The 57,671-nt window shown below is 59.9% G+C and carries 50 protein-coding genes and 2 pseudogenes (2 of these 52 cut by a window edge); 35 read left to right on the top strand and 17 right to left on the bottom strand.

What is annotated here, in order from left to right:
- From BFQ01_RS14485 to BFQ01_RS31495, 3 genes and pseudogenes are all read left to right on the top strand, one after another.
- On the top strand, positions 1-2,159 hold the 3' portion of the coding sequence (locus tag BFQ01_RS14485; protein ID WP_065925780.1) for a metallophosphoesterase family protein. The gene continues 985 nt to the left of window position 1, outside the view; only the last 2,159 of its 3,144 coding nucleotides appear in the window; the start codon falls outside the window, past its left edge; its stop codon occupies positions 2,157-2,159.
- A 1-nt stretch (position 2,160) separates the two neighbouring features.
- Positions 2,161-2,652, top strand: coding sequence for a hypothetical protein (locus BFQ01_RS32285; RefSeq protein WP_141691276.1), 492 nt, complete (start codon positions 2,161-2,163; stop codon positions 2,650-2,652).
- Between the two features lie 559 nt (positions 2,653-3,211).
- Positions 3,212-3,465 (top strand): annotated as a pseudogene (locus BFQ01_RS31495) (CopG family ribbon-helix-helix protein); the annotation flags it as partial.
- 278 nt (positions 3,466-3,743) lie between these two features.
- Here BFQ01_RS31495 and BFQ01_RS14490 read toward each other — a convergent pair.
- Complete coding sequence (locus BFQ01_RS14490; protein WP_065925781.1) at positions 3,744-4,004, bottom strand: DUF6429 family protein; 261 nt, start codon at positions 4,002-4,004, stop codon at positions 3,744-3,746.
- Positions 4,005-4,073: 69 nt separating this feature from the next.
- Positions 4,074-4,341 (bottom strand): annotated as a pseudogene (locus tag BFQ01_RS14495) (transposase); the annotation flags it as partial.
- 132 nt (positions 4,342-4,473) lie between these two features.
- Between BFQ01_RS14495 and BFQ01_RS14500 the strand changes: the two are divergent.
- The 5 genes from BFQ01_RS14500 (at position 4,474) to BFQ01_RS14520 (ending at position 11,645) form a co-directional block, all read left to right on the top strand.
- Positions 4,474-4,980: a sigma-70 family RNA polymerase sigma factor gene (locus tag BFQ01_RS14500; protein WP_065925783.1), complete on the top strand. Its 507-nt coding sequence runs from the start codon at positions 4,474-4,476 to the stop codon at positions 4,978-4,980.
- Positions 4,977-5,939 carry a FecR domain-containing protein gene (locus BFQ01_RS14505; protein WP_065925784.1) on the top strand — a complete coding sequence of 321 codons (963 nt, stop codon included), beginning with the start codon at positions 4,977-4,979 and terminating at the stop codon, positions 5,937-5,939. The genes BFQ01_RS14500 and BFQ01_RS14505 overlap by 4 nt, the downstream gene beginning before the upstream one ends.
- A gap of 98 nt (positions 5,940-6,037) precedes the next feature.
- On the top strand, positions 6,038-8,461 hold the full coding sequence (locus BFQ01_RS14510) for a TonB-dependent siderophore receptor (RefSeq protein WP_065925785.1): 2,424 nt from the start codon (positions 6,038-6,040) through the stop codon (positions 8,459-8,461).
- Positions 8,462-9,026: 565 nt separating this feature from the next.
- A complete protein-coding gene (locus BFQ01_RS14515; RefSeq protein WP_065925786.1) occupies positions 9,027-9,311 on the top strand; it encodes a DUF3077 domain-containing protein in 285 nt (94 codons plus the stop codon).
- Positions 9,312-9,515: 204 nt separating this feature from the next.
- Positions 9,516-11,645, top strand: a complete 2,130-nt coding sequence (locus tag BFQ01_RS14520; protein ID WP_065925787.1) for a M48 family metallopeptidase — start codon at positions 9,516-9,518, stop codon at positions 11,643-11,645.
- A 73-nt stretch (positions 11,646-11,718) separates the two neighbouring features.
- Here BFQ01_RS14520 and BFQ01_RS14525 read toward each other — a convergent pair whose 3' ends face one another.
- Complete coding sequence (locus BFQ01_RS14525; protein ID WP_027605121.1) at positions 11,719-13,035, bottom strand: OprD family porin; 1,317 nt, start codon at positions 13,033-13,035, stop codon at positions 11,719-11,721.
- Positions 13,036-13,443: 408 nt separating this feature from the next.
- Here BFQ01_RS14525 and BFQ01_RS14530 point away from each other — a divergent pair, with 408 nt between their 5' ends.
- Positions 13,444-15,531, top strand: a complete 2,088-nt coding sequence (locus BFQ01_RS14530) for a TonB-dependent receptor (protein ID WP_065925788.1) — start codon at positions 13,444-13,446, stop codon at positions 15,529-15,531.
- A gap of 198 nt (positions 15,532-15,729) precedes the next feature.
- Here BFQ01_RS14530 and BFQ01_RS14535 read toward each other — a convergent pair whose 3' ends face one another.
- The 3 genes from BFQ01_RS14535 to BFQ01_RS14545 all read right to left on the bottom strand — a co-directional run bounded on the left by BFQ01_RS14535 (position 15,730) and on the right by BFQ01_RS14545 (position 20,308).
- Entirely contained in the window at positions 15,730-15,945 is a 216-nt protein-coding gene (locus BFQ01_RS14535) for a hypothetical protein (RefSeq protein WP_065925789.1), read from the bottom strand.
- A gap of 234 nt (positions 15,946-16,179) precedes the next feature.
- Positions 16,180-17,286 (bottom strand): agmatine deiminase, encoded by a 1,107-nt coding sequence (aguA, locus tag BFQ01_RS14540; protein WP_065925790.1) that lies wholly within the window; start codon positions 17,284-17,286, stop codon positions 16,180-16,182.
- 121 nt (positions 17,287-17,407) lie between these two features.
- Complete coding sequence (locus BFQ01_RS14545; RefSeq protein WP_065925791.1) at positions 17,408-20,308, bottom strand: aminotransferase; 2,901 nt, start codon at positions 20,306-20,308, stop codon at positions 17,408-17,410.
- Positions 20,309-20,462: 154 nt separating this feature from the next.
- Here BFQ01_RS14545 and rfbB point away from each other — a divergent pair, with 154 nt between their 5' ends.
- From rfbB to BFQ01_RS14580, 7 genes are read left to right on the top strand one after another with little or no spacing between them, the layout of a single operon-like run.
- A complete protein-coding gene (gene rfbB / locus BFQ01_RS14550; protein ID WP_065925792.1) occupies positions 20,463-21,545 on the top strand; it encodes a dTDP-glucose 4,6-dehydratase in 1,083 nt (360 codons plus the stop codon).
- Positions 21,542-22,435: a glucose-1-phosphate thymidylyltransferase RfbA gene (gene rfbA / locus BFQ01_RS14555; protein ID WP_065925793.1), complete on the top strand. Its 894-nt coding sequence runs from the start codon at positions 21,542-21,544 to the stop codon at positions 22,433-22,435. The genes rfbB and rfbA overlap by 4 nt, the downstream gene beginning before the upstream one ends.
- Positions 22,416-22,961, top strand: coding sequence for a dTDP-4-dehydrorhamnose 3,5-epimerase (rfbC, locus tag BFQ01_RS14560; RefSeq protein WP_065925794.1), 546 nt, complete (start codon positions 22,416-22,418; stop codon positions 22,959-22,961). Before rfbA ends, rfbC begins: the two co-directional genes overlap by 20 nt.
- Positions 22,958-23,827, top strand: coding sequence for a dTDP-4-dehydrorhamnose reductase (rfbD, locus tag BFQ01_RS14565; protein ID WP_065925795.1), 870 nt, complete (start codon positions 22,958-22,960; stop codon positions 23,825-23,827). The genes rfbC and rfbD overlap by 4 nt, the downstream gene beginning before the upstream one ends.
- Before the next feature lie 36 nt (positions 23,828-23,863).
- Positions 23,864-25,672: a sensor histidine kinase gene (locus BFQ01_RS14570; RefSeq protein ID WP_065925796.1), complete on the top strand. Its 1,809-nt coding sequence runs from the start codon at positions 23,864-23,866 to the stop codon at positions 25,670-25,672.
- Positions 25,669-27,045: a sigma-54-dependent transcriptional regulator gene (locus tag BFQ01_RS14575; RefSeq protein WP_065925797.1), complete on the top strand. Its 1,377-nt coding sequence runs from the start codon at positions 25,669-25,671 to the stop codon at positions 27,043-27,045. Before BFQ01_RS14570 ends, BFQ01_RS14575 begins: the two co-directional genes overlap by 4 nt.
- 27 nt (positions 27,046-27,072) lie before the next feature.
- Positions 27,073-27,528: a YiiD C-terminal domain-containing protein gene (locus BFQ01_RS14580; protein WP_065925798.1), complete on the top strand. Its 456-nt coding sequence runs from the start codon at positions 27,073-27,075 to the stop codon at positions 27,526-27,528.
- Positions 27,529-27,593: 65 nt separating this feature from the next.
- On the opposite strand, the gene cysQ is transcribed toward BFQ01_RS14580, so the two are convergent.
- A complete protein-coding gene (gene cysQ, locus BFQ01_RS14585) occupies positions 27,594-28,430 on the bottom strand; it encodes a 3'(2'),5'-bisphosphate nucleotidase CysQ (protein WP_065925799.1) in 837 nt (278 codons plus the stop codon).
- Entirely contained in the window at positions 28,427-28,993 is a 567-nt protein-coding gene (gene nudE / locus BFQ01_RS14590) for an ADP compounds hydrolase NudE (protein ID WP_065925800.1), read from the bottom strand. Before nudE ends, cysQ begins: the two co-directional genes overlap by 4 nt.
- 87 nt (positions 28,994-29,080) lie before the next feature.
- Between nudE and yrfG the strand changes: the two genes are divergently transcribed.
- Positions 29,081-29,743, top strand: coding sequence for a GMP/IMP nucleotidase (gene yrfG, locus BFQ01_RS14595; protein WP_065925801.1), 663 nt, complete (start codon positions 29,081-29,083; stop codon positions 29,741-29,743).
- Positions 29,744-29,850: 107 nt separating this feature from the next.
- Here yrfG and lysM read toward each other — a convergent pair whose 3' ends face one another.
- On the bottom strand, positions 29,851-30,291 hold the full coding sequence (gene lysM, locus BFQ01_RS14600; RefSeq protein ID WP_065925802.1) for a peptidoglycan-binding protein LysM: 441 nt from the start codon (positions 30,289-30,291) through the stop codon (positions 29,851-29,853).
- Between the two features lie 132 nt (positions 30,292-30,423).
- On the opposite strand from lysM, the gene BFQ01_RS14605 reads away from it, so the two are divergent.
- The 4 genes from BFQ01_RS14605 (at position 30,424) to BFQ01_RS14620 (ending at position 35,272) form a co-directional block, all read left to right on the top strand.
- A complete protein-coding gene (locus tag BFQ01_RS14605; RefSeq protein ID WP_065925803.1) occupies positions 30,424-31,311 on the top strand; it encodes a LysR family transcriptional regulator in 888 nt (295 codons plus the stop codon).
- Between the two features lie 97 nt (positions 31,312-31,408).
- Positions 31,409-32,248 carry a formate dehydrogenase accessory sulfurtransferase FdhD gene (fdhD, locus tag BFQ01_RS14610; RefSeq protein WP_065925804.1) on the top strand — a complete coding sequence of 280 codons (840 nt, stop codon included), beginning with the start codon at positions 31,409-31,411 and terminating at the stop codon, positions 32,246-32,248.
- Positions 32,245-34,593, top strand: a complete 2,349-nt coding sequence (locus BFQ01_RS14615; RefSeq protein WP_065925805.1) for an FdhF/YdeP family oxidoreductase — start codon at positions 32,245-32,247, stop codon at positions 34,591-34,593. The genes fdhD and BFQ01_RS14615 overlap by 4 nt, the downstream gene beginning before the upstream one ends.
- 205 nt (positions 34,594-34,798) lie before the next feature.
- The gene (locus BFQ01_RS14620) at positions 34,799-35,272 is read left to right on the top strand and encodes a glycine zipper domain-containing protein (RefSeq protein WP_027605140.1); all 474 of its coding nucleotides are present in this window, start codon (positions 34,799-34,801) and stop codon (positions 35,270-35,272) included.
- Positions 35,273-35,355: 83 nt separating this feature from the next.
- Here BFQ01_RS14620 and BFQ01_RS14625 read toward each other — a convergent pair whose 3' ends face one another.
- From BFQ01_RS14625 to BFQ01_RS14635, 3 genes are all read right to left on the bottom strand, one after another.
- Positions 35,356-35,787 (bottom strand): acyl-CoA thioesterase, encoded by a 432-nt coding sequence (locus BFQ01_RS14625; protein ID WP_065925806.1) that lies wholly within the window; start codon positions 35,785-35,787, stop codon positions 35,356-35,358.
- 23 nt (positions 35,788-35,810) lie between these two features.
- Complete coding sequence (locus tag BFQ01_RS14630; protein WP_065925807.1) at positions 35,811-37,748, bottom strand: RecQ family ATP-dependent DNA helicase; 1,938 nt, start codon at positions 37,746-37,748, stop codon at positions 35,811-35,813.
- A 226-nt stretch (positions 37,749-37,974) separates the two neighbouring features.
- Positions 37,975-39,150, bottom strand: a complete 1,176-nt coding sequence (locus BFQ01_RS14635; RefSeq protein ID WP_065925808.1) for a tetratricopeptide repeat protein — start codon at positions 39,148-39,150, stop codon at positions 37,975-37,977.
- Between the two features lie 176 nt (positions 39,151-39,326).
- Between BFQ01_RS14635 and BFQ01_RS31500 the strand changes: the two genes are divergently transcribed.
- From BFQ01_RS31500 to BFQ01_RS14655, 4 genes are all read left to right on the top strand, one after another.
- The gene (locus tag BFQ01_RS31500) at positions 39,327-39,497 is read left to right on the top strand and encodes a YhfG family protein (RefSeq protein ID WP_003236014.1); all 171 of its coding nucleotides are present in this window, start codon (positions 39,327-39,329) and stop codon (positions 39,495-39,497) included.
- Positions 39,497-40,096, top strand: coding sequence for a putative adenosine monophosphate-protein transferase Fic (locus tag BFQ01_RS14640; RefSeq protein WP_065925809.1), 600 nt, complete (start codon positions 39,497-39,499; stop codon positions 40,094-40,096). The genes BFQ01_RS31500 and BFQ01_RS14640 overlap by 1 nt, the downstream gene beginning before the upstream one ends.
- A gap of 301 nt (positions 40,097-40,397) precedes the next feature.
- Positions 40,398-40,694 carry a hypothetical protein gene (locus BFQ01_RS14645; protein ID WP_065925810.1) on the top strand — a complete coding sequence of 99 codons (297 nt, stop codon included), beginning with the start codon at positions 40,398-40,400 and terminating at the stop codon, positions 40,692-40,694.
- A 1,040-nt stretch (positions 40,695-41,734) separates the two neighbouring features.
- Positions 41,735-42,091 (top strand): DUF1493 family protein, encoded by a 357-nt coding sequence (locus BFQ01_RS14655; protein WP_027605145.1) that lies wholly within the window; start codon positions 41,735-41,737, stop codon positions 42,089-42,091.
- Between the two features lie 127 nt (positions 42,092-42,218).
- Here BFQ01_RS14655 and BFQ01_RS14660 read toward each other — a convergent pair whose 3' ends face one another.
- The gene (locus BFQ01_RS14660; protein ID WP_065925812.1) at positions 42,219-43,760 is read right to left on the bottom strand and encodes a phosphoenolpyruvate carboxykinase; all 1,542 of its coding nucleotides are present in this window, start codon (positions 43,758-43,760) and stop codon (positions 42,219-42,221) included.
- A 179-nt stretch (positions 43,761-43,939) separates the two neighbouring features.
- Complete coding sequence (gene hslO / locus BFQ01_RS14665; protein WP_027605147.1) at positions 43,940-44,842, bottom strand: Hsp33 family molecular chaperone HslO; 903 nt, start codon at positions 44,840-44,842, stop codon at positions 43,940-43,942.
- A 126-nt stretch (positions 44,843-44,968) separates the two neighbouring features.
- Between hslO and BFQ01_RS14670 the strand changes: the two genes are divergently transcribed.
- Positions 44,969-45,772 carry a phosphatase PAP2 family protein gene (locus BFQ01_RS14670; RefSeq protein WP_065925813.1) on the top strand — a complete coding sequence of 268 codons (804 nt, stop codon included), beginning with the start codon at positions 44,969-44,971 and terminating at the stop codon, positions 45,770-45,772.
- 42 nt (positions 45,773-45,814) lie between these two features.
- Here BFQ01_RS14670 and BFQ01_RS14675 read toward each other — a convergent pair whose 3' ends face one another.
- Entirely contained in the window at positions 45,815-46,222 is a 408-nt protein-coding gene (locus tag BFQ01_RS14675) for an RNA-binding S4 domain-containing protein (RefSeq protein ID WP_065925814.1), read from the bottom strand.
- A 116-nt stretch (positions 46,223-46,338) separates the two neighbouring features.
- Here BFQ01_RS14675 and BFQ01_RS14680 point away from each other — a divergent pair, with 116 nt between their 5' ends.
- The 3 genes from BFQ01_RS14680 to rimK are packed head-to-tail and all read left to right on the top strand — an operon-like array spanning position 46,339 to position 48,516.
- Positions 46,339-47,118: a S6 modification regulatory phosphodiesterase RimA gene (locus tag BFQ01_RS14680; protein ID WP_065925815.1), complete on the top strand. Its 780-nt coding sequence runs from the start codon at positions 46,339-46,341 to the stop codon at positions 47,116-47,118.
- Positions 47,119-47,164: 46 nt separating this feature from the next.
- Positions 47,165-47,614: a retropepsin-like aspartic endopeptidase RimB gene (locus tag BFQ01_RS14685; protein WP_169899741.1), complete on the top strand. Its 450-nt coding sequence runs from the start codon at positions 47,165-47,167 to the stop codon at positions 47,612-47,614.
- Positions 47,611-48,516: a 30S ribosomal protein S6--L-glutamate ligase gene (gene rimK, locus BFQ01_RS14690; protein ID WP_003171022.1), complete on the top strand. Its 906-nt coding sequence runs from the start codon at positions 47,611-47,613 to the stop codon at positions 48,514-48,516. The genes BFQ01_RS14685 and rimK overlap by 4 nt, the downstream gene beginning before the upstream one ends.
- 96 nt (positions 48,517-48,612) lie before the next feature.
- On the opposite strand, the gene BFQ01_RS14695 is transcribed toward rimK, so the two are convergent.
- Together BFQ01_RS14695 and ompR are read right to left on the bottom strand one after the other, a co-directional pair.
- Complete coding sequence (locus BFQ01_RS14695) at positions 48,613-49,926, bottom strand: ATP-binding protein (RefSeq protein WP_065925816.1); 1,314 nt, start codon at positions 49,924-49,926, stop codon at positions 48,613-48,615.
- Positions 49,927-50,042: 116 nt separating this feature from the next.
- Positions 50,043-50,783, bottom strand: coding sequence for an osmolarity response regulator transcription factor OmpR (ompR, locus tag BFQ01_RS14700; protein ID WP_015373500.1), 741 nt, complete (start codon positions 50,781-50,783; stop codon positions 50,043-50,045).
- Between the two features lie 356 nt (positions 50,784-51,139).
- On the opposite strand from ompR, the gene BFQ01_RS14705 reads away from it, so the two are divergent.
- The 6 genes from BFQ01_RS14705 to tauC form a co-directional block, all read left to right on the top strand.
- Entirely contained in the window at positions 51,140-53,476 is a 2,337-nt protein-coding gene (locus tag BFQ01_RS14705; protein WP_065925817.1) for a Tex family protein, read from the top strand.
- The gene (locus BFQ01_RS14710) at positions 53,476-53,859 is read left to right on the top strand and encodes a PaaI family thioesterase (protein WP_065925818.1); all 384 of its coding nucleotides are present in this window, start codon (positions 53,476-53,478) and stop codon (positions 53,857-53,859) included. The genes BFQ01_RS14705 and BFQ01_RS14710 overlap by 1 nt, the downstream gene beginning before the upstream one ends.
- A 214-nt stretch (positions 53,860-54,073) precedes the next feature.
- Entirely contained in the window at positions 54,074-55,657 is a 1,584-nt protein-coding gene (gene gshA, locus BFQ01_RS14715; RefSeq protein ID WP_027605153.1) for a glutamate--cysteine ligase, read from the top strand.
- A gap of 182 nt (positions 55,658-55,839) precedes the next feature.
- Entirely contained in the window at positions 55,840-56,817 is a 978-nt protein-coding gene (gene tauA / locus BFQ01_RS14720) for a taurine ABC transporter substrate-binding protein (RefSeq protein WP_065925819.1), read from the top strand.
- Between the two features lie 18 nt (positions 56,818-56,835).
- Positions 56,836-57,615, top strand: a complete 780-nt coding sequence (tauB, locus tag BFQ01_RS14725; RefSeq protein ID WP_065925820.1) for a taurine ABC transporter ATP-binding subunit — start codon at positions 56,836-56,838, stop codon at positions 57,613-57,615.
- Positions 57,612-57,671, top strand: the 5' portion of a protein-coding gene (tauC, locus tag BFQ01_RS14730) for a taurine ABC transporter permease TauC (protein ID WP_027605156.1). The gene runs 777 nt beyond the window's last position; the window shows 60 of its 837 coding nt (coding positions 1-60); it begins with the start codon at positions 57,612-57,614; its stop codon lies beyond the right edge, outside the window. The genes tauB and tauC overlap by 4 nt, the downstream gene beginning before the upstream one ends.

Consider the following 57,671-nt stretch of genomic DNA (forward strand, 5'->3'; position numbering starts at 1 on the left):
CTGAGGATTGTAGTAAAGTATTGGATCGCTTTGACTACGATCTGATGTGCAACACTGGTGTGGCAGAGGCTGAACGTAAACGACTTTCTGAGATATTCATTTGCCCTGCTATTAAGGTGGAGGGGTATGAAATCGAAGAGGACGGCGAGGAGCAGTATATTGGCTTTGAGGAATTGACGAAGTCGCGAGATAACTTTCTTCTCGTCGGTGGTGAGAACTCCGGAAAAAGCACCATATTGAAAAGCTTGCTCATGAATAAGCTCAGGAGCCAAGCGCAGGCGCAGTTAGATGAAATTGCATTCTATTTTGATTGCAAAGGAAAGAAGCTGCCGTCCAAGAATAGAATCAAGGCAGTTTTAACTGAAATTTACGATTCTCTCCCCGGTTCGGCTTTATACATTGACACTCTAAACAATAAAACCACAACCGAAAATGCACTTCTGATTTTTGACGGGGTGGAAGGGCTTTCTCAACGCTGCATTGACGAACTGATTGACTTCCTGAAAGAATACAAGGCTCCTAGGTTCATTATATCTTGTAAGCACGCTACAGCTCATGAAATTGCAACAAAGCTGCGCACGGAAGTGGCTAGGAAGTTTTTTGAGGTAAACATCGGCGGGATGAAGCGAAGCCATCTCAAGGGATTGGTCGGGAGGTGGCTTTCAAGTTCTACCAAACAGAACTCTGTTGCAAGAGAAATCTTGAAAGCTGTTGATAACGCAGGGATGCCGAATAATTTATTTGTGTATTCTATGCTGCTTTCGATTTATGAGCGAAAGCAAGGCCATTTCTCTACCTATCTGCATGAGGCAGATCTTGTTGAGAATTTTATCGAAGTAATTATGCATAAGCACTGTATTACTGTTGAGCGGGCACCACAATATAAGGATCTATTGCGTCTGCTTGGTAGCATTGCTCATGAAATGGTCTGTAGAAATACATTCGCCCTCAAGGTGTCTGAAGTGGATGCCCTTATCGTCCAGTTCAATGGTGACATTGCTCAGGACTTTCAGGTCGCCTCCTACCTCAATCCTATATTGGCAAGCGGCGTGATTGAACTTTCTGAAGGTAGATACCGATTCAGTCAGGCCTGTTTCTTTGATTACGTCTACGCCAGATATCTCAGCAATAGAAGTACTTCGTACACAGAGCTGCATAACTCGATTAACTTCCTGCGTTTCAATAAAGTTATTGAGTATATATCTGCTATTTCGAAAGAAGATACAGCTTTACTTGAGTTTTGTCAGAAGCTCACTGCTGACGCATGGGAAATCTGTGTTGCGTCAGAAAAAATCTCCGATCTGAAGTCCGCTGCGCAGGAGCTTCAAGAGGCTGCGCAGTCAGATATTCTCGATGAGCTGAAGGTGGAGTCCATCGATAAAGCTCTTGCCCAAGAGCCTCCTAAAGAGCACGAAATCGATGATCGGATGGATAGTGAAAATCCTTTGAGGGAGTGTCCTCAGAATGGCGAGTCCCGTGCTACTTGGGACGACCTCCATGGCGCAACGTTATTTCAATCTTCACTGTCTCTCTATGCCCGAGTATTCAGGGCGGCAGAGCACGTGACAGATCGCTCGATAGCAGATCAGCACTTTTCTAGTGCCTTGGATTTCTATCAAAAGACTATTGCATTGAATACTAGACGGTTTCAAGAGAAGCTGCGGCCTATCGTGTTGGAAAAGCTTGCGAGGCATTCTAAATACCAAGAGCTACCCCAAGAGCACAGAAAGAAGGCGACCGAAAGATTTGATGCTTTCCTCAATTTTCTTATCGCAGCGTTCCCTAATTTTGCTGTGTCAATGATGACTGCTGATCTAGTCAATTCCAGGCAGATAAGTCGACTCAGGGAGAAGCGCTCTGAGTCAGTCGACAACCTGGAAAAGATCATCATAACGTATGCCCTTTGCGAAATTGATGGAGTTGACACGCTTGGCGAAATTAAGTCCCTCAAGCCGAGTAAGAGCTATGAGTATTCTACGGTTATCATGAAAATTTTGGAACTCTCTCACATGGACTTCACTCTTAGTCAAGAGGTTCGTGAAGAGTTGATTGAACATGCCAAATCGCTGATGAAGAATAAGCTAGCTAGGAAGCTGGTTAATGATCTTTCTGAGATATCGACCAAAATAACTGGAGAGTTGCTGGGGCTAGAGTCGTAATATGAATATTGATTTGAATGTCGTAGCAACTGGCCTAGCAGCTCCTTGTGCGGTTTTAATTGTAAAAACGCTTCTGGACTTCAGTCTATCTCACTATTTCGTTAAGTATTTTCACTGGATTCCTGTGAGGGGCTTTTTTCGGGATCGTCCCCCTGCATTATCAGGTAGATGGCAGCAAGTTTGGGAGGCTCCGGATAGTCCCAGCTTCAAAGAGATTAAGGATCGTCACAGCTATACAGATATCAAGCAGTTCGGAAAGTATCTTTATGCGGAGTTTGACGCTAAAGGCAAAACTTACTGTATGTTTGGCATGATCAAGAACTCTTACATCTCCGGAGAATGGTACGATAAAAGCGATCGGCTTGCTTATTTTGGAGCCTTGCAGTTAAAAATCGTCGATACGGGAAATTTGACAGGCCTGTACATAGGCCATTCCTCCCGGACGAGTCGTGTGGGGTGCGGAGATTGGAATTGGAACCGTTGCTCTCCTTGAGAGCGGCTTCCTATAGGTCTTCTTTTCAAATATTTCGTTACTCTTTTCTCTGCTGCAGCACTCTAAGGTTCTCAAGCCATCGTGAGCGTCCGCTATTGGTCGTCGTCCGCTATTGGTCGTCGTCCGCTGCCTGTCGCCACGGCAGCTTTTGGCGGACTCCTACCTATTCTCGCCGGAGGGGATGATCAACAACGTTCGAATTCGGGAGGTTTACCATTCCGTATGCGGCTCTGAATTACTTGTAGACTGACGTCGTGCTGACATCTAAAAAATCCCGAGTTCGATTCCACCGAGCGCCATAACTAGCTGATTTATTTATAGTTACTAGTTGGGGTACGCCGAATTTTCCAGCGAACTCCAGACGCCCGAAAAACCTAGCCCCGCAGAAACATACCGTTCGTCTGGTGCCGCACCATACAAAACAAAGCCCTCACAGAAATGTGAGGGCTTTGTTGTTTCTGGGTTGATACAACCCAGTCGCTCGCCTGTAAATCCTTCCCCAAACCGACAAACCGCTATTGGTGGCCGACTACCAGCCGAAGCATAACGTCCGCATACCATGTACACAGCGCATACAGAACACGTGTGGAACAACGTTAATGGCAGCTCTCCCGTTCTGTCTTTCCGAGTAAAGCCCGAACTTGTCAGCGAGTTGGATCAACTGGCGCGGGCGACCGACCGAGATCGTCAATACCCCCTGCAGCGGGCTTTGAGCCGCTACGTGACCGCTGAGTGCTGGCATTTAAAGCCGTGCAGGAGGGCATTGCAGATACTGATGCCGGCAACGCCACTGATTGGGAATTGAGGGAGGCAGCCGTCTTCCACATCTCAACAGCCTGGAAATGCTGGAGCATTTCCCCCATGCAGGGAAAGCGTCTCCAGTGCCCGATTGCCGGGAGCTGGTTATCACCGCGTATCCGTATCGAGCGACCTCTAGTTTGCAAGGTGACCGCGAAGCGCACCACAGCACCAAGCCCCGTAACTCGGGGCTTGGTGCTATTTGGCGTTTGAATGAATATCGGCAACTGCAAGAAAATAAGGCGCACTATGCGATCCATAAACCCGACCGATCGTATGGCCGTGGTATGAAGTCAGGTATCCAAGTCGGATTCATGCTCCACTTGAGTTCTTACCCCAAATAACCGGTCGGCTATCTGCCGGCCTCGCTCCAGCCCTTCAGCCGTCAACCAAATCGATTTGTTCTTGTTCACCGGATTACTGATGAAACCATGTTCATGCAATCGGTTCATGGTCTCGAAGTCGAACCCTTTCCAAGCATTGCCGTTATCAAAACTGAAGGTTGCCAACAGGGCAAGCACGGCTTCTTCAATCAGTTTATCATCGTATTCCATGATCGTTGCTCCGCTCGTGTTCTTTGAACTCACCGTAAACCCCACCAGCCATCAAGATGAATAGCGCGCTTAACTATGCGTCATCGGCGAGCAGTTCCAGGACAGTAAAGCTTCGTAATCCTCAACCGAAGAAGTCGTCAAGTGCGTGGCGCAGCCACGCATAGGGCTCTTGGCCGTTGGCTTTAGCCGTCTCGACCAAACTGTAAAGTTGAGCGCTGCCCGTCGCGCCTTTGAGCGTGTCGCTGAACAGCCAATTCTTGCGCCCGATCACGAAGGGCCGGATCGCACGCTCGGCGGCGTTGTTGTCGATCGGCAAGTAACCGGCTTCGGTGTAGCGCACCCACTTGCTCCCGTGTTGCTCAGATATGGACGTAGAATTCCACCCCATCAAACAGGTGTAAACACTGTACAACCATGCGCCCGATCAATACGATGAGAAGCATTATCATTCACGCAGTGCGAGCCTCACATGCAGGATGCCAGCCCAACATCGTCCGTCGAACAGTTGTACGAGAATCATCACGGCTGGCTGCAGGGCTGGCTGAACCGGCGGTTGGGGCACAGTGCCGATGCCGAGGATCTGGCCCACGACACGTTCATCCGTGTGCTGCGCGCCCCTCAGCAGGTGTGCGAGTTGCGCCAGCCCATGGCGTTTCTCGCGGCGATTGCCAATGGACTGCTGGTCAATCGCTGGCGCCGCCAGGAGATCGAGCGGGCTTATCTTGAAGCGTTGGCTGCTCGGCCCGAAGGGGGGGAATCGTCACCCGAGGACCGGTATCTGGTGATCGAAACCTTGTTGCAACTCGACTCGCTGTTGATTGGGCTCTCTGAGCGCATACGGCAGATTTTCTTCATGTCTCAGCTCGACGGCCTGACGTATTCGCAGATCGCTGCGCAGTTGGGTTTGACTGTGGCTCAAGTGCAACGGGCCATGGGCAAGGCATTCAGTGTTTGCTATGCGAGCCGTTTCGAATGAGGGCCGAGATTAATCCGCAGGTGCGCGATATCGCCATTGATTGGCTTGTCAGGACGCAGTCCGGGCTTATGAGTGCGCCTGATCTGGAAGCATTGCGGTGTTGGCGCGAGGCGAGCGATGAGCATGAGCAGGCCTGGCAGCGTGTCGCCAGCTTGCCGCTGTTGCAGCAGCCCGGAGCGAATCTTTTGCGCGATGCCACCGCGCGCAGGGCACTGGCGTCGGCTGGGCCGGACATGCAGAAACGTCGGCAGTTACTCAAGCGCCTGTTGGTCCTTGGTGCGGTTGGCACCGTTGCCTGGCAAGGCGCGGGTTCCACGCCAGTGCGCGCCGCGCTGGCGAGCCACCGCACAGGAACAGGCGAGCGTCACCAGTGGGCCCTGGTTGATGGCAGCTCGCTATGGCTGAACACGGCCAGTGCGGTGAACCTGGATTTTAATGACCAGGTGCGGCGCATACAGATGATAGAGGGCGAGCTGGCCTTGAATGTGCGAGCAGAATCGCGCCCGCTGCAGTTGATCACGCCGGACGCGATCCTGCAGAGCCGCGATGCGCAGTTGCAAGTGCGCCATGACCGGCAGGGCACGCAGGTCACCGTCATGGGCGGCCAGGTGCAGGTGCACTCACGCGGCCAGCCAACGTCCTCTTCACTTGAGGCCGGATGGCAGGCACGGGTGGATCGCCTGGGTATCGGCGTACCGAGCCGCCCCGACCTGCTGGTCGCCCAAGCCTGGCTGCGCGGGATTCTGCCGGCGGATCGCCTGCGCCTGGACGCCTTGGTGGCGGAACTCTCACGTTATCGCCCCGGTGTTTTACGTTGTCATGAGCAGGTCTCAGGGTTACGCCTCACAGGCAGTTTTTCGCTGGATGACACCGATGCAGCCTTGACCCTGGTAGCGCGCACGCTACCGGTGCGAATCGAGCGCATGACGCGGTATTGGGTCTCGATCGTGCCCGCCTGAAATATTTTTTCTGCTGCACGATAGTTTTTTCGTACTCGCTTGGCCTATAGGGATCACCCACCCGCCAGAGGTGGGTCTTGACCCCTTAGGAGCCCCGTATGACTTCACCTTCCCGCGCCCTGCGTGCCCGTACGCTTGGGCTGTTGTTGCTCAGCGTGCAACCGCTTTGCAGCCCTCCAGTCTTTGCCGCGGGTAGTTCGCAGCATTACAGCATCGACGCTGGCCCCCTGGATTCTGCGCTGTCACGTTTCGGCGCACAGGCGGGGATTACCATGGCGGGCAGCTCAACGCTGACGGCCGGCAAGAAAACCCAGGGGCTGCAAGGCGATTTCAGTACTGAGGCCGGCCTGGCGCAGCTCTTGCTCGGCTCTGGGCTGACCTATGAGCGCCAGGACGACGGTAGCCTGCTGCTGGTACCGAGCAACGGCGACGTGCTGGAGCTAGCGCCGACCGCCATCAGTGGCACCGCCTACGACACCTCGTTAGGCCGCAACGATGGCCTGGTCGCCAGCCGGACCATGAGTGCCAACAAGACCGATACGTCGATCATGGAAACGCCGCAATCGATCAGCGTGGTCACCCGTAAGCAAATCGATGCCCAGCAGCCACAAAGCATCGGGCAGGTGCTGCGCTACACCGCCGGGGTCAATGGTGAAGCCAACGGTGTCGATACCCGGCGCGACACGATTAGTATTCGTGGCTTTGACGCGACGACTGGCGGTGGTATCTATCGCGATGGCCTGCGCCAGTACAGCTTTGCCAACCAGAGCCGTGCCGTGGGTGAAGTCTATGGGCTGGAGCGCGTGGAAGTGCTGCGCGGGCCATCGTCGGTGCTCTACGGTCAAAGCTCACCGGGCGGCATGGTCAACGTGATCAGCAAGCGTCCCACCGATGAGCCGCTGCATGAACTGGTGGCGCAGGCAGGCAGTTTTGATCGCAAGCAATTGGCTGCGGACTTCGGCGGGCCGCTTAGCGAGGACGGCGTCTTGACTTATCGCCTCACCGGGCTGTGGCGAGACAGCGGTACGCAAATCGACTACGCCCGTGATGACCGTCAATTCATCGCCCCGGCAATCAGTTGGCGCCCCTCGGACGACACCTCGCTGACGGTGCTGGCGTCCTTTCAAAAAGACCGCAATGTGCTGGGCTACTACGCGTTGCCCCGGGTAGGCACACTCGACAGCTCGCGTTACGGACGGATCGCTACAGATCGTTTTGTCGGCGACCCTGACTTCGACAAATATGATGTAGAACAGTGGTCACTGGGGTATCAGTTTGAACATCACCTCAATGATATCTGGACATTCCGCCAGAACGCCCGTTACAGCCGTTCCTACCAGGAACAGCGCACGATTTACCAATACGGCCTGGATGACGACCAGCGCACCGTGGGCCGCTTCGGTTATCTGGGCCACGAAAAGGTGAAGAATGCGCTGCTCGATAACCACTTCCAGGCCCAGTGGAACGCCGGCCGTTTCGAACATACAACGCTGGTCGGCATCGATTTGCAACACGCCAGTACCAACCAGTTGGGGGGTGGCAACGTGGTTGATCCCCTGGATGTGTATACGCCGGTCTATCACCAGGATTACAGCGACCTGGACGCTTTTTACGACATCAACCAGCGTCGTCAGCTTGACCAGGCGGGGGTGTATCTCTCGGAACAGCTCAAATTCGACGAACATTGGGTCTTCAACCTGGGCGGTCGCCAAGACTGGGCACGCTCGAAAACGGTCCATTACGCCACCGATACGGCGGCAGACCTCAAGCAGCGCGATCACGCCTTCACGTGGCGGACCGGTGTGATGTACCTGGCAGACAACGGCCTGGCGCCCTACGCGAGCTATTCGGAGTCGTTTTTCCCTAACATCACGGCAGTGGCGCGTGACGGCAGTGCCTTCGAACCCGAAACCGGTCGCCAGTACGAAGTCGGGATCAAATTCCAACCCAAGGGCAGTGACAGCTACGTGACCGTCTCGCTGTTCGACCTGACGCGGCAAAACGTACTGACTGCCGATCCTGCCAACAATCGTTTTTCGGTGGCGACCGGAGAAATCCAGTCGCGCGGTATCGAACTGGAAAGCAAGGCGCAGGTGTCCGATGCGCTGGAGTTGATGGCCAACTACAGCTATTCACACCTTGAAATTACCCGCAGCAATACGGCCGATGAGAAAGGCAATCAACCTGGCAATACCCCTGAACAACTGGCCTCGCTCTGGTCGCAATACACCATTCAGGGCGGCGCGCTATCGGGCTTGGCGATAGGGGGAGGAGTACGCTATGTCGGCAAGAGCTATATCGACTCGCAAAACAGCGAAGGCATTCCCCACTACACGCTGTTTGACGCCAGCCTGAGCTACGACCTGGGCAAGCTGTCTTCATCCTATGCAGGGGCGAAGCTGGCGCTCAATGCGTCCAACCTGACCGATGAAACCTATGTCTCCCAGTGTGGTTACACCGGCGACAGCTGCAAATACGGGTATCGCCGAAATGTGACCGGGTCGGTGAGTTACAACTGGTAAGCACCCCCTTGGCGACCGGATCGGCACGTAGCGCAATTGCCAGACAAAACCGCTTTAGTACTCGATATTTCAACAGCGTCGTCCGATAGAGGGCGTTGACAGCGGACTGCTTTCGGCAGCCTGCTGCCTGCTGCCACGGCAGCTTTTGGCGGATTCCTGCCTATTCTCTACGGAAGGGATGATCGACAACGTTCGAATTCAGGAGGTTTACCATTCGTTAATGGCATCAACGCCCGGTCGCTACCTTTAAGGAATAACTGAAAAATCAATCGATCTATTTTCCCGATTGCTCCTCACCGCTCACCACGCTAACCTCCCCCCGTCGCTGCCAATTCAGCGATCGGGCCTGAGAACCCGGCAAGATGCAGGCGCACCAAGCGCCCCCAACACCCGATTTTGAAGGCGTTTTTTTTTCGCCTGAAAATTCGTGCAATGGCGGCTGTGCGTGGGAGACCTTCGGGTCTGCCGGGTTCCTGTATCTCCGGTTTCTCAGCCTGCGCACAGCTGCCACCCATTCGCCTGAGAACGAACGTGGTAGCTCTCACTCGATATGGGAGTTTTACCAATGAACGCTCCAAATCCCTCTGCGTTAACCACCCTCGGCGTCACCCCGTTCTCCTTTCACTCCGACCAACCTCTGTTCCGCGTCAACAGCGGTGTTTCCCTGCATGAAGCCTTGCATCACGTTTCCGACTTGCCCCACGTTGCCAAGCTCCTCGCCGAAGATGCAGCGATGACGAAGGAGACGGACCGTCATGCCTGGGCGTCGCATTACTTGCAGGAGATGAGCAAGGCGGTGATTGATGATGTGGTGAAGGTGTTGGAGTCGCCTGGGAATACCGGGCTGTAAGTAGGGCTGTGAAGCGGCCCCAAAACCAGGCGCTTAGTTTTAACAGAAAAATCTCAGTGTCTTTATTGGGGCTGCTGCGCAGCCCGGCGCGGGGCAAGCCCGCTCACCACAGAGTGGTGTGCCCGCATTTGAGAGTGGTGTAGATACCCAGGGGCGTTTTTTTCGGTATAAACCTGAACATCCCTGCGTTGTGAACGGACTCCCATGAACGCTCTCAAACTGATCTGCCTCCTCATCGTTTTCCCGCTGTTGCTGGCCGCCCTCGGTGGCTGGGAGCGTCAGCGTGCTGACGAAACCACCACGGCGCTGGTCGATTACCACATCACGGTGACTACCGCTAAACAGCAACTCCAAGCGCTGGCGGCGAAGGAGCCGACGGCGACGGTCGATCTGGTCGATGAAAAAATCAGCGTGCAAATGGCCCTCTCGCGCCTGGCAAAAATCGAAGCCGAACTGCCCATCGCCCACCGCGTGAACGGTGCGATGCGGGTCCTGACGCCGTGGGTGATGGGCTTGGGGCTGTTGGCGGCGTTGATTGGTACGGCTGCGTTGGCAGGTACGTACTGGGCCGGGCGGCGGGCACGGCACTCACGGGAGAGGTTATTGCAGGTGTTCTCCCTGGGCAGCCGCCTGTTGCCCTACGTGCTGGTGGGCCATGTGGTGGCGGTGGCGGCGGCCGTCGCGTTGGCGTTGAGTTTCGAAGGCTTGGGGATGTGGCATATCGGCCGGCTGGGCAGTGGCGAAGTCAAGCTGATGGCGGTGCTGGGGGTGATCGCGGCGTTTTGTGTGTATTCGATCTGGCAGTTGCTCAGACAGCTGCGCCCTATGCTGGGGATGTTCAAGCCCGAGCCGCTGGAGATGTTCGGCCAAGTGGTGACGCCCGCGCAGGCTCCAGGGTTGTGGCGCCATGTGGACGAGCTGGCGGGTAGGCTCGGCGCGCTGCCACCGGACCACATCGTGGTGAGCCTGGCCCAGGGCTTTTACGTGACCTCCAGCGCGGCCACTGTGCAACCGGCGAATACTTTGCTGCAGGGGCGCACCTTGCATGTGCCGTTGCTGTATCTGGGCCTGCTGAGCCGTGAAGAAATCAGCGCGGTGATCGGCCATGAGCTGGCGCACTTTGTGGGGCAGGACACGGAATACAGCCTGCGCTTTTTGCCGATCTACGATGGGGTCAATCGCAGCCTGGAGGCGCTGCTGCAAACCCTGCTGGCCAGCGATTTGATCCAAGGCTGGCTGATGCGCCCGTCGTTGCTGTTCGGGGTGTTTTTCATGCAGCGTTTCGATCACGCGGTTAACCACTGGAGCCGTGAGCGCGAATTGCTGGCGGACGCTGCCGGCGCGCAGTTGGTGGGCCCTGAGGCGGCGGCTTCGGCGTTGTTGCGGATGTCGGTGTTGCAGCCGCACGTTGAGGATGCACTGTTGGCGTTGTGTGAGGCAGGTACGGCTACAGACCTGCCCGACGCCGTGTTCGCGAGCTTGCGTGAGTGTGAACTGCAACCATCAGCCGAAGCCCTGGAGATTCATCAACCCCATCCCACCGACTCCCACCCCTCCAATGGCGAACGCCTGCAGGCGCTGCACGTGCCACTGGACGATACCCTGCGCGGCGCCACCCGCGTGGTGGATAGCGACATGGCGAATGCGCAGATGGATGCCTATTTCAGCGCACACCAGGCACTGCGCGAGCAGCTGTCTCGCGACGTGATGGACATGGCCGTGTCGGAGAACAGCGCGCACACCCAACTGCTGGAAACCTTGGCCGCTTCGGCCGAGGGTGAGCGCAGCCTGCATGAAGGCGGCCAATGGCGCGGGGTACTGATGGCGGTGTCGGGCCTGCCCTTTGTGCTGGCGGCCCTGTTTATCCTGAGTCGAGTCTGGCTCGCCCCGGAGCGTTTGAAAGGTACGCCGCTGTCGGCAGTCGGCGCGGGCGCGTGCCTGGGTCTTATCGGGCTGGGCCTGCTGTGGCTGGGCATCCGTCGATTCAAGCGCGCGCCGCAGACCGCGTTGCGCCTGACACCGGAGCATTTTGTGTTCAATAACCTGGCGCAACCGCTGCCCATCGAACATATCGAGGAGATCACGTTGCAGTTTGTCCAGGGCATCTGGGTAACCGTCCAACTGACGCCCGAGGCGCCGTTACCCGTAACGCGCAAGACCGCGTTCGGTGTACCCGGCGTGCGGGTCAACAAGAAGAAACGCCAGGTACTGCTGCTGATGGCACAGCTGTGTATCGACAATAAAAAGATCGAACCCTATGAGGGGTTGTCCTTGATGCTCGACTACAGGAATGCGGCGTTGGCGCGCAAGATTTTGCAGAGCCACGAGGACTGATGCACCCCCATAAAAAAACCCCGAACCAGTCGGGGTTTTTTATCGCCTGGAATCAGGCGCGACGTGTGATCACTTAGAAAACGTTGATCGGGTAGTCGGCGAACAGACGGATTTCGTTACCGCCTACGTTGTACTTGTCGGCATTGCTGGAAACGCGCAACCAGGACGCACGAGCACGCAGGCTCAGGTCTTTGGCCGGGCCGCTCTGCACGACGTATTTGAACTGGTTGAAGATCTCGCGCTCGGTGCCATTGCCACGGTTGGAACCGTCGTCAATGTTGGTACCGCGCACGTAGGCCACGTTGTAGGTCAGGCCAGGCACGCCGAAGGTGCTGAAGTCCAGGCCGTAGCCGGCCTGCCAGGAGCGCTCGTCCTTGCCGTTGAAGTCGGACCAGTAGGAGTTGGCCAGCAGGATGGTGTTGCCGCCGTCGCCGATGCCGCCAGCGTTGCGGTAGCCGCCGTACAGGTAGCCGGTGTCGCCCGTGCTGCGCTGGTGAGCGACGGTGAAGCTGTGCGGGCCGACAGCCCATGTGGCGCCCAGGCTCCAGATCTTGTTGTCGCGAGCGTCTTCGCTGCCTTGGTTTTCCAGGGCGAAGCTCTTGTCCAGCTTGGTCTTGTAGCCATTGAAGTCAAAGGTCAGCGACTGTTTCTCTGGCAGGGCCAGCACGTAGTTGACGTTGACGTATTGCTTCTTCAGCACGTCTTGCATGTCGGAGGCGTACAGCGCGGCCGACAGGTTTTCGGTGAATTTGTAGCTGCCACCGACGTAGTCGATGCTTTTCAGACGGCCGCTGTCGGTACCTTCGGCGCTCTTGCGAGCTTCCTTGGTGAAGTGACCGGCGTCGAGTTGCAGGCCGGCGATCTCTTTGGAGACGATCGACGTACCCGTGAACGTTTCGGACAGCAGACGGGAGTTGTCGTAGGCCAGGACCGGAACGTTAGGGAACTGATCACCGTACTTGAGCACCGTGTTGGAGACGCGGAACTTGACCGCTGCGCCGCCTTTGGCCAGGTCGTGTGGTGCCGAGCCAGGGTTTGCCGAGCCATCTGGGTTAGTGGTGCCATTACCCTGCTTGAAGAAGTCGATCCCCCCCGCGCCGGCGCGACCTTGGCCACCGTCCAGACGGATAGCATATTGGCCGATCACGTCCACACCCACACCGACAGTGCCTTGGGTGAAGCCGGACTCGAACTTGCCGATGAAGCCTTGGCCCCATTCGGCTTTGTCTTGCTTGCCGTTTTTGTAGTCGCGGCTGATGTAGGCGTTACGGGCCGCGATGTTCAGGTGGCTGTCTTCAACAAAACCCTTGGATTGCTCCTGGTCGTTTGCCATTGCTGTCGATGCGCTCAAAATCCCCAGAGCGATCAGACTCATCCGTTGCTTCAACATTTTTTGTATTCCTTATTACGGGTTGAGTACGCGCGATGACACCAGGCTCCATGTCGCTTTTCTGGTGTCGACTTTTCCGAAAAAAGAAGGCCCGCGGACGACTGAACATGCCGCGGGCCTTTTCTTATTGGATGAGTCATGGCTGTTAGCCACAGGCGTTGGGCGCAATCCTAGTCGCGCGTTGAACTATGTGTCAATTTCGTGAATTGTCTGTATTTAGGCGAAATAATTCTAAGCAAAGGCCTACTGCCTTTCTGAAAACGACCAGATTCTGTCTTTAACGACCCATGAAACACATCTCGTAACATATTTCAAAGCCGATACGTTTGGTAATGGATAACGCGCGCAAATGCAAAGCATTACCATTGGCGTGCTTTTTCCTGCCAAACCCTTTGGATGCATTCCACCATGCCTGCCCTTCGCCTGACGCCCATGACCCTTGGGCTTTCTGTTCTGCTGTCTGCCGGTTTTGCCTGTGCGGCCACCACCTTGCCCGAAACCTCGATCAGTGCCGAAGCTGACGAAGACGACCCGCGCGTCAAGGAAACCAGCACCGCGACCCGCACCGCCACACCGGTACGGTATGTGCCCCAGGCCATCGACTCGGTGAAGACCGAAAGCCTGCGCGCCTACGGCACCAACGACCTGGGCCAGGCCTTGAGCGGCATCCCCAACGTCAGCAGCGGCGCCGACACGCGCTTCGACAGTCTGCGCATCCGTGGTTTCGACGCGAGCAACGACTTCTACCTCGATGGCATTCGCGACGACAGCCAGTACGTGCGCGACCTGCACAACATCGAGCGCATCGAAGTGCTCAAAGGCCCGGCAGCCGTGCTTTACGGGCGAGGCGGCCAGGGTGGGATCGTCAACCGCGTGAGCAAACTGCCAACGGCCGGGCGCAAGTCGAGCATCGAGGCCCAGGGCGGCAGCAACGATTTGCGCAGTGTGTATGCCGACCTGAGCACCGACCCCACCGACAACATCAGCCTGCGTCTGAACATGGGCAACCAGGACAACAACAGCTTCCGCGACGGCGTCAGCGGCAATCGCCAACTGTTCGCGCCGTCCATGAGCTGGCAGCTCACCCCGGATCTCAATTGGCTGGTGCAATACGAATACAGCCGCTACAACCGCACGCCGGATCGCGGCATCCCCGGCGTCAACGGCCGCCCCGCCGACGTCAGTCGCAGCACCACCTACGGCGACAGCCGCGATTACATCGACGACAAGACCCAGTCCCTGCGCTCCAAGCTGGCCTACGAACTCAACGACAACTGGCAACTGCGCCAGACCCTCGGCGTGTTCAAGCTCGACAGCGATTTCGACAACACCTACCAGACCGCCTATGTTGCCTCGACCAATCGGGTGACGCGCCAACGCTGGCAGCAAGACCTGACCACCCTCAACGTCTTCAACAACGTCGAGCTGGAAGGAGGCTTCAGCACCTTCGGCCTGGAACACCGCCTGCTCACCGGCGTGGAGCTGGGCAGCCAGCGCCGCGATCCAAAGCCGTACACCGCCACTGCTGTGAACCGCGGTGGCCAGGCCGTGCCAGCCCTGGACCTCAACCAGCCCAACCGTCGCCTGAGCCACACCGGGCGCATGAGCGTATCGAGTAACAACCACACCGAAGTCGAAAGCCGCGCCCTGTATGTGCAAGACCAACTGCGTCTGAACGATCAGTGGCAAGTGCTGGCCGGCCTGCGTTACGACCGTTTCGAAGTGGACACCAAAAACAAACTGCTCAATACCCAACAAGACATCAAAAGCCACAGCACCAGCCCGCGCTTTGGCCTGGTGTGGACGCCCCTGGAACACCACTCGTTCTATGCCTCGTGGAGCAAGACCTTCTCACCGGCCGGTGGCGGCCTGATCGGCATCACCCCGAACGCCGCCGGCAGCGTCAACGACCTGAGCCCCGAGCTGACCAAGCAAAAAGAGATCGGCGTGAAAAGCGACTGGCTCGACGATCGCCTGAGCACCACCCTGGCGGTGTACGAACTGGAACTCTACAACCGCCGCACCAGCGACCCGCTGGACCGCACCATTACCCTGCTCAGCGGCCTGCAGCGCTCGCGCGGCGTGGAGCTGACAGCCACCGGCAAGATCGTCGGCAACTGGTCTGTACGCGGTGGTGTCGGCCTGCAGGATGCCAAGGTCGAGAAGGACAACAACGGCTTTGAAGGCAAGCGCGTCAGCGACGTGGCCAAGCGCAATGCAAGCCTGTTTGTCACCTGGAAACCGGAGATGGGCTGGTACGCGGAAACCGGTTTGACCCTGGTCGGCGACCGCTACGCCGACAGCCTCAACACCGTGGTGCTGCCGGGTTATGGCAGTTGGGATGCGTTGGTCGGGTTCCGGCAGAAAGAATGGGATGTGCGCGCGGCGCTGAACAACATCGCCGACAAGACCTACTACGAATCGGCGACCAGTGTGGCGCAGATTCAGCCGGGCGATCCGCGTAACCTGGTGGTGACAGGCACCTACAGCTTCTAACCCGATAAACCCGTAGAGGTCGTCTCAAGCAACACCACACAAACCCCGTAGCAGCTGCCGAGCGCAAGCGAGGCTGCGTAGGGCGCGCAGCCGATTCAATCTCGAGTCGCGGCCGACGCAGCCTCGCTTGTGCTCGGCAGCAGCTACGGATTTACGCGGTGTTGGATAGACGGTATCTACGACATCAGTGGTGATTGTTCAGTTTTCAATCAACTCGCACAACGCGTGCATTTCATCCTCGCTGAACAACCCCACCGGGTAGCGTTCACTCATCACACTGCGCAAATCCGGCTGCTGCCTGACTTGTCGCGAGCCGTTTTCCTTCAACCAGAGCCCCAGCGCATGGATCGCGTCACCGTCAACCCGCGAAGGGTGGAAGGTGCGCGTGTACATCGGGTTGATATTGGCATTCATTTCGGCGCTCTCTCCTGCTGCGTGAGCGGCTAACTTACTCAAGGTTTATGACAGAACTGTGCGGTCATCACCCTGGGACACTGGGGCAACACCGATACAAGAGCTATGCCAATGTCGCGTGTTTATAGGTGGGCGGACACAAAAAAGCCCACGACCGTGATGGGCCGCGGGCTTGCTGTAGGGGCCGACACCGAGGAGCGCCCGGCTGCCGGAAAGGCGTTGTTACAACCGCACTCAGTTTTTATGCGGGGCAGGCTGTTGTTGGGTCAGGCAATGGATATTACCGCCACCCAGTAACAGTTCACGGCCCGGCACCATCACCACTTCGTGCTGCGGGAACAGGTTCTGCAGGATAGCCTTGGCTTCAGCGTCCAACGGGTCGTCGAAACTTGGCGCGATGATGCCGCCGTTGACGATCAGGAAGTTGACGTAGGAACCCGCCAACCGCACGGTCGGATTGCGTTCCTGTGTGCCGTCCACCGGGTCGACCCCTGCGCACTCTTCCTCAGTGGCATACAACGGCCCCGGGATCGGCATTTTATGCACTGTGAACGAGCGCCCCTGGGCGTCGGTGCTGCTTTGCAGGACGGCCATGGCGGCGTGGCAACGTCCGTAGTTCGGGTCTTGCGGGTCGTCGGTCCAGGCCAGCAATACTTCGCCCGGGCGCACGTAGCAGCAGAAGTTATCCACATGACCGTCGGTTTCGTCGTTGAACAGGCCGTCCGGCAGCCAGATGATCTTATCCACAGCCAGGTTGGCGCTGAGCACCGCTTCGATTTCGGCACGGTCGAGGTGCGGATTACGGTTGCGATTGAGCAGGCACTCTTCGGTGGTGATCAGGGTGCCTTCGCCGTCGACGTGGATCGAGCCGCCTTCCAGCACGAAACCCTCTGTGCGGTAACGCGGCGCGCGCTCGATTTCGAGGATCTTGCCGCCCACCTGCGAGTCGCGGTTCCACGGCGAATACAGGCCACCGTCAAAACCGCCCCAGGCGTTGAAATCCCAGTTCACGCCGCGCACTTCGCCACGGTCGTTGATCACGAACGTCGGGCCGGTATCGCGCACCCAGGCGTCATCGCTGGACATTTCCACCACACGGATATTCGGCACGTCCAGGCGGGCGCGGGCGTTTTCGTACTGGCCGGCGGAAACCGCAACGGTCACCGGCTCAAAACGTGCGATGGCCTTGGCCACGGCCACGTGAGCGGCCTGCGCGGGCTTGCCGCCCAGGCGCCAGTTGTCCGGGCGCTCGGGCCACACCATCCAGGTTTGGGTCTGTGGCGCCCATTCGGCGGGCATGTGGAAGCCATCGGCGCGGGGGGTGCTGTGCAGGGTGGTCATGGCGATCAGGACTCCGAATGGGGTAAAGGCCGACTTTATAACGGATAAAAATCGGCTTTAAAAGCGAACAGACAGCCTGGATGAAAAATATGACAGCCAATCACCGATAACAATCGATTATTTACAGTTGCTCATCCAGCACCTTCGACAGCATGTCGACAAAGAAGTCCACGCTACGTTTGGAGGTCACCATCGGCGGCTTGATCTTGAGGATGTTCAAATAATCGCCAGTCGGCTGCATGAAAATCCCCAACTCCCGCAAGCGATCACACAACAGGGTGGTCTCTTCGGTGGCGGGCTCCAGGGTTTGCCGGTCACGCACCAACTCCAGGCCCAGATAGAAACCGGAACCGTGAACCGCGCCCACCAGGGGATGACGGTCGATCAGCGCTTCCAGCCGGGCCTTGAAATGCCCGCCGACCACCTGGGCGTTTTCCCACAGCTTTTCTTCTTCCATCACATCCAGCACCGCCATGCCGATCCGGCAACTCACCGGGCTGCCCCCCGACGACGAGAAGAAATACCCCTCGGCCTCCAATGCCTCGGCGATCTCGCGACGGGTGATCACCGCGCCAAGTGGCTGACCGTTGCCCATGCCCTTGGCCATGGTGATGATGTCGGGCACCACGCCCTGCTCTTCGAAGCCCCAGAAAAAGTGCCCCATGCGGCCGTAGCCGACCTGCACTTCATCGGCGATGCACACGCCGCCTTGGGCACGCACCAACCCGTACACCTGCTGCAAGTAACCCGGCGGCAGGGAGATGCCGCCGGCGTTGCCGTACACCGGTTCACAGATAAACCCGGCCAGTTGGCGCTTGCTCGCAGCGATTTTCGCCAGGTTATGTTCCACGCTTCGTACGTAGTCCGGCGCACTGTCCTGCCCGCGGAATTCACCACGATAGGTGTTCGGCGCGGTAACCGGGTGGACCCACTCCGGGCGGCTGCTCAAGGCCTGGGGATTGTCCGCAATCGAGGTGGACACCGCATCCGCCGCCACCGACCAGCCGTGATAGGCCTCCAGCACACTGAGCATGTCGCGCCCACCGCTGTAGGCCCAGGCCAGGCGGATGGCCAGGTCGTTGGCCTCGGTGCCGCTGTTGACCAGGAACACCCGATCCATGCCCGCCGGCGCCAGCGCCAGCAAGCGCTCGGAAAACTCGGCAATGGCGGCATAGTGAAACCGCGAGTTGGTATTGAGCAGCGACCATTGCCGCGCCGCGACCGCCGCCATGCGCGGGTGGCCGTGACCCAGTACGGCAACGTTATTGAGCATGTCCAGGTAGGAGCGGCCCTGCATATCGATCAGGTGGTTGCGCCAGCCGCGCTCGATGCGTGGAGGGTCGACGTAATAGTGCTTCTGCGAGCGGGCAAAACTGGCGTCACGCCGGGCCAGCAGGGCGTGGGGGTCGAGTTCCGGTTCGGCATCGCAGGCCAGTCCCAGTAATGCCGCGGGCGAGGGGCACAAGGCTTGCCAGGCCAAGGCCCGGGACGGTGTACAAAACAGCGGCGGTTCGAGGTCGGCACGGCACAGTTGCACGGTCAGCGGCCCATGGACCTCACCGAGAACCTGCCCCTCCACCAGCAATGAACCGTGCTTCAACCGGGTGTCCACGCCCCACAACCGCACGCTCAGCTCCACCCCTTGCACGCTCACAAGGCCATCGGCGTCCTGATGCAGCGTTCCGGCAAAAGGCGCCTCCAACACCGTGCCATGGGGCAGATGCAGCTCTACGTGGAGGGGGAAAGTCTGCGGTTCGGTGGCACTGTCCGGGCAGGTGCGCGACAGCCGATATTGGCCATAACGACTTGCCGCCAGCCCATGCACGGCCGCCGCCTGATCCAGCAACTGCCGATCAATGCCGGGCAGTTCCCAATTGCCGGCTTCGAAATGCGGGCTGAGCACCCCCAGGTCGATCAGCGCGAACTCACGCCCCACCAGGCCCGGTAGCAACGGCGCGAAGTCCTGGCTGGCAATCGACGACAGCGTCTCACCGACACTGCCGAGAATCGCAGCCTCCATCAGCTCAAACGGCACCGACGACGCCACATGGAAAATTTCCCACTCGTGTTCGGCGTTTTTCAACAGGTAAGTGTTGTCCGGATCCAGGCGCTGCTGCTGTTCGCTGCTTAATACCAACACTGCCGCACGGGCGACGATCAGCGGCCACAACGCCTGCAACTCCTCGCGCTGCAGTGGGGTCACGGCATGGCAGGCCCGGACCGCCGGCAGGATGGCAAACGGGTCGCCCTCGGCATGGTGCAACAGGGCCGCGCAGGTCACCGACAGGTCGGCAATCCGCCAGGTGTGCACCAGGTCGCCGAAATCGATGACGCCTTGCAGTTGCCAGTGCCGTTGCGCATCGCGCTGCCACACCACGTTGTCATCGGTGATGTCCATGTGCACCGCTTGCCAGGGCAGGCGGTCGGCCAGGGGGCGAATGCGCTGTTCAACCTGCTCGGCCACCTGTTCCAGCGCGGCGCGGTGGGGCAGGTTTTCCAGGGTGGCCAACAGATGGGTGATCAGTTCCCGGGCATGGCGCGGGTCCCATTGCAGGGTACGGTCCAATCCAGGGTGGGAGAAATCCGCCAGCGCCAGGCTCATGCGCCCGCACAGGTCGCCGAAGCCTGCGATCACGTCGCGCCCCAAATGGGGCAGATGGGTCAACGGCTGGCCGTCGATATAGTCCAGCAGCCGCAGGTGCAGGGGCTGGCCATCGACCGTCACGCTCAACAGCTCTTCACCGCTCAGGGCCTTGATGACCTTGGGCACCCGCACGGCCTGCAGGGTGTCGAGGGCCGCGTGCTGGGCCTGCAGCTCAATCGCCGCATAGTCGCCCCGGCAGATCTTCAGAACAAACCGGCCGCGAGTGCTGTCGACTTTGTAATTGAGGTCTTGCTGGCTGCCCAGTGATTGCAGGGTGCCCGTGAGGCCGTAGTGCTGCTCGAGCAATTGCGCTGCCTGGTCGGGGCCTACTTGCGGGCAGGGTAGATTGGCGCGATGGATCAACGTAGCAAGCAGCATGGGCGTGGCCTCGTTTTTTTCAGGGGTGTATATCGCCATTGTTCAGGTGAGTTAGGCAACCCCCCTACGCATACCGCGCTTGCGCCTATCTTCCGCACAACTCAAGCTATGCTTCATTCCGCTTAATGTCCGTCTAAGGAAAAGGCCCTCCGACATGCGCATTCTCATCACCGGCGGCGCTGGATTTATCGGCTCCGCCCTGATCCGCCATCTGATCCAAAACACCGAACACGAAGTGCTCAACCTGGACAAACTTACCTATGCCGGCAATCTGGAATCACTGAACAGCATTGCGTCCAACAGCCGCTATGAGTTCGTACAGGCCGATATCATTGACCAGGCCAGCGTCAGCGCCGTGCTGACGCGCTTCGAGCCACAGGCAATCATGCACTTGGCTGCAGAATCCCATGTCGATCGTTCGATTGACGGGCCGTCGGATTTTATCCAGACCAATATCGTCGGCACCTACAGCCTGCTGGAGGCCACCCGCGCGTACTGGCACACGCTGGCGGAGCCCTCCAAGAGCGCTTTCCGTTTCCATCACATCTCCACCGATGAGGTGTACGGCGACCTGCACGGCGTTGACGATCTTTTCACCGAAACCACGCCTTACGCGCCCAGTTCACCTTACTCCGCGAGCAAGGCGGCGTCCGACCACCTGGTACGTGCCTGGCAGCGCACCTACGGCCTGCCGGTATTGCTGACCAATTGTTCGAACAACTACGGCCCTTTCCACTTCCCCGAGAAGTTGATCCCGCTGGTCATCCTCAACGCGCTCGCGGGCAAGCCATTACCGGTCTATGGTAATGGTTTGCAGGTGCGCGACTGGCTGTTCGTCGAGGACCATGCCCGCGCACTTCTGAAAGTGGTAACTGAAGGTGTGGTCGGCGAGACCTACAATATCGGCGGCCACAATGAGCAAAAAAACATCGACGTGGTACGAGGCATCTGCGGCCTGCTGGAAGAATTGGCACCGCAACGTCCGGCCGGTGTGGAAAAATTTGCCGACCTGATCACGTTCGTCAAAGATCGACCGGGCCACGATCAGCGCTATGCAATCGACGCCAGCAAGATCGAACGCGAACTGGGCTGGGTCCCGGAAGAAACGTTCGAGACCGGCCTGCGCAAGACCGTACAGTGGTACCTCGACAACCTGGAATGGTGCCGCCGGGTACAGGACGGCAGTTATCAGGGTGAACGATTGGGCAACACCGACATGAAGGATCTGATTGCATGATGAAGGGAATCGTATTGGCAGGAGGCTCAGGCACTCGCTTGCACCCCATTACCCTGGGCGTGTCCAAGCAGCTGCTGCCAGTGTATGACAAGCCGATGATCTATTACCCGATCTCGGTGCTGATGCTGGCGGGAATCAAAGACATCCTCGTGATTTCCACGCCAGTGGACTTGCCGCAGTATCGTAACTTGCTGGGCGATGGCAGCCAGTTCGGCGTGCGCTTCACCTATGCCGAGCAGCCGTCGCCGGATGGCTTGGCCCAGGCATTTATCATTGGCGAAGAATTTATCGGTAATGACCCGGTATGCCTGATCCTGGGTGACAACATTTTCCACGGCCAATATTTCGGCGAACAGTTGCGGACTGCAGCCAGGCGTCCTTCCGGCGCGACGGTATTTGGTTATTGGGTAAAAGACCCAGAACGATTTGGCGTGATCGACTTCGACAAGGATGGTCGCGCCCTGTCGATTGAAGAGAAACCACTGAAGCCAAAGTCCCCCTATGCCGTAACCGGCCTTTACTTCTACGACAACGACGTGATCGAGATCGCCAAAGCCGTGAAACCTTCACATCGTGGCGAGCTTGAGATTACCGACGTCAACAACGCCTATCTCAAGCGCGGCGACCTGCATGTGGAACGTTTTGGGCGCGGCTTCGCTTGGCTCGATACAGGCACCCACGACAGCCTGTTGGAAGCTTCGCTCTACGTGCAGACCATCGAGCATCGCCAGGGCCTGAAAGTAGCCTGCCTGGAAGAAATTGCTTACCAGAACCGCTGGATTGACCGTGAATACTTGCTGGAGCGGGCCAAATATTTTGGCAAGACCGGCTACGGTCAATACTTGTTCACCCTCGCAGGGGATAATCCATATGAATGTATCCGCCACTGAGTTGCCCGGGGTATTGATCATCGAGCCGAAGGTTTTTGGCGATGAACGCGGTTTTTTCTATGAGAGTTTCAATGCCCGGGACTTTGCGCAAGCAACCGGGCTGCAGCAAGAGTTTGTTCAGGACAACCACTCGCGCTCACAAAGAGGCGTGTTGCGCGGCCTGCATTACCAAGTGGAACACGCTCAGGGCAAATTGGTGCGAGTGACTGCCGGTGAGGTGTTAGACGTCGCAGTGGATATACGTCAGAGCTCACCTGCATTTGGCAAATGGGCCAGCGTTCGGCTATCGACCGAAAACAGTCGCCAACTGTGGATTCCTCCGGGGTTCGCCCATGGTTTTGTGGTGCTCAGCGACTACGCAGAATTCCTCTACAAGACGACTGATTACTACACACCCTCTGCAGAGCGCTGCATCCGCTGGGACGATCCGGACCTCAATATCGACTGGCAATTGACGGGGCCTCCAACCTTGTCTTCCAAGGACCAGAGCGGCAAAAGCCTGAAAGACGCCGATCTATTCCCATGAAAATCCTGATCACCGGCCGACATGGCCAAGTCTCCCAGGCACTGCAACAGCAGCTCCAGGGCCTGGGCGAACTGATTGTGCTTGGCCGCGAGCAACTCGATCTGGCCGACGCCGAGCACATCCGCCAGCAGGTGCGCGTCCATCGCCCCGACCTGATCATCAACGCCGCCGCCCACACGGCAGTGGATCAGGCCGAAAGCGAAGCGGACCTCGCCTTCGCCATCAACGCCACCGCCCCCGGGATTCTCGCCGAGGAAGCCAAGGCCTTGGGCAGCCCGTTGATCCACTATTCCACCGACTACGTGTTCGACGGCAGCAAGCCTGCGCCCTACACCGAAGCTGACACATCCAATCCCCTGGGCGTCTACGGCCAGAGCAAACTGGCGGGTGAACAGGCGATTGCCGCAGTGGGAGGCCAGTACCTGATCCTGCGCACCAGCTGGGTCTACTCCAACCACGGCAAGAACTTCCTGCTGACCATGCAGCGCCTGCTGCAAGAAAAACCCCACCTGCGCATCGTCGCCGACCAGATCGGCGCGCCGACGTGGGCCGGGACCATTGCCGCCAGTACGCGCGCCCTGATCGAACGCTGGCAGGCGGGCAAGGCCGGGGAATGGGGCATCTACCACCTGACCGCCGAGGGTGAAACCTCGTGGTTCGGCTTTGCCCAGGCGATCGGCGAGCACCTGCGCGCCAGTGGCCGCGCCTGTGCCGAACTGGAGGCGATCCCGTCCAGCGCCTACCCGACCCCCGCCCGGCGCCCGCTGAACTCACGTCTGGATTGCAGCCACCTGCGCCAGCAATGGCACGTCAGCCAGCCCTTGTGGCAAGACGCATTGCGCGAGTGTCTTGCCGGGCAGCACTAGGCATAATGCGCCTGTACCCACAGGCGCACGATTCCCATGACTCCACCCCTTCCGCGAAGACCCCGCTGGCGCAGCCTTGCCCTGTTGGCCCTGTGCCTGGCACCGTTGCTGTGGCCGCTGGAGCACTTGGCCGAGCGTTACTATCGCAGCGAACTGGCCGGGCAAAACCGCCAGACCCTCGACCTGTACGTCGCCAACCTGCTGGGCACCCTGCATCGCTATGAAGTGCTGCCGCAGATCCTCGGCGACTTGCCGGCCTTGCGCACGGCACTGGACGCACCGCAGGTCAGTACCAACCTGGTCAACGCCAACCTGCTGCTCAAGGACGTCGCCGCCCAGGCCGGGGTGGAAGTGATGTATTTGATGGACACCACCGGCAAGACCCTCGCCGCGTCCAATTGGGACAAGCAGGACAGTTTCGTCGGGCGCAACTTCTCGTTCCGGCCCTATTTCAGCGAAGCCATGGCCGGGCGCCTGGGGCGGTTTTTCGGGCTGGGCACCACCTCGGCCAAGCGCGGCTATTTCTTCGCCGCCGCAGTGCGCGATGGCGACACGATCATCGGCGTACTGGTGGTCAAGGTCGACCTGGACCACACCGAAAGCCTGTGGGGCAATACCCCGGAACAACTATTGGTCACCGACCACAACGGCGTGGTGATCCTAACGTCACGCCCGCAATGGCGCTTCCGGGCCACCCGGCCGCTGACCGCCGAAGAACGCCAGGCCATCATCGCCATCCAGCCCTACCCCACGCGCGATCCGCAACCGTTGAGCCTGAGCAACAGCGCATGGCTGCGCCAATCCACCGCCATTGCCGAGACCGGCTGGAATGTGGAGATCCTTGCACCGCAATCCTTGATCAGCCGCCCGGTGCGCACGGTGGTCGCCGTGGGCGGCGCCACGTTGCTGGTGTTGATGCTGCTGCTGGGCCTGTTGATGCAGCGCCGTCGCCACTACCTGGAACGCATCGCCTTCGAAGCCAAGGCCCGCCGCGAGCTGGAGATGCGCGTGGTCGAACGGACCAGCGATCTGGAAGGCCTCAACCGTCGCCTCAAACAGGAGGTGCTGGAGCGCGAACACGCCCAGCAGGAACTGGTGCGCGCCCAGGATGACTTGGTGCAGGCCGGCAAGCTGTCAGCGCTGGGCACCATGTCGGCAAGTATCAGCCACGAACTCAATCAACCCCTGGCGGCGATCCGCAGCTATGCGGAAAACGCCGAGATCCTGCTCGACCACGAGCGCACCAGCGATGCCCGGGGCAATCTCAAGCTGATCAGCGAACTGACCGGGCGCATGGCCTCGATCATCGCGCACCTGCGCGCCTTCGCCCGGCGCGATCGCCATGCCCCGGAGAGCGTGGCCCTGCAACCGGCGCTGGACGATGCGCTGGCCTTGCTGGCCAAGCGGCGGCGCTCGATGGAAGTGGAACTGATCCGCGATTTGCCGGAAGCGACCCTGTGGGTGCAGGCCGGCGAAACCCGCCTGCGCCAGGTGCTGGGCAACCTGCTGGCCAACGCCCTCGACGCCCTTACCGAAAAAGGCCCGCCGCGCAAACTGTGGCTGAGTGCCGAAACCACCGCCCAGGGCGTCAACCTGTACATTCGCGACAATGGCCCAGGCTTTTGCATGGAAGCCCTGGGCCGCGCCAGCGAACCGTTCTACACCACCAAGACCCGCACCCAGGGCTTGGGCCTGGGCCTGGCGATCTGTGAAACCCTGATGCGTGCCTTTGGCGGCGAACTGCTGTTTGCCAACCACAAGGAAGGCGGCGCGCTGTTAACCTTGAAATTGCGCGCCGGCTCGCCGGGCGTCAGTCTGCAACCGTCCGAGGACCGCAGTGTATGAGTATCGATAACCAGATTCAGGTGGTGTTGATCGACGATGATCCACACTTGCGTCAGGCCCTGTGCCAGACCCTGGACCTGGCCGGGCTGAACGTCCTGCCCCTGGGCGAAGCCACCGGCCTCACCGCGCGCCTGTCGCGGGATTGGCCGGGCGTGGTGGTCAGCGACATCCGCATGCCCGGCATGGACGGCCTGGAGCTGCTGGCCGAGCTGCACGGCCAGGATCCGGACCTGCCGGTGCTGCTGATCACCGGCCACGGCGACGTGCCGCTGGCGGTGCAGGCCATGCGCGCGGGGGCCTATGACTTCCTCGAAAAACCCTTCGCCAGCGACGCCCTGCTCGACAGCGTGCGCCGCGCCCTGGCCCTGCGCCGGCTGGTGCTCGACAACCGCAGCCTGCGCCTGGCCCTTAGTGACCGCCAACAACTGAGCACCCGCCTGGTGGGGCACTCGCCACAGATGCTGCGCCTGCGCGAGCAGATCGGCGCCCTGGCAGCAACCCGCGCGGATGTGCTGATCCTCGGCGAAACCGGCGCCGGCAAGGAAGTGGTGGCCCGCGCGCTGCACGACCTGTCGAGCCGGCGCAGCGGGCCGTTCGTCGCGATCAACGCCGGTGCCCTCGCCGAGTCGGTGGTCGAAAGCGAGCTGTTCGGCCATGAGCCCGGCGCCTTTACCGGCGCGCAGAAACGCCGCATCGGCAAATTCGAATTCGCCAACGGCGGCACGTTGTTCCTCGATGAAATCGAAAGCATGAGCCTGGACGTGCAGGTCAAGCTGCTGCGCCTGTTACAGGAGCGTGTGGTGGAGCGCCTCGGCGGCAACCAGCTGATCCCGCTGGATATCCGCATCATCGCCGCCACCAAGGAAGACCTGCGCCAGGCCGCCGACCAGGGCCGCTTCCGCGCCGACTTGTACTACCGCCTCAACGTCGCGCCGTTGCGTATTCCGCCACTGCGCGAGCGCGGTGAAGATGCGTTGATGCTGTTCCAGCACTTCGCCGACGAAGCCAGCAGTCGCCACGGCCTGCCTTTGCACGAGCTGCAACCGGGCCAGCGTGCCCTGCTGTTGCGTCATAGCTGGCCGGGCAATGTGCGCGAATTGCAGAACGCCGCCGAGCGCTTTGCGTTGGGCCTGGAGCTGGCGCTGGACAGCACCCCGGACAATCCCGCCAGCAGCGTGCTGACTTCCACGCCGGGCGGCTTGAGCGAACAGGTCGAGCAGTTCGAAAAAAGCCTGATCGCCGCCGAACTGACCCGCCCCCACAGCTCCATGCGCAGCCTCGCAGAAGCCCTCGGCGTACCGCGCAAGACCCTGCACGACAAACTGCGCAAGCACGGCCTGAACTTCGCCAACCAAAGTGCTGACGACGAATGACCCTGCCCACCCATCAAGAGGCCCCCCATGAGCCGTGACAGCCGTTACCTGGAATCCATCCTCCACCACGACATCCCCCTGACCCGCGAAATGGGCCTCAAGGTACTCGACTGGCAAGACGGGCAACTGCAGCTGCACCTGCCTTTGCAAGCCAATATCAACCACAAGAGCACCATGTTCGGCGGCAGCCTCTACTGCGGCGCGGTGCTGGCGGGTTGGGGCTGGATGCACCTGCAACTGCGCGAGGAAGGGATTGAAGACGGGCATATCGTGATTCAGGAAGGGCAGATCAGCTATCCGCTGCCGGTGACGCACGACGCGACCGCCATTTGCGCGGCGCCGGAGGAGAAGGTGTGGAAGCGCTTTTTGGCGACCTACAAGCGCTATGGCCGGGCGCGGCTGGCGTTGGACACCTGGATCGCGAATGAGGGCAGTGAAGAGCGGGCCGTTACGTTCACCGGCCAATACGTCCTGCACCGCTAGAAGCCAATACACAAAACAAATGTGGGAGGGGCACCGCCCCTCCCACATTTAGATCGGCTGAGGTATTAAGAGCGGGCCAAGGTCAGCAACCGCTCACGCCACGCCGCCTTCGCCGGCAACGCCAGGAAAAACGGATTCAGCAACGACGCCCGCGCCGGATAGCTGAACGGCTCGCCACTCAACTCCAGCACCTCGCCGCCCGCCCCTTCCAATACACCCTGCGCCGCCGCCGTATCCCACTGCGAAGTCGGCGCCAGCCGCGGGTAGCAATCGGCACTGCCCTCGGCCAACAGGCAGAACTTCAACGAACTGCCGATATTCGCCAGTTTCAACTCCCCCAACCCTTCGCTCAAACCGTCCAGCAGACGCTCTTGCTCGGGGCTGGTATGCCGGCGGCTGGCGACCACGGTAAACGCCTCACCCACTGCTGGGGCCTCGCGCACCTGGATCTGCCTGGGCGCTTCGTTCACATCGGAGCGCCACGCCCCCAGGCCGGCTCCACCGAAGTAGCAACGGCCACTGGTGGGCATGGACACCACGCCGAACACCACGCGACCCTGTTCGACCAGGGCAATATTGACGGTGAATTCTTCGCTGCCGGCGATAAATTCCTTGGTGCCATCCAGCGGGTCCACCAACCACCAGCGCTGCCAGCTGGCCCGTACGCTCTGGTCGATGTCGGCGTCTTCTTCGGACAGCACCGGGATGCTCGGGTCGAGTGCGGTGAGGCCTGCGAGAATCAGATGGTGGGCGGCCAGGTCGGCCGCCGTGACCGGCGAATCATCGGCCTTGGAGGTCACCGCCACATCGGCGCGCCAGTACGGCAGGATCACTTCACCCGCCTGGCGGGCCAGCTCGATCACAGGGGCGATAAACGGGTGGCCTAAAAACAGTTCGCTCATGGGGTAAACGCTCCACGCTGAATCAACAAATCTCGTACCAGGTACAACGCCGCCAGGGCGCGGCCTTCGCTGAACTGCTCGTTTTGCGCAAGCTGCGACAGCTCGCGCAGGTTGACCCGGTCCACACGCATCGGCTCGGGCTCATCGCCTTCCAGGCGTTCTTCATAGAGTTCGGTGGCGAGCACCACCTGGATTTTCTGGCTCATGTAGCCAGGAGACAACGACAGCTCGGTAATGTGTTCCAACTGCCGTGCGCCGTAGCCGGCTTCTTCCTTGAGTTCACGGCCTGCTGCCGCCAGCACGTCTTCGCCGGGTTCGATCAGGCCCTTGGGCAAGGACAGCTCATACTCATCGGTACCGCCGCAGTACTCTTCAACCAGCAACGCATGATCTTCGTCGATCATCGCCACGATCATCACTGCGCCGTAGCCGGCACCGCGGCCCACCAGGCGCTCGTAGGTCCGTTCAACGCCATTGGAAAAGCGCAATTGCACTTCCTCCACGCGGAACAAACGGCTACTGGCGACTATTTCGCGGGCGAGGACGGTGGGTTTCTGGCGCATAAGCGGCTCCTTGGCGTGATCGGGTTACTATACCGTGGCTTTTCCGATTGTCTGTGTCGGATATCTTTACTTACATGAGACCGCACCATGCCCTCTTTGCCCTGGCACGCCATCGACACCGTCCTGCTGGACATGGACGGCACCCTGCTCGACCTGCATTACGACAACCACTTCTGGATGGAGCACCTGCCCCAGCGTTACGCCGAGCTGCACGGGGTGAGCCGGGCCATGGCCGAAATGGAGTTGCAGCCTCTGTTCGAGCGTAACGCCGGACAGTTGCAATGGTATTGCCTGGATTTCTGGAGTGCGGAGCTGAACATCCCGGTGCGCGAACTCAAGCTGGAAACCGCCCACCTGATCGCCCTGCGCCCGGATGCCGATACCTTCCTGGCGGCGATCAAACGGGCAGGCAAGCGCGTGATCCTGATCACCAATGCCCACCGTGACTCGCTGTCACTGAAGTTGGAGCGCATTGAACTGGCGCCGTACTTCGAGCGATTGATCAGCTCCCACGACTACGGCTTCGCCAAGGAAAACCCGCAGTTCTGGGATGCCTTGCAGGCTGACATCCAGTTCGATCCGGCTCGCAGCCTGTTTATCGACGACACCCTGCCGATCCTGCGCAGTGCCCAGGCGTTTGGCGTGGGGCATTTGCTGGCGGTGAAAGAGCCGGACAGCCAAAAAGGGCCGAAGGAGACCGGGGAATTTGCGGCGGTCGAGGATTACCGGGATCTCATTGCCGGGCTCTGAACCATGTGGGAGGGGGCTTGCTCCCGATAGCGGTGGATCAGTCAACTTGATGTCGACTGACACTCAGCTATCGGGAGCAAGCCCCCTCCCACCTTTTCGCCCGTGTATTACTCAGGAATACGCAGCGTCTGCCCTGGGTAAATCTTGTCTGGATGGGACAACAGCGGCTTGTTGGCCTCGAAGATCTTGTTGTACAGGTTGGCGTTGCCGTACACCGTCAGGGAAATCGCGCTGAGGGTGTCACCCTTTTTCACCACGACGAAACGGGCGGCGGTCACTGCCGGGCCGGTTACGGTGATCTGGTCATCCACACGGGCCACGCCTTGGATGTTACCCAGCGCCAGCAGAATCTTCTCTTTCTCTTCCTGGGTGGCGACTTCACCGGTCACGGTCACCTTGTCGCCCTCTACCGTGGTCTGCACATTCGGATTCCCCAGACCCACCTTCGCTACGTGTTCCTTCAACTGCTCACTCGCATTGGCATTACCCGGCGTCAACAGGTCGACAATCTTTTCGCCGGCTTCTTTGATAAAGCTGAAAATGCTCATAGTGCGCTCTCCTTGGTAGTTGATTTCCAGATGCCCAAGACTAGACCAGTCCGGCAGACTTGGGTTCCAGCCCGACCAAAGACGCAAACGCGCTAGAATCCCCCCGCCATTGGAATAAGCCCTGGAGCGAAGATGGACATCAAGCAGCTGAAATTCCTCATCGCCCTCGACGAGACCCGTCACTTCGGCCAGGCCGCGGCGCGTTGCCACATCACCCAGCCAACCCTGTCGATGCGCCTGCGCAACCTTGAAGAAGAGCTGGACTTGCCGCTGGTCAATCGCGGCCAGCGTTTCGAAGGGTTCACCGCCCCCGGCGAGCGCGTGCTGGCCTGGGCCCGCACGGTGCTGGCGGCCTATGACGGCTTGCAGGCCGAAGCCGCCGCCTGCCGTGGCAACCTGGTGGGTACGTTGCGCCTGGGTGTGGTGCCGTTGTCGAGCTTTGATCCGCTGGCGTTGATGCAACAACTGCACAAGGAGCATCCGAGCCTGCGCTTTGAGCTTTCGGCCCTCAGCTCCGAGCAGATCCTCGAACAGTTGGCGAACAATCGCCTGGACCTGGGCGTGTCCTACCTCGACCGCCTGGACAACGAGCGCTTCGATTCCCTGGCCCTCGGCGATACCCGCATGGGCCTGCTCTACGACCAGCGCTATTTCAGTTTTGGCGACAAGCCGCTGAGCTGGGAGGCATTGATCGAACTGCCCCTGGGCATGCTCACCAGTGGCATGCACTTCCGTCAGTCCATCGACCACAACTTCCACAGCCGGGGCCTGCACCCGCAGCCGCTGTTACAAACCGACGCCGTCCATCAGTTGTTACAAGCTGTGCATGGCGGACTGTGCTGCGCCGTCATGCCGCTGGACGGCGGTCTGGACGCCCTCACCGAACATTTGCGCCTGCAACCTATCGAAGACGCCCACACCCTGGCGCGCCTGGGCCTGATCATGCGGCGCAGCGCACCGCGTTCGGCATTGGCAGAGGCGTGTTTCGCGCTGTTTCAGAAATCGCAAACAGAGTCTTGATCGACGTCATCTATCGGTAGATCAGTACTGGCAATTAGACGCGACGCTTTGTCGCGCCTAGTCTAAACACTGATCAATCCGCCGGTGGTACTGCCCCATGAACGCCAAGCGCCCAGTCTGCGCGGCGCCTGCTCCGGAAACGTCCGCGCCCGTCGCCAGCCAGAGCTACCAGTTTTGCAACCTTGAGCACACTGAAGTCACCAGCACCGCCTTGGCGGAAGAAGTGGCGTTGGCGATTGCCTATAACGACATCAGCCAGGCCGTCATGCTGGTCACGCCCACGGACCTGGAAGACTTTATTGTCGGGTTCAGCATCGGCAGCGGCATTATCGCCGACGTCAGCGATATTTATGATCTGAAACTCAGCGGTTCGGGTTCGGCCCAATACGCTCAGGTGCAGATCTCCAGCCGTGCGTTCTGGAACCTCAAGCAGCAGCGCCGCCAGCTGGCAGGTACCAGCGGCTGCGGCCTGTGCGGAGTGGAAGCCGTTGAACAAGCCCTGCCGGACCTTCAAGTGCTGCCCGGCGCGCCCTTGCCGCCTGCCGAATGGCTCGACGGCCTGCGCCAGCGCATCAGCGCGTTCCAGCCTTTGGGCCAGTGCAGCGGCGCTGTGCATGCGGCTGTGTTCATGAATAACCAGGGCGAATTGCTGATGGGCCGTGAAGACATCGGCCGGCACAACGCCCTCGACAAGTTGGTCGGTGCGCTGATCCGCCAACGGATCCCCACCGACGGCGGGCTGGCGATTGTCACCAGCCGTTGCAGCCTCGAATTGATCCAGAAAGTCCTGCGCGCGGGCATACAGACCCTGGTCAGCCTGTCGTCGCCCACCGGCCTGGCCCTGCAATGGGCTCGCCGGCATAACCTCAATCTCATCCACCTGCCGCAGAAAAGTGCGCCGCGGGTCTACAGCCCTGCGATGGAGAACCAGCCGTGAGCAATCATCATCAAGCCGACCAAACCCCAACCCCGCGCTACAAGCCTTACAAGGGCCCGGCTGGCGGCTGGGGCGCGCTGATCAGCGTGGCACAGGCGTGGTTGACCAGTGACAACGCGCTGAAAAACCTGCGCATGATGCTCAAGACCAACCAGAACGGCGGCTTCGACTGCCCGGGCTGCGCCTGGGGCGACTCGCCGGAAAGCGGCATGGTCAAGTTCTGCGAGAACGGCGCCAAGGCGGTCAACTGGGAAGCCACCAAGCGCCGCGTTGACGCAGCGTTTTTCGCCAAGCACAGCGTCACCGCGCTGCTGGAGCAAAGCGACTATTGGCTCGAGTACCAAGGCCGCCTGACCGAGCCCATGCGCTACGACGCCGAAACCGATCGCTACCAGCCCATCAGCTGGGAAGCGGCCTTCGACCTGGTCGGCAAGCACCTCAACGCCCTGCCCAGCCCGGACATGGCCGAGTTCTACACCTCGGGCCGTGCCAGTAACGAAGCGGCGTACCTGTACCAGCTGTTTGTGCGCGCCTACGGCACCAACAACTTCCCGGACTGCTCGAACATGTGCCACGAGGCCAGCGGCGTGGCCCTGGCGCAGAGCGTGGGGGTCGGCAAAGGCACCGTGACATTTGATGACTTCGAACATGCCGATGCGATATTCGTCTGGGGCCAGAACCCCGGCACCAACCACCCGCGCATGCTCGAACCGCTGCGTGAAGCGGTCAAACGCGGTGCCCAGGTGGTGTGCATCAACCCCCTCAAGGAGCGCGGCCTGGAGCGCTTCCAGCATCCGCAGCATCCGCTGGAAATGCTCACCAACGGCGACAAGCCGACCAACACCGCGTACTTCCGCCCGGCCCTGGGTGGCGACATGGCGATCCTGCGCGGCATGGCCAAGTTCCTGCTGCTGTGGGAGCGCCAGGCTCAGGCCGAAGGCAAGGAAGCGGTGTTCGACCACGACTTCCTCAATGAACACACGGCCAACGTGCTGGATTACCTGGGCCAGATCGACGACACCTCCTGGGATGAAATCGTCGAACAGTCCGGCCTGACCCTGGTCGAGATCGAGCAAGCGGCACGCATGTACGCCAAGGGCAAGAACGTGATCATGTGCTGGGCGATGGGTATCACCCAGCACCGCCACTCGGTGCCGACCATCCAGGAAATCGCCAACCTGATGCTGCTGCGCGGCAACATCGGCCGCCCCGGCGCCGGCCTGTGCCCGGTGCGTGGCCACAGCAACGTGCAGGGCGACCGCACCATGGGCATCAACGAACGCCCACCGGTGGCGTTCCTCGACGCCTTGGAGCGACGCTTCCAGTTCCAGGTGCCGCGCACCAACGGGCACAACGTGGTGGAAGCGATCCACGCCATGCTTGAAGGTCGCTCCAAGGTGTTTATCGGCCTGGGTGGCAACTTCGCCCAAGCCACGCCGGACAGCCCGCGCACCTTCGAAGCACTGCGCAATTGCGACCTGACCGTGCAGATCAGCACCAAGCTCAACCGCAGCCACCTGATGCACGGCAAGGACGCGCTGATCCTGCCGTGCCTGGGCCGCACCGACATCGACATCCAGGCCGAAGGTCCGCAAGCGGTGACGGTAGAAGACTCGTTCAGCATGGTCCACGACTCCAACGGCCAACTGCAGCCGCTGTCGAAGTTGATGAAATCGGAACCGGCCATCCTCGCCGGCATCGCCGCCGCAACCCTGGGCAGCAAACCGGTGGACTGGAACTGGTTGGTGGCCGATTACAGCCGCATTCGCGACCTGATCGCCGATACCATCCCAGGCTTCAAGGACTTCAACGAACGCCTGAAACACCCCGGTGGTTTCTACCTGGGCAACTCCGCCGGTGCCCGACGCTGGAACACGCCTTCGGGCCGTGCCAACTTCCGCCCGAACATCCTGCCCAAGGACCTGATCCACGAGCGCACCCATGCCACGGGCCACGTGCCGGACCTGATCATGCAATCGATGCGCTCCCACGATCAGTACAACACCACCATTTATGGCCTGGACGACCGCTATCGCGGGGTCAAAGGCCAGCGTGACGTGCTGTTCGTCAACGAAGCCGACATCATCCGCCTGGGCTTCAAGCCGGGGCAGAAAGCCGACATCGTGTCGTTGTGGGAAGACGGCCGCGAGCGTCGGGTGAAGGGCTTCACCTTGCTGGCGTTTGATATTCCGGCGGGGCAGGCTGCGGCTTACTACCCGGAAGTGAACCCGTTGGTGCCGCTGGAAAGCACCGGGGATGGCAGCCATACACCGACGTCGAAGTTCGTGGCGATACGTTTGGAAGCTGCCAGTGACAATGGGCTGATCACGGCGCGTTCGGCCTGACTGATCATTTCGGACACAAAAAAGGCCGCTTTTGCATAAAAGCGGCCGTTCCGAAGTAGCTAAAGACTCGCAAAAACCACTTAAGTTCCCGAGCTAAAACAGTAAGTTAGAGAATTGTGTACAACTCGTGCTACTGGTCGGATTTCTATTGTAACCATGTCAATACAGCCTCAGGATCGCGCCGTCATCCTCTTGAGGTCTCTCTATGAAGTTCTCCTCGATTCTCTTGTTGTCCCTTGGCCTGGTCAGTGGCGCAGCCATGGCCGGTGGCACCACCGAAGCCGGTGTGGGCGGCGCATTGGGCGGGGTTCTAGGCTCGGTTGTCGGCCAGCAGTTGGGCGGCAACACCGGTTCGACCATCGGCGCGGCCCTGGGCGGCGCAGGCGGTAGTGCGGTCGGCGCAGACAAGCGCAGCCGCGGCGAAGCAGCCATTGGCGGCGCACTGGGCGCAGCCGGCGGCAACGTGGTGGGCCGCAGTGTCGGCGGCAGCACCGGGGCACTGATCGGTTCAGCGGCCGGCGGTGGCGCGGGCGGTGCGCTGGGCAACTACATGGGCAACAAGAGCGATGACGATGATCGTCGTAGTCGTGATAGCCGCCGTTATGACCGCGACGACCATCGCGGCCGCGGCCATGCCTACGGGCATCGCAAGAACAAGCATCACTACCGTCACCGCTAAGCGCTAAAGAACACTGAAAAACCGATGTGGGAGGGGGCTGGCCCCCTCCCACATCGGGTTCCGTGGTGCCTGCAACGCCGAAGTCAGACCACCAACCGCTGCAACGCCTCGCGCAACATCCCCGGAATCGTCACCGGCTGGTTCGTCCCCCGATCCACGAACACATGCACAAAGCGCCCCGCCGCACAGGCCTCCTCTTCGCCTGCCTTGAACACCGCCAATTCGTACTGCACTGAGCTGTTGCCCAGCTTGCCCACCCGCAGGCCGATGTCCAGGCGGTCGGGAAAGGCAATCGAGGCGAAGTAATCGCACGCCGAACTCACCACAAACCCCACTACCTCACCGTCATGAATATCCAACCCACCCTGTTCGATCAGGTAGGTATTCACCGCCGTGTCGAAGAAGCTGTAGTAGGTGACATTGTTCACATGGCCGTACACATCGTTGTCGTGCCAGCGTGTGATGATCGGCTGGAAGTGACGGTAATCGGCGCGTTGCGGCATTGAGTCAGGCATGGGCACGTCTCATGAAAGTAGGGTTACAGGTCACTCAAGTGGGCTTGGGCCCACTCACGCACGTCGGCGTAGGGGTAGTCTTCCAGCGCTGCGAAACCGGGAATGCCCCGCGCCTTCAACTTGGTAAACAACGGCACGCTGATACCCCCCAGGAACCGTGTCAGCCGCTCAGCGCCCGGCAGTTGGCCGGTGTGCTCATGATGCCTGTGGATAAAATCACCGCACAGCCCCATGAAGTTTTTATCCACAAGCGGCGGCAGGCTCGGCGGCGCCGGCAAATGCGCGACGTGGCCGTGGCACACGGAGCAGTGCCCGCAGCGCTGCGGTGCATTTTCATCACCAAAGTAACGCGCCAGGCGCTGCCCCAGGCAATGTTCGGTGGCGAACAGATCGAGCATGGCATGAATCCGCGCCACTTCCGTCACCTCGTGCTGCTTGAAGCCTGTGTATAACTCGGCGCTCAACACCTGTGGATCAAACTCGGTATCCAGCAGGCTGTAGACCTCCGTCATCTGCTTGCTTTCCAACTCGATCAGGCCTTGTTCCTGGAAGTAATCCAGGGCCTTCACCACCCGACTGCGTTCGGCATTGTGTTGTTGGTAAAGCGCGTCGAAATCCACGGTCGCCCAGGTTTTCGCGCGCTTGCACACCTGGATGATCGCCGCGACAAACTGCTGGCGCTCGCCGGAAAAACGCACCAGCAGGGCCTCGGGCTCGACCAGGTACTTGAAGCGGTACTCGGCATAAAACGCGTAGCGCGGCGCGATCACGCCCCTGAGCTCCAATTGCACCAGCAGTGTCTTCAGTGGCAGTTCGCGGATGTTGCTGTGGTCCGACAGCGACCTCAGCAGGAACTCCCACTGCCCTTCACTGCGCGCTGCCTGCAACTCTTCCAGCACCCGCCGAATACCGTCCTGCTCGGGCGTATCGCCGTACACGAAGTTTTCCAGCACATTGAGGCTGTCGCGGTTGGCCAGCACCAGGCAGTCCGAGGGCTGCCCATCACGCCCCGCACGGCCGATTTCCTGGCTGTAGTTCTCGATGGATTTGGGCAGGTCAAAATGCACGACATTGCGGATATCGCTCTTGTCGATGCCCATGCCAAACGCGATGGTAGCGACGATGCAATTGGAGCGCCCAGCCATGAAGCGCTGCTGGATGCCCTCACGCCTGTCGTGGGGCAAGCCGGCGTGATACGCCTCGGCCTGGATACCGTTGCGGTTCAGGTGCTCGGCAATCTGCTCGGCGGTTTTCTGCAAGGTGACGTAGACGATGCTGGGCTGGCTGGCCCGCTCGCTCATCCACTGCACCAGGCGACGATGCTTGTCCGCACCGGCGACCGGCTCCACCAACAGGTTGAGGTTGGGCCGGTAGAAGCCCGTGGTGACCACGTCGTCCGGCGCAATGGCGAACTTGGCCTGCATGTCGGCAATCACCTTGGGCGTGGCCGTAGCCGTCAGCAGCAGCGCTTGTGGGATCTTGAACTGGCGCTGGTAGTCCGGCAGCTTCAAATAATCCGGGCGGAAGTTGTGGCCCCACTCGGAAATACAGTGCGCCTCATCCACCACCAGCAGCGAGATCTGCACACTTTGCAGGAAGTGGCGAAAACGCTCGTTCTTCAAGCGCTCCACGGAAATCATCAGGATTTTCAGCTCGCCGGAACGCGCGCGGGCCATCACGTCATTGGCGTCCTCGCGGCTTTGCGCCGAATCGATACTGCCCGCCGAAATACCGTGGCGTTGCAGGAAGCCCAACTGGTCCTGCATCAACGCCAACAACGGCGACACCACCAGCGTCAGGTGCGGCAGCAACACCGCCGACAGCTGATAACACAGGGACTTGCCCGACCCCGTAGGAAAAATGGCCGCAGCCGAACGACCTGCCAGTACGGCGCTGACCGTTTCTTCCTGGCCCAAACGAAACTGTGGATAACCAAAGACCTGCTGGAGGGTGTCGTGCATAGGCTGTCACTCCATTGACCGCTGAAGGTGGCTTAAAAACGTAGCCCAGCAAGCTCAGCGAATCGAGAAAGGTCGCATGGAAAAAAGAGACAGGATGATACACAGGGTGCAGCAATGGCCTTGGGCCAAATTTGACAAGTTCGACTGTGGCTGTAGGAACACCACAAACCAAATGTGGGAGGGGGATTGCCCCCCTCCCACATTTCAGACCTGCGCTACAGCTGAATCAGCGATTCTGCACCCGCTCAATCGCCGTGTCATACACCGGGTTGGCCTTCTGCTCCTTGGCCAACTGGTAGTGACGCAATGCATCCGGGAACTGCCCCGCCGCTTCGTAGATCCGCGCAATGTTGTAGTAGGCACCTGCACGCACGGTGGCAGCATTGGCGCCGGTGGCAAGGGCGATAGCCTTGCGATTGGCCCAGATCGACTCGGCAGTGTTGCCGGCTTTCTGATACGCCAGGCCGAGGTTGCCGTAGGCCTTGCCGAAGCCATTGTCCAGCTCGATAGCCTGGCGGAACAGGTCGATGGCCTGGTCCAGCTTGCCGGCCTGGTAGGCCGCTTCACCCTGCAGGTTCAGACGCTTCGCATCGGTTTGTACGGAAGAGCTGACGGTGACGGCGGTGACCGCCACGCTGTCATCCAGCAGCGGTTTGACTTCGTTCAGCACATTCGCCGCATTCACGGTCACGCCACTGAAAGTGTTGATGTCCTGGAAGTCGCCGCTGCCGGTCATGCGGAACACCGTCCACAGGTTGCCGCTGCGGTTCTTGGGCACGTAGTAGGTACGCACCAGCGATTGGCCCATGTACACGAACACCTTGGCTTCGCTGTCGGACAACTGGCGCGAGCCTGGATTGCCGCCATTGCTGTAGTCGTGCACGGCATAGACGTAGCTTTCGCCGTAGTGCTTTTTCTGCAGGGTGATGGTTTCCGGACCGTAGCTGTCGGTGTCATCCACATCCAACTCGGCGTCAGTACCCTTCTGGTTCTCGAAGTAGATGTTATTGCCGGGGAAAATCATGTGGGAGTCGAGGTCACTCGGCGTCTTGCCCCAGGTCAGCACCACACGCAGGCCATCGAGGTTTTCCATCACCGGGCTGATGGCGTAGGTCATGCCCGCGCATGGGCACTTCACCACCAGGTTGGAGTAGCCAGGTTTCTTGATGATCAGCAGGTTGCTCGCATCATCAGCGGCCTCACTGGTCAGCGTCACTTGGCCCTGGGCGTTGGTGCGGCCCACCACATTCTGTGCGCCGTTGCGTTGCAGCAGCACTTCGGCATCAGCGATTTTCTGGTCCTTGACCACCGCACTGAGCACTTCGATCGGCAACTGCCCGGCCTGGACCGAAAAAGCCACCGCACACAACGACATCGCCGAAGCAACACGAAGCAAACCCATGCTTAACTCCCTTTAAGTAGCGGGCGGAAATCGCCCTACAAGATTTTGCGGTGAAACATACGCTGAATTCCGAGTGTCGGCGGATTTTTTGTACAGAATGTGACGTGGTTTTTATCCCGCCTTCCCGTTGAAGCATTGCGCTACAATCAAACCTTGCTACCCAGGAGTGCGCTGCGATGAGCGAACTGACGTTTGAGCAAAAACAGGATCATTACCACAAGATCCGCCGTTCCAATTACCTGGCCAGCCTGCGCCTGGAAGGGTTCGACACCCAACCGGCCGACGTCGACAAACCCCTGCCGACCCGCGAAGCCGTCCTTGCCAAGTACCGCAACACCCCACGCTGATGCTCGACAAATACGGGGTGGGCCAGGATCCGTACTGCTATCCCGGTAGCAGCGTCCTGCGCAACCGCCTCGATTTGCTCGACGAAGCCCGCCTGCACCAGGCCGAGCGGGAATTATCCGAAATCGCCGTAGGCAGCCTCCCCCTCTTCCCCCCGCCCTACGACCTCGACCGCCTGCAACACATCCACCGCACGCTGTTCGGTGACATCTACGACTGGGCAGGTGAGTTGCGCAGCGTGAACATCCAGAAAGGCGACACCCTGTTCTGCACCCCGGAGCGCATCCCCCCGGAAGCCGCGAAGATCATCCGGCAGATGGAAGAAGCAAACTGGTTTGTCGGTGCCAGCCAAACCGAGTTGATAAGCAGGATTGCCGAAGCCTATGGCGACCTCAACGTCATCCACCCCTTCCGCGAGGGCAACGGCCGGGCGCAGCGGATTTTGTTCGAACAGATCATCGTCAACGCGGGGTTTTCAGTGAACTGGTGGCTGGTCAAACACGCGGCATGGATACCGGCGAATATTGATGCGGTGGCGTGTGATTATCGGGGGTTGGAGGCGATTTTTGAGCGGTGTGTCAGCAGGCCTGCCAGCGCCTGATCGAACCACGAACGATTAAACCATCTGTTTATTGCCCGAGCGCACACTCACTTCTAAGGTTCGCACCGTCGCTGCCAAATCAGCGGCCGGGTTTGGTCACCCGGAAAACAGCACACATAAGTGCCATTACTCGCTCTGCGAACGTCTATCGTCTCGTATAGCAGTGCTATGGCGGCTGTGTGGGGGACGTCTTCGGACGTGTCGGAGTGCTGTTTCCGGCTGGCCAACCCGCGCACAGTCCGCCACCCACCGTTTGGCCACGGTGATGTCGGTTACCTAACAGCAAACCGAGCACCTTCAAATGCAAATACCTGAAACGATGAACCGCTATCGTCATCTACGCACCAATTTCACTGATACCCATCCGCTTCTCATCGACACCCAAGCCAAAGCCGAAGACATCCAGTCCGCCGCCCACCAACGCATCCGCGTAGCCACCGACTTACTGGAAACCTTCTCCTGCCTGACCTTCGAACACTCCGACCTCAAAGACATCTCCCACATCACCAACGCCTTGTACCTGCTCGTCCAAGACGGCTGTGATTTGCCGGAAGCGGCGCAACACGTACAACTACAAACCGAACAAGCACAAATCTAAGCAACACCCTTTTTAGAAGCGAGCCTGTTCGCGAAAATCATCAACGATGACGCGGTAAGCCAGAAGAAACGCGGCGTCCTTGAGTTTTTCGCGAGCAAGCTCGCTCCTACCATTGACCCGCGTTGCCTGTTAAAGCACTGCCAAGCCACAAATGCCGGAAACCGTTGTAGGAAACCTCCAAACAACGCGACATCCCCTTCCCAAACTGCTCCAAACACACGCTTAACCCTCTACAGAAGTTACCCGTAGCTGAATGAAAATAGCGCGGTCTCAACTTTCTCGGCAGAAACCTGTGAACATCGAAAGGGCTCAACACATCGGCCACTATGGCGTCATCTTCACAGTGATTCGCTTCACTGTTGTGCCTGACAATCGGCATGCTTTGGCCAATCTATGCCTGCTTGAAACAAAAACGGCAGCGCGACAAGTGCGCGATCAGATACGTAGGCTGTACGAAAAAATGCTGGCCAGAGACTTGCCATGCGAAAGGGCGGTCGCGATTTCCCATCCTTTGAGACGGAATCAGGCCGATCGGTTAAACGACCAAAACGTGCTCATCAAACAAATAATCTCCGGAGCGGTTAAAGCACCAGGGATTGCCATTTCAACCGTAACCGCGGGCTTCGTTGGAGATAGGATTTCCGGCAAGCTTCGTAGATATCACGCTGGAGACATCATCATCGGTCTGGATGCCAGTGTGAGAGGAGGCATAGGGCCTCAGCGGTCAACACTCTCAATGCATGTCTACTCGGACGAGTCTTAGTGGCATGGCCCTTTACCTTCAATCCGCTTCCTTTCTCATTATCTATTTGGTGCTGCACTACCAAATCACAGACCCAATGCTCAGAAAGCACTTCGCAGTCACATTTCTTACAACAGGCCTTATTTTGACGTTCCTACTACCCTATGTAGCGGTGATCCTCAGAATGCCCCTCCTACCTGTCTTTGTATTCTTGATAGGCTTGGCGCTCTTCATCACTCGAAACAAATACCGCCTCCAACGCAACCAGCCCCTTCACCCACTCCTGCGTGCACCCACCATGAACCTCGCCCCTAACTTCCCCGAAGACCCCGTGATGCAGCAACTCCTTCAACTGCTGCACGAAGAAATCGGCCTGCCGAAACACAAGACCATCCGCCTGCAAACCTCACTCAATTTCGACCTGGGCTGTGACGGCAGCGAAGCCAAGCAGCTCATGGAAGCGCTGGAGCAGGAGTTCGCCCTCGACCTGGGCGACTACGACACTTATCGTTACTTCAACCCACCGGTCTTTGACGTGTTCCTCAAGCGTCGGGGCAAGGGGCATGGCGACAAGGTGCCGCTGACCATCGGCATGCTCTACCTGGCCATCAAGACCCACAGCTGGGACACGCAGACGCTGGAAAACCTGAGCTGAGCGAATACCGGCTCCAAGTACACCGCAAGTCAAAGGTGGAGGGGTAATGGTTCGGCCTATCGTCGACGAACCTTTCGCGCACAAAAAAGCCGCTCACAAGGAGCGGCTTTTTAACAGCGACCGAATCTTACAACTTCGGACCCGCAGCCTTGATCGCATCGCTTACTTCAAACTTCTTGAAGTTCTCGATGAACAGACCAGCCAGCGCCTTCGCTGCTTCATCGTAAGCGGCCTTGTCAGCCCAGGTGTTACGTGGGTTCAACAGGCCGGTCTCAACGCCCGGTACGGCCAATGGCACGTCGAGGTTGATGGTGTCGAGGTGTTCGGTTTCAGCACCGATCAACGCGCCGCTCTGGATCGCTGCGATCACGCCGCGCGTGGTCGGGATATTGAAGCGCTTGCCAACGCCGTAGCCACCGCCGGTCCAGCCGGTGTTGACCAGGTAGACCTTGGAGCCGAAGCCGCGGATGCGCTTGATCAGCAGCTCTGCATATTCGCCGGCCGGGCGCGGGAAGAACGGTGCGCCGAAGCAGGTGGAGAAGGTCGACTTGATGCCGCTGCCCGAACCCATTTCGGTCGAGCCCACCAGTGCGGTGTAGCCGGACAGGAAGTGGTAGGCCGCTTGTTCTTCGCTGAGGATGGACACGGGCGGCAGTACGCCGGTCAGGTCGCAGGTCAGGAAGATCACCGCGTTTGGCTCGCCGCCCAGGTTCTTCTCGGAACGCTTGGCAACGTGCTCCAGCGGGTAGGCGGCGCGGCTGTTCTGGGTCAGGCTCACGTCAGCATAGTCGGCGTGCTTGGCCTCGTCGATGACGACGTTTTCCAACACGGCGCCGTGCTTGATGGCTTTCCAGATAACCGGTTCGTTCTTCTCGGACAGGTCGATGCATTTGGCATAGCAACCGCCTTCGATGTTGAACACCACGCCTTCGCCCCAGCCGTGCTCGTCGTCACCGATCAGGTAGCGGCTTTCGTCGGCGGACAGGGTGGTCTTGCCGGTACCCGACAGACCGAAGAACAGGGTCACGTCGCCTGCTTCGCCAATGTTGGCGGCGCAGTGCATCGGCAGTACGTCGGAAGCCGGCAGCAGGTAGTTCTGCACCGAGAACATGGCTTTCTTCATTTCACCGGCGTAGCGCATGCCGGCGATCAGCACTTTTTTCTGGGCGAAGTTAAGGATCACGCAACCGTCGGAGTTGGTGCCATCACGCTCAGGCACGCACTCGAAGTTGGCCACGTTGAGCACTTGCCACTCGTCACGACCGGCCGGGTTGTACTGGGCCGGGTTGATGAACAGGCAACGACCGAACAGGTTCTGCCAGGCAGTCTGGGTGGTCATTTTCACGGCCAGGTAGTGGTCTTCGGAGGCCCCTACGTGAACGTGGGAAACGAAATGCTCTTGCGCATTGTTGAACGCCTCGACGCGTGCCCACAGGGCATCGAACTTGTCGGCCGGGAACTTGCGATTGATCGGGCCCCAGGCGATGGAATCCTGGGTGGAAGGCTCTTCAACGATGAAACGGTCGACTGGCGAACGGCCGGTACGGTGACCGGTTTCCACGACCAGCGCGCCGGTATCGGCAAGCACGCCTTCACCGCGCTGCAGGGCTTCTTTGACCAGATCGTCAACACTCAGATCGGTGTATACGGCGTTATTGGCTTGCGTCATGAGGTTCCCCGTCGGCCTGTGGCCGAGTGCTCCAAACGTTTTGTAGTAGAAAGTTGCGCACTACTACCGCGAAAAAAGTGGGCCGGATTATGCCAGAAAAGCCCAAAAAGAGTAGGGCCCTCCCGTCAGAACGCCTCTAATCCGGCATTTGACAGGTGATTTACCTGTGCTTAAACGTTTTAGTGGCGGGTGTCGGAAGGCGTGTCGATGCCTGCGCCAGCGAACAATTGCGCTACATCGGCAGCGTCGAACAGGTAGCGCTCGTTGCAGAACTGGCAGTCGATCTCGATATTGCCACCGTGTTCCACCACCAGGTTCTGCGCATCTTCCAGGCCCAAGCTGACCAGGGCGTTGCCCGAACGCTCACGGGAGCAGCTGCAGTGGAAGTGCAAGGTCTGCGCGTCGAACAGGCGCACCGGGTCTTCGTGGTACAGGCGGTGCAGGATGGTTTCGTTGTCCAGGCCCAGCAGTTCTTCGGCTTTCAGGGTATCGGCCAAGGCAATGCAGTGCCGCCAGCTTTCAGCGCGATCTTCGTCGTCCTTGATACGGTCGGCCGGCAGTTGTTGCAGCAACATGCCACGGGCGCGCTTGCCGTCGGCGTTGAGCCAGAACTTGGTGCCCACTTGCTGGGACATCACGAAATAGTTGGTGAAGCATTCCGACAGCGTTTTGCCGTCGAGGTCGACGATGCCCTGGTAACGTTGGCCTGAGGTCGGGTCGACGGTGAGCGCCAGGACACCGTTGGGCATCAGCTCGGCCAGGCTGGCGTCCGGGGCAATCTGGTCGGCTTCATAACGGGCCAGGCCACGGATTTCGCGCTCGCTGGAGCACTCGATCATCAACAGCGGAATCGGCCCTTCGGAACGGGCTTGCAGGATCAGCAAACCGTCGAACTTCATGGTGCCTACCAGCAACGCAGCAGCGGCCATCAGCTCACCGAGCAGTTGTGCGACCGGTTCCGGATAGGGGTGCTTGGCGAGGACTTCGGCGTAGCTGCGCTCCAACGAAACCATTTCGCCGCGGGCGTCGCTCTCATCGAAGATGAAGCGTTGGGTGAAGTCGGTATCCGGTAGATCAGTCATAGGTCTGGGTATCTGAATTGATGACAAATTGGTTACAAGGTTTATAAAATTAAACGCTTTAGCACCATCTTGGTGCGGCCTTCTCCTGGAAACAGAGAGCTTATTTAGAGCGAAGAGGGACAGTTTATGAACAATCCGGGTTTGTTCCAAGCCAAGTGGAACCTCCGGCGATGGGCTCTGTGCAATCTACTCGCTATCGGGCTGCTGTGTTTTTGGCTGTGGCCCACGGGGCAGATGCTGTGTGTGATTTTCGACGAGTGGCTGTTTCACCTTCTCAACGACCCGCTGGCGAGCAACGCGACATGGCTGCACGTGTGGGCCGTGGCCAGTTTGCGGCCGTTTGATGCGGTGGTCGGGGTGATCCTGCTGATGCTGATGATTCGCGGCGACTGGGTGTTCAAAGCCGCGCAGGTACGCCAGGCCCTGTTAGGTTTTGTCGGTATTTTGTTGCTCTTGCTGTTTATCCGCATGCTGTTTTCCAAACTCGCAGCGCAGATGGGCTGGCAACACAGCAGCCCGTCGATGGTCATCGCCGGGGCGATCCAGATGAGCGACTATTTCCCGGGGCTGGAGAAGACCTGGGAGCTGAAGGACCGCTCAAGCCAAAGCTTTCCAGGGGATCACGCCTCGGTGTTGCTGATCTGGGCAATGTTCATGAGCGTGTTCGCCAAACGTATCGGCCAGGTGCTGGTGATCTGGGGCCTGGCGCTGTTGTTCATGATGCCGCGGCTGGTGGCGGGCGCGCATTGGGGGCAGGACGATTATATCGGCGGGGTGCTGCTGGCACTGTTGGCGTTGGGCTGGGGTTATTACACGCCGTTTGCGGCGAAGGTGTCGGCCGCGTTGTTACACGTGACGACGCCGATCTTCAGGTTACTTGGCAAGCTGCCAGTGATCAGTGGATTGAGCGTCGTGCGCACCTCCCCTTAACGCTGCAAGCCCCCTCCCACATTTGAATGGGCCGCTGCGCAATCAGTCATCATTGCCACTGCCGCGAAACTTGAACAGGTCGCGGCGCTGCTTCTTGCTCGGCTTGCCATCGGTGGTCATCCCCGTGGCGCCCGCCTTGCGCAGGGCTGCCGCTTTTTCGCGCCTGGCAATGCTGGCTTCGGTTTCGGTGTACAGCGCCTGTGCTTCGGGGGCGCCACGGCGCACGATGGAAAGTGCCTGAACCACGACGGTCTTTTCGTCAAAACCTATCCGAATCTGCAGCTCATCACCGACACGTGGCTCTTTGCCCGGCTTACAGCGCTCGCCTCGATGATGCACCTTGCCGCTCTCAATCGCGGCCTTGGCCAAGGCACGTGTCTTAAAGAAACGCGCCGCCCAAAGCCACTTGTCCAGACGGACCTTTTCTTCCTCTTCCTGCTTTTGAGCCACTTGAATTCCTCGCTCTGACAAATGTCGCAACTGTAACGTTGAAACCCTTCGACGCATAAACCTCAAGGCTCACCTAAGATACGCCAGGTAGCACCCTGTTTTCGCGAGGATACGCCGTGACCGACTTTCCTACTTCACTCACCTCGCCTGAACAGCGTTGCGCAGGCTGCCAGCAAAGCGAACCCTTGGGTTTCGAGTTTGCTTTCGCCTACCAGCCTATCGTAGACCTTCGGGACCATTCGATTTTTGCCCACGAAGCCTTGGTGCGCGGTACACAGGGCGAAGGGGCATTGTCGGTGCTGGACCAGGTCAACGACAGCAACCGCTACCGCTTCGACCAGCGCTGCCGCACCCAGGCGATTGCCGGTGCTGCAGCTTTGGGGATGCAAACCCACCTTTCCATCAACTTCATGCCCAACGCCGTGTACCGTCCGGAGTTGTGCATTCGCAGCACCCTGGAGGCGGCGCGCGCGAACAATTTTCCGCTGGATCAACTGATTTTCGAGACACTGGAAAGCGAGCATGTAGATAACTATCGCCATTTGACGAATATTCTGCGTGAATACCGCGAATTCGGCTTCAAGACCGCTATCGATGATTTCGGCGCGGGCTATTCGGGGCTGAATCTGTTGGCTGATTTCCAACCTGACTTGATCAAACTCGACATGGCGCTGATCCGCGATGTCGACCAGGATCGTGTCCGTCAGGTGATCGTCCAGGGGATTGTCACAATCTGTGAGCAGTTGAACGTTACTGTCATCGCCGAAGGCATCGAAAGTGCCGGCGAACGCGACTTTCTGTCTGACTGTGGAATATTTCTGATGCAAGGCTACTGGTTCGCCAAGCCTGCATTCAAAGCCCTGGCCGAGGTTTCTCCTCAGGCCTGGGCGAATTGACCGGTTACCCATATTGAAGACATTTGACCATTTGACCGTTGTAGGTCTGCGTGAGTGGGTGGCACTTCCCGACTTGGGAGTGGCAGGCCTGCGTGCCAAGATCGACACCGGTGCCAGCACCTCCAGCCTGCATGCCACCGACATCGAGCCGTTTGAGCGCGACGGCGAGAAGTGGGTGCGCTTTACCGCGCACCTGGGCAGCGTCGTGCAACTGCGTCACCGCCGCTGCGAAGCGCCCCTGGTGACGATGAAAACCATCAAGAGCTCCAATGGCCATGCGCAGGTGCGCTACGTGATCAGCACCACCCTGGCACTGGGTGATCGGGTATGGCGGGTGGAGTTCACCCTGGCCTGCCGCAAAGCCATGCGTTATCGCCTGTTGCTGGGTTCCAAGGCGCTGATTGACGGCCATCTGGTGGTCAATCCCGGCGTCAAGTACGTTCAAGACAAGCCGGTGTTCCCGGTCTCTACTATTTCTGCCCCAGGTGCTGCATGAAGATTGCTGTGCTGTCGCGAAACCCGCGTCTGTATTCCACCCGCCGCCTGGTCGAGGCCGGCACCGAACGTGGCCACGAAATGGTGGTGATCGACACGTTGCGTGCCTATATGAACATTGCCAGCCACAAGCCGCAGATCCATTACCGCGGTAAACCGCTGGAGGGGTTTGATGCGGTGATCCCGCGGATTGGCGCCTCGGTGACGTTCTATGGCTGCGCCGTGTTGCGCCAATTCGAAATGATGGGGGTTTTCCCCCTCAATGAATCCGTGGCCATTGCACGCTCGCGGGACAAATTACGCTCGTTGCAACTGCTCTCGCGGCGGGGCATCGGCCTGCCGGTCACCGGCTTTGCCCACTCCCCCGACGACATTCCCGACCTGATCGAAATGGTCAACGGCGCGCCGCTGGTGATCAAGGTGCTGGAAGGCACCCAGGGCATCGGTGTGGTGCTGTGTGAAACCGCGACCGCAGCGGAATCCGTGATCGAGGCATTCATGGGCCTCAAGCAGAACATCATGGTCCAGGAGTACATCAAGGAAGCCGGCGGTGCGGATATTCGCTGCTTCGTGGTGGGCGACAAGGTGATCGCAGCCATGAAGCGCCAGGCCAAGCCCGGAGAGTTCCGCTCCAACCTGCACCGTGGCGGCAGCGCCAGCCTGATCAAGATCACCCCGGAAGAACGCATGACCGCGCTGCGGGCGGCCAAGGTCATGGGGTTGGCAGTGGCGGGTGTGGATATCCTGCGCTCCAACCATGGACCACTGGTGATGGAGGTGAACTCGTCGCCGGGCCTGGAAGGGATAGAGACCACCACTGGGAAGGATGTGGCGGGGATCATCATTCAACATCTGGAGAAGAATGGTGGACCGAATATGACCAGGACCAAGGGTAAGGGTTAGAGACGGGAGCTGTCAGCTTCAAGCTATAAGCTGCAAGAAAGGGCAAAAGCTGTGCGCCTTTCTCTTGCGGCTTCAGCTTGAAACTTGCAGCTGTTTCTATACCGCATCTCTGGGCAGCATCAGCCCAAGCGGCAAGCGTACCCGCGCCTCAAGGCCACCGCCTTCGCGGTTACGCAACTCGACATTGCCGCCGTGCATCGACGCAATCCGCCGCACGATCGCCAGCCCCAAGCCGGTCCCTTTGCCACCCCGGGCACGGTCGCCACGGGTGAAGGGGTTGAAGATACCCTCCAGCTCGTCCGGATCGATGCCCGCGCCCCGGTCCATCACACTCAGCACTACGTACGGCGCAGCACTGTCGCCAGACACATACGCAGCCACTTCAACATCCGAACCGGCGTGGTGCAAAGCGTTGCCGATCAGGTTGTTCAGCAGGCGCTTCATCGACACCCGACGCAACGCAAACGGCTGGATCGGCTCAAGGCGCATGCGCACTTGCTCGCCATTCTGGTTGTAGGGCGCCACAACCTCACGCACCAGGTCCGTGAGATCGACTTCCTCCACCACCTCGTCACGACCATCACGGATAAACGCCAGGAACTGGTCGAGAATCGCGTCCATGTCTTCGATGTCGCGAACCATGTCGTCGGTGAGGTCGCTATGGTTGCCCATCAGCTCCAGGGACAGGCGCAATCGCGTCAAGGGCGTGCGCAAGTCATGGGACACCCCCGCCAGCATCAGCTCGCGCTCCCGCCCGGCCTGTTCGACATCCTCCGCCATCTGGTTGAAGGCGCCATACACCTCGGTCATTTCACTGGGCGTATCGCTGACCGGCAGGCGCACGCTGCGCCCCTGGCCCAATTGGCGGGCGGCAAACACCAGGCGCTTAAGCGGTTGGTTGAGCTGGCGAACGAAAATCCACGCCGACGCGGTGGAAAGCAAGCCGATGGCCAGGAACCAACCCAACACGTTCCAGATCTTCTGCCCCCGCAAAGGATGCGGATACAGCGGAACCTTGATCCAGGCATCGCCCAGGCTCGGCGCCCTCACCCACAGCGCAGGTGAAACATGCATGCGCAAGCGCACCTCGGTGTCCTCGCCCAGTTCGGCCTGCATCTGGCGCTGGTAGATCTCGCTGTAGGGCCAATGCTGCTCACCCTCGGGTACACCAGCCCCGTCAACGCGGGTCAACGTCGAGGCCTTGGCTACCTTTTCGCGGTTCTCAGGGTCTACAGCCCAGTAACCACGCAGCGTCAGGGCGACACCGTGGCTGTACTGCCGGTCCACCAGCACGTCTTCGTTCATCAGCAGATAAACCAGTGTCAGCGCCTTGGAAAACAGCACGACGATCAGCACCAGCCAAAGGGTGCGGGAGAAGAAACTTTGCGGGAACCACAGAGGGGTTTTCATAGAAGACAGCTGGACACCTTGCAGGAACGAGCGGCGCTCGCAGAATTGCAGACGCCGGGCATCCCGTCGACCCTCATGGAGTCAAGCGCCAGGATGCCCGCCCTGCAAATCATCGGTCACTTGGTTGCGGTGCCATCCGGCACAAACACATAGCCCACACCCCAGACAGTCTGGATATACCGAGGTTTGGACGGGTCCGGCTCGATCATCCGGCGCAGACGGGAAATCTGCACGTCGATGGAGCGTTCCAGGGCGTCCCATTCGCGACCGCGTGCCAAGTTCATCAGTTTGTCGCGGGTCAGCGGCTGACGCGCGTTCATCACCAGCGCCTTGAGCACGGCGAATTCACCGGTGGTGAGCATATGCACTTCGTCGCCACGCTTGAGCTCGCGGGTCGCCAGCGACAGCTCGTAGTCGCCAAAGGTGACGCTTTCGTCTTCGCTGCCCGGCGCGCCCGGTACCGGCGGCGCCTGACGACGCAGCACGGCTTTGACCCGCGCCATCAACTCGTCAGGGTTGAAAGGCTTGGCAAGGTAGTCATCGGCGCCCAGCTCGAGACCCTTGATGCGGCTCAGCTCATCGCCCTTGGCGGTCAGCATGATGATTGGAATCTGGTTGTTCGCGCCGCGCAGGCGCTTGCAGGCGGTGAGGCCGTCTTCGCCGGGCAGCATCAGGTCGAGTACGACCAGGTTGAATACTTCACGCCCCAGGAGACGGTCCATCTGCTCGGTGTTCGGCACCGCGCGGGCACGGTAGCCCTTGGAGTTGAAGAAACGCTCCAGCAGGCTGCTCAGCCCCGGATCGTCATCAACGATGAGAATTTTTTCGCCTTCAGCAGTTTGTGCAGTGCTGCTCATTGGATGCTCCTCTTATCTCGGCGCGCATTATGGCGTAGCTGCCGTTATACGCACCGTGTGCATTGTTAGCAGATTTTTCCTCTACTGCCAGCGAACCCTCGCCTTCCAACCACTGGCGCAGTACCCCCCAAGGGCAGAACGCTGGTTATAATGCGGCGCCTTCGTGCAGGGCAACGTCAGATCGTTGCCGTTTACTGCCGGGCTTTTTTTCCCCGCTTGTGGTGATTTTTTCGATTTCGAGGGTCAATAGGCTGCCTCTTGACCCAGGTAGCGGCGCCGGTCGGGCCGCTCAACCAGCCGCGCCAGGCCTTGTTTCCCGGGCCTGCGGGCTGCTTTTCAGAATTTCAGGTGGTTTTATGGACAGCATCAACAGCCGCATCGCCGAAGAACTCGGCGTACGCCCACAACAGGTCGAAGCGGCCGTCGCTCTACTGGATGAAGGCTCCACGGTGCCCTTCATCGCCCGTTACCGGAAAGAAGTGACCGGCAGCCTCGACGACATCCAGCTGCGGCACCTTGAAGAACGCCTGCGCTACCTGCGAGAACTCGACGAACGGCGTATCAGCATCCTCGCCAGCATCGAGGAGCAGGGCAAGCTGACGCCTCAGCTTGAACGCGACATCAAGCTCGCCGACACCAAGACCCGCCTCGAAGACCTTTACCTGCCGTACAAACAGAAGCGCCGCACCAAGGGCCAGATCGCCCTGGAAGCCGGCCTGGGCGAACTGGCCGACGGCCTGTTCAACGACCCCTCGCTGACCCCGGACACCGAAGCCGCGCGCTTCGTCAACGCAGAGAAAGGCGTTGCCGACGTCAAGGCCGCCCTCGAAGGTGCCAAGTACATCCTGATGGAGCGCTTCGCCGAAGACGCCAACCTGCTGGAAAAACTGCGCAACTACCTGAAACAGGAAGCCACCCTCAGCGCCCGCGTCATCGCCGGCAAAGAGGAAGAAGGCGCCAAGTTCCGCGACTACTTCGAACACGACGAACCGCTGAAAAGCATGCCGTCCCACCGTGCGCTGGCGATTTTCCGTGGCCGCAACGAAGGCATTCTCAGCTCCGCGCTGAAAGTCGGCGACGAATTGCCGGGCACCATGCACCCGTGCGAGGGCATGATCGGCCAACAATTCGGCATCCAGAATCAGAATCGTCCTGCGGACAAGTGGCTCGGTGAAGTCGTGCGCTGGACCTGGAAGGTCAAGCTCTACACCCACCTGGAAACCGACCTGCTCGGCGAGTTGCGCGACGGCGCAGAAACCGAGGCGATCAACGTCTTCGCCCACAACCTGCACGACCTGCTGCTGGCCGCACCGGCCGGCCCGCGCGCCACCCTGGGCCTCGACCCGGGCCTGCGCACCGGCTGCAAGGTCGCCGTGGTCGATGCCACCGGCAAGCTGCTGGACCACGCCACCGTGTACCCACACGTGCCGCACAACAAGTGGGACCAGACCCTCGCCATCCTGGCCGCCCTGTGCGCCAAGCATGCGGTGGACCTGATCGCCATCGGCAACGGCACTGCCAGCCGTGAAACCGACAAGCTGGCCGCCGAACTGATCAAAAAATACCCAGCCATGAAGATGACCAAGGTGATGGTCTCCGAAGCCGGTGCTTCGGTGTACTCGGCGTCGGAACTGGCCTCCAAGGAATTCCCGGACCTCGACGTGTCGATCCGTGGCGCGGTGTCCATCGCCCGTCGCCTGCAGGATCCGCTGGCAGAGCTGGTGAAAATCGATCCTAAATCCATCGGTGTCGGCCAGTACCAGCACGACGTGTCACAGCTGAAACTGGCACGCGGCCTGGATGCGGTGGTGGAAGACTGCGTAAACGCCGTGGGCGTGGACGTGAACACCGCCTCCGTGGCGCTGCTGGCGCGTATCTCCGGCCTCAATGCCACCCTGGCGCAGAACATCGTCACTCACCGCGACGAAAACGGTGCGTTCAAAACCCGTGCCGCGCTGAAAAAAGTCGCCCGCCTGGGTGAAAAAACTTTCGAGCAAGCCGCCGGTTTCCTGCGCGTAATGAACGGCGACAACCCGCTGGATTCGTCCGCCGTTCACCCGGAAGCCTATCCGTTGGTGCAACGCATCGCCGCCGAGACCGACCGCGACATCCGCTCGTTGATCGGCGACGCCGCGTTCCTCAAGCGCCTGGACCCAAAGAAGTACACCGACGAAACCTTCGGCGTGCCGACCATCACCGACATCCTGCAAGAGCTGGAAAAACCTGGCCGCGACCCGCGTCCCGAGTTCAAGACCGCCGAGTTCCAGGACGGCGTCGAAGACCTCAAGGACCTGCAACTGGGCATGATCCTCGAAGGCGTGGTCACCAACGTGACCAACTTCGGCGCGTTTGTGGACATCGGCGTGCATCAGGACGGTTTGGTGCACATCTCTGCGCTTTCGGAGAAGTTCATCAAGGATCCGCGCGAAGCCGTGAAGGCCGGTGATGTGGTCAAGGTCAAGGTCATGGAAGTCGACATCCCGCGCAAACGCGTTGGCCTGTCGATGCGCATGAGCGATACCCCAGGGGAAAAAATCGACGGCGCCCGTGGTGCACGTCCTGGCTCGGCACCGCGCCAGTCGCAGAACCGCTCCGAAAACAGTCAACCGCGCAAGGAAACCGCCACCGCAGCGCCAAGCAACAACGCCATGGCCTCGCTGTTCGCCAACGCCAAGCAGTTGAAGAAACGCTGATGGAAATCCCCGCCGGTTTGACCCAGAGCGCGTTCAGCGAACTGATCGGCTGCCGCCTGCAACGCCTCGAAGAAGGCGTTGCCGAAGTGGCCCTGACCCTGGAGCCGCACCTGCGCAACCGCGCGGGCAAGCTCCATGGCGGGGCGATTTTCAGCCTGGTGGACATCACCATGGGGCTGGCCTGCTCCAGCGCCCATGGGTTTGACCAGCAGAGCGCGACCATCGAATGCAAGATCAACTACATCCGCGCCGTGGAAGACGGTGACGTGCTGTGTACCAGCCGCGTGATTCACGCCGGTCGGCGCACGCTGGTGGTCGAAGCCGATGTGTATCAGGACGAAAGACTTGTCGCAAAAGCACAGGGCACGTTCGCTGTCCTATAGCTCCCCGCCCCCGATTTGAGTTAATTTCGGCGCTGCGATAACAGCGTCGGAATTTTCTTGCTGCGCTATAGCCCAATTCATGGAGTGAAGTAGGCTTTTTTAACGCGGGTCAAATCGACTCAAAACCAGGCGATCACGCCAGTTTTAACTTCACCCTTGTAGACCGTCCTGCCCACCCCCATATTGGGGCGACTGACGCGTGAAGGAATCCAACTTGAGCGAACTTCTCAACCGCCGCCTGGCCCTGCTCGGCAAGCGCGAACACCTCTCCCTGCTAGAGCAGTGCTTGCACGGCATCGAGCGTGAATGCCTACGTGTCACCGGTGAGGGTCGCCTGGCACAAACGCCGCACCCCGAAGCCCTGGGCGCCGCGTTGACCCATGAACAGATCACCACCGACTACTCGGAATCGCTGCTGGAGTTCATTACCCCGGCCCTGCCCAACCCGGCCGACACCCTGAGCAGCCTGGACAAGATCCATCGTTTTGCCTACACCAAGCTCGGCAGTGAATACCTGTGGAGCCCCTCGATGCCGTGCCCGTTGCCGGCCGAGGAAGACATTCCGATTGCCTACTACGGCACCTCCAATATCGGACAGCTCAAGTACGTGTACCGCAAGGGCCTGGCCCTGCGTTACGGCAAGACCATGCAGTGCATCGCCGGCATCCACTACAACTTTTCCCTGCCGGAACAGCTATGGCCGCTGCTCAAGGAGACTGAAGGCTTCGTCGGCACCGACCGCGACTATCAGTCCACGGCCTATATCGCGCTGATCCGCAACTTCCGCCGCTACAGCTGGCTGCTGATGTACCTGTTCGGCGCCTCGCCGGCCCTGGACGCGGGTTTCCTGCGCGGTCGCTCGCACCAATTGGAAGTGCTCGACGCCGACACCCTGTACCTGCCGTACGCCACCAGCCTGCGCATGAGCGACCTGGGTTACCAGAGCAACGCCCAGGCCGGCCTGACGCCGTGCTACAACGACCTGGCCAGCTACACCGACAGCCTGCGCGAAGCGGTGGCAACGCCCTACGCGCCCTATGTCGAAGTCGGCACCCACAAGGACGGTGAGTGGGTACAGCTCAACACCAACATCCTGCAGATCGAAAACGAGTACTACTCCAACATCCGCCCCAAGCGCGTGACCTACACCGGCGAGCGGCCGATCCAGGCGCTGATGGCCCGTGGCATCCAGTACATCGAAGTGCGCTGCCTGGACATCAACCCGTTCCTGCCGATGGGCATCGACCTGCCGGAGTCGCGTTTCCTCGATGCATTCCTGCTGTACTGCGCGCTGAACGACAGCCCGCTGTTCGCCGACAACGAGTGCGGCAACGCCACGTCCAACTTCCTCAGCGTGGTCAAGGAAGGCCGGCGCCCGGGCCTGCAATTGCAGCGCAAGGGCCAGGCCGTGGACATGAAGGAATGGGCCACCGAGCTTCTGGAGAAGATTGCCCCGCTGGCTGCGCTGCTGGATGAAAGCCACGGCATCACCGAACACAGCCAGGCACTGGACGCCCAACTGGCCAAGGTCAAGGACCCGTCCCTGACCCCTTCGGCGCAGGTACTGGCGGCGATGGCCGAGCGCAAAGAGAGTTTCGCGCAGTTCTCCCTGCATCAGAGCGAGGTGCACGCCGAGTACTTCCGCCGCGAGCCGTTGCCCGCAGAAGAGCAGGCACGCTTTGAAGAGCTGGCGCGCACGTCGCTGGCGCAGCAAGCGGAACTGGAGCAGAACGAAGTGGGCGATTTTGATGTGTTTGTCGGCTCGTACCAGGCGAGTATTCTGGCGATCAGTAACTAAGACCGAACTCGGTCCATGGTGGGAGGGGCAAGCCCCCTCCCACATTTGCCCTCATCAAGCTCAAGATTCGCTTCAACCTTTCGCCCATAAGCTAATTCGAAAATGTTATTTATTTTCGGATTCTTAGATCATTTAGTCTCCTCACACGCCGACCCTCGGCCGCCTGATTGAGGAGCTTCCCCTTGAAACTGTTAACCCCTCTGCGCCTCATGGCCGCGTTGTCCCTGGCCGGTGCCAGCCTGTTTGCCCAGGCGGCGGATGTAACCATCGCTTACCAGACCACCGTAGACCCGGCCAAAGTTGCCCAGGCCGACGGTGCGTACGAAAAAGCCACTAACGCCAAGATCGACTGGCGCAAATTCGACAATGGTGCCGACATCATCGCCGCCATCGCCTCCGGCGACGTGCAGATCGGCTACCTCGGTTCCAGCCCACTGACCGCTGCGATCACCCGCAAGGTGCCGGTGGAAACTTTCCTGGTTGCCACCCAGATCGGCGGTGCCGAAGCCCTGGTGGCGCGCAACGGTTCCGGGATCAACGGCCCCCAGGACCTGATCGGCAAGAAAATCGCCGTGCCCTTCGTGTCCACCGGCCACTACAGCCTGCTGGCCGCGCTGAAGCACTGGAACATCGACCCGTCGAAAGTGACCATCCTCAACCTCGCACCGCCGGCGATCATCGCGGCCTGGAAGCGCGGTGACATCGACGCTACCTACGTATGGGACCCGGCCCTGGGCGTGGCCAAGGAAAACGGCAAGGTGCTGATCACCTCCGGCGAGCTGGCCAAGTTCGGCGCGCCGACCTTCGATGCCTGGATCGTGCGCAAGGACTTCGCGCAGAAGCACCCGGAAATCGTCACCGCCTTCGCCAAGGTCACCCTGGATGCCTACGCCGCCTACCGCAAAGACCCACAAGCCTGGCTCGCCGACACAGGCAACGTCGACAAACTGGTGAAACTCTCCGGCGCCAAGGCCAGCGACATCCCGCTGCTGTTGCAAGGCAACGTCTACCCGCTGGCCGCTGACCAGGTGACCCTGCTGGGCGCACCAACCACCAAGGCCGTGACCGATACCGCTGCGTTCCTCAAAGAACAAGGCAAGGTCGACGCCGTGCTGCCGGACTACGCCCCTTACGTCAGCGCCAAGTTCATCACTAACTGATTCAAGGAGTTCATCGCGATGGCCTTGCTACAACTGGAGCGCATCAGCGCACAGTACCCAGGCGCCACAGAACCGGTACTGTCCGACATTTCACTCGACCTGGGGCCCCAGCAGCTGCTGGTGGCCCTAGGCCCGTCCGGCAGTGGCAAGACTTCGCTGTTGAACCTGATTGCCGGCTTTGTCGAGCCTTCTGCCGGGCGCATCACCCTCGATGGCGTACCGGTCAAAGGCCCCAGCGCCGAACGCGGCGTGGTGTTCCAGGACGACGCGCTGTTGCCCTGGCAGGACGTGTTGGCCAATGTCGGTTTCGGCCTGGAACTGGCCGGCATGCCCAAGGCGCAGCGCGAAGTGCGCGCCCGGGAAATGCTCGCGCTGGTGGACCTCGCCGGCTTCGACAATCGCCGCATCTGGCAACTCTCCGGCGGCCAGAAGCAACGCGTCGGCCTGGCCCGCGCCCTGGCCGCCGACCCGCGCGTGCTGCTGATGGACGAACCCTTCGGCGCCCTCGATGCCTTCACCCGTGAGCAGATGCAGGAACTGTTGCTGCAAGTCTGGCGGCGCACGGCCAAGCCGGTGTTCCTGATTACCCATGACATCGAAGAAGCGGTGTTCCTCGCCACCGACCTGATCCTGCTGGCGCCCAACCCGGGCCAGATCGTCGAACGCCTGCACCTGGACTTCGGCCAGCGCTACGCGGCCGGTGAGTCGGCGCGGGCGATCAAGTCCGACCCGCGCTTTATCGAAACCCGCGAACACGTGCTGGGCAAAGTGTTCTCGCAACGGCAGGTGTCCGCATGAGCAGCTACGAACTCCCCGCCACCGCTGCCAAGCCGGTGGCGCACGCGGTCATTCCT

It is taken from the genome of Pseudomonas sp. 8 R 14 (genome assembly GCF_900005955.1).
GTDB classification, from domain to species: domain Bacteria; phylum Pseudomonadota; class Gammaproteobacteria; order Pseudomonadales; family Pseudomonadaceae; genus Aquipseudomonas; species Aquipseudomonas marginalis.

Coding starts and splice junctions, on each gene's coding strand:
- BFQ01_RS14530 (WP_065925788.1), top strand. CDS start 13,444: ATGCCTGCCCTTCGCCTGACGCCCATGACCCTTGGGCTTTCTGTTCTG.
- BFQ01_RS14515 (WP_065925786.1), top strand. CDS start 9,027: ATGAACGCTCCAAATCCCTCTGCGTTAACCACCCTCGGCGTCACCCCG.
- BFQ01_RS14625 (WP_065925806.1), bottom strand. CDS start 35,787: ATGCCTGACTCAATGCCGCAACGCGCCGATTACCGTCACTTCCAGCCG.
- BFQ01_RS14655 (WP_027605145.1), top strand. CDS start 41,735: ATGAACCTCGCCCCTAACTTCCCCGAAGACCCCGTGATGCAGCAACTC.
- BFQ01_RS14630 (WP_065925807.1), bottom strand. CDS start 37,748: ATGCACGACACCCTCCAGCAGGTCTTTGGTTATCCACAGTTTCGTTTG.
- rimK (WP_003171022.1), top strand. CDS start 47,611: ATGAAGATTGCTGTGCTGTCGCGAAACCCGCGTCTGTATTCCACCCGC.
- BFQ01_RS32285 (WP_141691276.1), top strand. CDS start 2,161: ATGAATATTGATTTGAATGTCGTAGCAACTGGCCTAGCAGCTCCTTGT.
- rfbB (WP_065925792.1), top strand. CDS start 20,463: ATGCGCATTCTCATCACCGGCGGCGCTGGATTTATCGGCTCCGCCCTG.
- BFQ01_RS14525 (WP_027605121.1), bottom strand. CDS start 13,035: ATGTTGAAGCAACGGATGAGTCTGATCGCTCTGGGGATTTTGAGCGCA.
- rfbD (WP_065925795.1), top strand. CDS start 22,958: ATGAAAATCCTGATCACCGGCCGACATGGCCAAGTCTCCCAGGCACTG.
- lysM (WP_065925802.1), bottom strand. CDS start 30,291: ATGAGCATTTTCAGCTTTATCAAAGAAGCCGGCGAAAAGATTGTCGAC.
- rfbA (WP_065925793.1), top strand. CDS start 21,542: ATGATGAAGGGAATCGTATTGGCAGGAGGCTCAGGCACTCGCTTGCAC.
- BFQ01_RS14670 (WP_065925813.1), top strand. CDS start 44,969: ATGAACAATCCGGGTTTGTTCCAAGCCAAGTGGAACCTCCGGCGATGG.
- yrfG (WP_065925801.1), top strand. CDS start 29,081: ATGCCCTCTTTGCCCTGGCACGCCATCGACACCGTCCTGCTGGACATG.
- BFQ01_RS14640 (WP_065925809.1), top strand. CDS start 39,497: ATGCTCGACAAATACGGGGTGGGCCAGGATCCGTACTGCTATCCCGGT.
- BFQ01_RS14635 (WP_065925808.1), bottom strand. CDS start 39,150: ATGGGTTTGCTTCGTGTTGCTTCGGCGATGTCGTTGTGTGCGGTGGCT.
- BFQ01_RS14695 (WP_065925816.1), bottom strand. CDS start 49,926: ATGAAAACCCCTCTGTGGTTCCCGCAAAGTTTCTTCTCCCGCACCCTT.
- nudE (WP_065925800.1), bottom strand. CDS start 28,993: ATGCGCCAGAAACCCACCGTCCTCGCCCGCGAAATAGTCGCCAGTAGC.
- BFQ01_RS14645 (WP_065925810.1), top strand. CDS start 40,398: ATGCAAATACCTGAAACGATGAACCGCTATCGTCATCTACGCACCAAT.
- BFQ01_RS14545 (WP_065925791.1), bottom strand. CDS start 20,308: ATGCTGCTTGCTACGTTGATCCATCGCGCCAATCTACCCTGCCCGCAA.
- ompR (WP_015373500.1), bottom strand. CDS start 50,783: ATGAGCAGCACTGCACAAACTGCTGAAGGCGAAAAAATTCTCATCGTT.
- fdhD (WP_065925804.1), top strand. CDS start 31,409: ATGAACGCCAAGCGCCCAGTCTGCGCGGCGCCTGCTCCGGAAACGTCC.
- hslO (WP_027605147.1), bottom strand. CDS start 44,842: ATGACTGATCTACCGGATACCGACTTCACCCAACGCTTCATCTTCGAT.
- BFQ01_RS14535 (WP_065925789.1), bottom strand. CDS start 15,945: ATGAATGCCAATATCAACCCGATGTACACGCGCACCTTCCACCCTTCG.
- tauB (WP_065925820.1), top strand. CDS start 56,836: ATGGCCTTGCTACAACTGGAGCGCATCAGCGCACAGTACCCAGGCGCC.
- cysQ (WP_065925799.1), bottom strand. CDS start 28,430: ATGAGCGAACTGTTTTTAGGCCACCCGTTTATCGCCCCTGTGATCGAG.
- BFQ01_RS14580 (WP_065925798.1), top strand. CDS start 27,073: ATGAGCCGTGACAGCCGTTACCTGGAATCCATCCTCCACCACGACATC.
- BFQ01_RS31500 (WP_003236014.1), top strand. CDS start 39,327: ATGAGCGAACTGACGTTTGAGCAAAAACAGGATCATTACCACAAGATC.
- BFQ01_RS14605 (WP_065925803.1), top strand. CDS start 30,424: ATGGACATCAAGCAGCTGAAATTCCTCATCGCCCTCGACGAGACCCGT.
- BFQ01_RS14705 (WP_065925817.1), top strand. CDS start 51,140: ATGGACAGCATCAACAGCCGCATCGCCGAAGAACTCGGCGTACGCCCA.
- BFQ01_RS14575 (WP_065925797.1), top strand. CDS start 25,669: ATGAGTATCGATAACCAGATTCAGGTGGTGTTGATCGACGATGATCCA.
- BFQ01_RS14620 (WP_027605140.1), top strand. CDS start 34,799: ATGAAGTTCTCCTCGATTCTCTTGTTGTCCCTTGGCCTGGTCAGTGGC.
- BFQ01_RS14500 (WP_065925783.1), top strand. CDS start 4,474: ATGCAGGATGCCAGCCCAACATCGTCCGTCGAACAGTTGTACGAGAAT.
- BFQ01_RS14570 (WP_065925796.1), top strand. CDS start 23,864: ATGACTCCACCCCTTCCGCGAAGACCCCGCTGGCGCAGCCTTGCCCTG.
- BFQ01_RS14510 (WP_065925785.1), top strand. CDS start 6,038: ATGACTTCACCTTCCCGCGCCCTGCGTGCCCGTACGCTTGGGCTGTTG.
- aguA (WP_065925790.1), bottom strand. CDS start 17,286: ATGACCACCCTGCACAGCACCCCCCGCGCCGATGGCTTCCACATGCCC.
- BFQ01_RS14490 (WP_065925781.1), bottom strand. CDS start 4,004: ATGGAATACGATGATAAACTGATTGAAGAAGCCGTGCTTGCCCTGTTG.
- BFQ01_RS14520 (WP_065925787.1), top strand. CDS start 9,516: ATGAACGCTCTCAAACTGATCTGCCTCCTCATCGTTTTCCCGCTGTTG.
- BFQ01_RS14660 (WP_065925812.1), bottom strand. CDS start 43,760: ATGACGCAAGCCAATAACGCCGTATACACCGATCTGAGTGTTGACGAT.
- BFQ01_RS14505 (WP_065925784.1), top strand. CDS start 4,977: ATGAGGGCCGAGATTAATCCGCAGGTGCGCGATATCGCCATTGATTGG.
- rfbC (WP_065925794.1), top strand. CDS start 22,416: ATGAATGTATCCGCCACTGAGTTGCCCGGGGTATTGATCATCGAGCCG.
- BFQ01_RS14710 (WP_065925818.1), top strand. CDS start 53,476: ATGGAAATCCCCGCCGGTTTGACCCAGAGCGCGTTCAGCGAACTGATC.